Annotated in this window: 49 protein-coding genes (2 of these 49 running past the window's edge); 19 read left to right on the forward strand and 30 right to left on the reverse strand. The window is 60.0% G+C overall.

Annotated elements, in window-relative coordinates:
• Nucleotides 1-1,995: the 5' portion of a DEAD/DEAH box helicase gene (locus AC1RBA_RS23605; RefSeq protein WP_492419953.1), read on the reverse strand. It extends 1,230 nt beyond the left edge of the window; only the first 1,995 of its 3,225 coding nucleotides appear in the window; it begins with the start codon at nt 1,993-1,995; its stop codon lies off the left edge, out of view.
• On the opposite strand from AC1RBA_RS23605, the gene AC1RBA_RS23610 reads away from it, so the two are divergent.
• On the forward strand, nt 1,963-2,313 hold the full coding sequence (locus AC1RBA_RS23610) for a hypothetical protein (protein ID WP_492419954.1): 351 nt from the start codon (nt 1,963-1,965) through the stop codon (nt 2,311-2,313). The genes AC1RBA_RS23605 and AC1RBA_RS23610 overlap by 33 nt on opposite strands.
• Here AC1RBA_RS23610 and AC1RBA_RS23615 read toward each other — a convergent pair.
• Nucleotides 2,310-4,022 carry a methyl-accepting chemotaxis protein gene (locus tag AC1RBA_RS23615; RefSeq protein ID WP_492419955.1) on the reverse strand — a complete coding sequence of 571 codons (1,713 nt, stop codon included), beginning with the start codon at nt 4,020-4,022 and terminating at the stop codon, nt 2,310-2,312. The genes AC1RBA_RS23610 and AC1RBA_RS23615 overlap by 4 nt on opposite strands.
• Nucleotides 4,023-4,229: 207 nt before the next feature.
• Nucleotides 4,230-5,120, reverse strand: a complete 891-nt coding sequence (locus AC1RBA_RS23620; protein ID WP_492419956.1) for a LysR family transcriptional regulator — start codon at nt 5,118-5,120, stop codon at nt 4,230-4,232.
• 113 nt (nt 5,121-5,233) lie between these two features.
• Here AC1RBA_RS23620 and AC1RBA_RS23625 point away from each other — a divergent pair, with 113 nt between their 5' ends.
• Nucleotides 5,234-6,415: a serine hydrolase domain-containing protein gene (locus tag AC1RBA_RS23625; protein ID WP_492419957.1), complete on the forward strand. Its 1,182-nt coding sequence runs from the start codon at nt 5,234-5,236 to the stop codon at nt 6,413-6,415.
• Nucleotides 6,412-7,602: an MFS transporter gene (locus AC1RBA_RS23630; protein ID WP_492419958.1), complete on the forward strand. Its 1,191-nt coding sequence runs from the start codon at nt 6,412-6,414 to the stop codon at nt 7,600-7,602. The genes AC1RBA_RS23625 and AC1RBA_RS23630 overlap by 4 nt, the downstream gene beginning before the upstream one ends.
• On the opposite strand, the gene AC1RBA_RS23635 is transcribed toward AC1RBA_RS23630, so the two are convergent.
• The 3 genes from AC1RBA_RS23635 to AC1RBA_RS23645 form a co-directional block, all read right to left on the reverse strand.
• A complete protein-coding gene (locus AC1RBA_RS23635) occupies nt 7,567-8,112 on the reverse strand; it encodes a DinB family protein (protein ID WP_492419959.1) in 546 nt (181 codons plus the stop codon). The genes AC1RBA_RS23630 and AC1RBA_RS23635 overlap by 36 nt on opposite strands.
• Before the next feature lie 30 nt (nt 8,113-8,142).
• Nucleotides 8,143-8,742 (reverse strand): MarC family protein, encoded by a 600-nt coding sequence (locus AC1RBA_RS23640; protein WP_070224777.1) that lies wholly within the window; start codon nt 8,740-8,742, stop codon nt 8,143-8,145.
• Between the two features lie 116 nt (nt 8,743-8,858).
• Nucleotides 8,859-9,647, reverse strand: a complete 789-nt coding sequence (locus AC1RBA_RS23645) for an AraC family transcriptional regulator (protein WP_083287921.1) — start codon at nt 9,645-9,647, stop codon at nt 8,859-8,861.
• Nucleotides 9,648-9,749: 102 nt separating this feature from the next.
• Between AC1RBA_RS23645 and AC1RBA_RS23650 the strand changes: the two genes are divergently transcribed.
• From AC1RBA_RS23650 to AC1RBA_RS23660, 3 genes are all read left to right on the forward strand, one after another.
• On the forward strand, nt 9,750-10,664 hold the full coding sequence (locus AC1RBA_RS23650; protein WP_121670667.1) for a DMT family transporter: 915 nt from the start codon (nt 9,750-9,752) through the stop codon (nt 10,662-10,664).
• A 40-nt stretch (nt 10,665-10,704) separates the two neighbouring features.
• Nucleotides 10,705-12,327, forward strand: coding sequence for a toxin-antitoxin system YwqK family antitoxin (locus tag AC1RBA_RS23655; RefSeq protein WP_492419960.1), 1,623 nt, complete (start codon nt 10,705-10,707; stop codon nt 12,325-12,327).
• Nucleotides 12,328-12,678: 351 nt separating this feature from the next.
• Complete coding sequence (locus tag AC1RBA_RS23660; protein ID WP_070224774.1) at nt 12,679-14,409, forward strand: methyl-accepting chemotaxis protein; 1,731 nt, start codon at nt 12,679-12,681, stop codon at nt 14,407-14,409.
• Between the two features lie 10 nt (nt 14,410-14,419).
• Here AC1RBA_RS23660 and AC1RBA_RS23665 read toward each other — a convergent pair whose 3' ends face one another.
• Together AC1RBA_RS23665 and AC1RBA_RS23670 are read right to left on the reverse strand one after the other, a co-directional pair.
• Entirely contained in the window at nt 14,420-15,562 is a 1,143-nt protein-coding gene (locus AC1RBA_RS23665) for an AI-2E family transporter (protein WP_492419961.1), read from the reverse strand.
• Nucleotides 15,563-15,724: 162 nt separating this feature from the next.
• Nucleotides 15,725-16,711: a hypothetical protein gene (locus tag AC1RBA_RS23670; protein WP_492419962.1), complete on the reverse strand. Its 987-nt coding sequence runs from the start codon at nt 16,709-16,711 to the stop codon at nt 15,725-15,727.
• 153 nt (nt 16,712-16,864) lie between these two features.
• On the opposite strand from AC1RBA_RS23670, the gene AC1RBA_RS23675 reads away from it, so the two are divergent.
• Nucleotides 16,865-17,233 carry a hypothetical protein gene (locus AC1RBA_RS23675; protein ID WP_492404994.1) on the forward strand — a complete coding sequence of 123 codons (369 nt, stop codon included), beginning with the start codon at nt 16,865-16,867 and terminating at the stop codon, nt 17,231-17,233.
• Here AC1RBA_RS23675 and AC1RBA_RS23680 read toward each other — a convergent pair.
• The 3 genes from AC1RBA_RS23680 to AC1RBA_RS23690 all read right to left on the reverse strand — a co-directional run bounded on the left by AC1RBA_RS23680 (nt 17,212) and on the right by AC1RBA_RS23690 (nt 21,287).
• Nucleotides 17,212-18,273 (reverse strand): GGDEF domain-containing protein, encoded by a 1,062-nt coding sequence (locus AC1RBA_RS23680; RefSeq protein WP_070224770.1) that lies wholly within the window; start codon nt 18,271-18,273, stop codon nt 17,212-17,214. The genes AC1RBA_RS23675 and AC1RBA_RS23680 overlap by 22 nt on opposite strands.
• Before the next feature lie 201 nt (nt 18,274-18,474).
• Complete coding sequence (locus AC1RBA_RS23685; RefSeq protein ID WP_409027608.1) at nt 18,475-19,407, reverse strand: bifunctional helix-turn-helix transcriptional regulator/GNAT family N-acetyltransferase; 933 nt, start codon at nt 19,405-19,407, stop codon at nt 18,475-18,477.
• Nucleotides 19,408-19,640: 233 nt separating this feature from the next.
• Nucleotides 19,641-21,287 carry a DNA cytosine methyltransferase gene (locus AC1RBA_RS23690; protein WP_492419963.1) on the reverse strand — a complete coding sequence of 549 codons (1,647 nt, stop codon included), beginning with the start codon at nt 21,285-21,287 and terminating at the stop codon, nt 19,641-19,643.
• A 48-nt stretch (nt 21,288-21,335) separates the two neighbouring features.
• Between AC1RBA_RS23690 and AC1RBA_RS23695 the strand changes: the two genes are divergently transcribed.
• The gene (locus tag AC1RBA_RS23695; protein WP_492419964.1) at nt 21,336-21,797 is read left to right on the forward strand and encodes a very short patch repair endonuclease; all 462 of its coding nucleotides are present in this window, start codon (nt 21,336-21,338) and stop codon (nt 21,795-21,797) included.
• Here AC1RBA_RS23695 and AC1RBA_RS23700 read toward each other — a convergent pair.
• The 9 genes from AC1RBA_RS23700 to dnaA form a co-directional block, all read right to left on the reverse strand.
• Nucleotides 21,755-22,000: a hypothetical protein gene (locus tag AC1RBA_RS23700; RefSeq protein ID WP_492419965.1), complete on the reverse strand. Its 246-nt coding sequence runs from the start codon at nt 21,998-22,000 to the stop codon at nt 21,755-21,757. The genes AC1RBA_RS23695 and AC1RBA_RS23700 overlap by 43 nt on opposite strands.
• A gap of 66 nt (nt 22,001-22,066) precedes the next feature.
• Nucleotides 22,067-23,842: an AIPR family protein gene (locus tag AC1RBA_RS23705; protein WP_492419966.1), complete on the reverse strand. Its 1,776-nt coding sequence runs from the start codon at nt 23,840-23,842 to the stop codon at nt 22,067-22,069.
• Nucleotides 23,839-24,855 (reverse strand): PD-(D/E)XK motif protein, encoded by a 1,017-nt coding sequence (locus tag AC1RBA_RS23710; RefSeq protein ID WP_492419967.1) that lies wholly within the window; start codon nt 24,853-24,855, stop codon nt 23,839-23,841. Before AC1RBA_RS23710 ends, AC1RBA_RS23705 begins: the two co-directional genes overlap by 4 nt.
• A complete protein-coding gene (locus tag AC1RBA_RS23715) occupies nt 24,839-27,745 on the reverse strand; it encodes a Z1 domain-containing protein (RefSeq protein WP_492419968.1) in 2,907 nt (968 codons plus the stop codon). Before AC1RBA_RS23715 ends, AC1RBA_RS23710 begins: the two co-directional genes overlap by 17 nt.
• Nucleotides 27,742-29,235, reverse strand: a complete 1,494-nt coding sequence (locus AC1RBA_RS23720; protein WP_492419969.1) for an ATP-binding protein — start codon at nt 29,233-29,235, stop codon at nt 27,742-27,744. The genes AC1RBA_RS23715 and AC1RBA_RS23720 overlap by 4 nt, the downstream gene beginning before the upstream one ends.
• Nucleotides 29,232-31,847 carry a sigma-70 family RNA polymerase sigma factor gene (locus tag AC1RBA_RS23725; RefSeq protein WP_492419970.1) on the reverse strand — a complete coding sequence of 872 codons (2,616 nt, stop codon included), beginning with the start codon at nt 31,845-31,847 and terminating at the stop codon, nt 29,232-29,234. Before AC1RBA_RS23725 ends, AC1RBA_RS23720 begins: the two co-directional genes overlap by 4 nt.
• A 323-nt stretch (nt 31,848-32,170) precedes the next feature.
• Complete coding sequence (gene gyrB / locus AC1RBA_RS23730) at nt 32,171-34,669, reverse strand: DNA topoisomerase (ATP-hydrolyzing) subunit B (protein ID WP_070224768.1); 2,499 nt, start codon at nt 34,667-34,669, stop codon at nt 32,171-32,173.
• 152 nt (nt 34,670-34,821) lie between these two features.
• Nucleotides 34,822-35,928, reverse strand: coding sequence for a DNA polymerase III subunit beta (gene dnaN / locus AC1RBA_RS23735; protein ID WP_034754341.1), 1,107 nt, complete (start codon nt 35,926-35,928; stop codon nt 34,822-34,824).
• 274 nt (nt 35,929-36,202) lie between these two features.
• Nucleotides 36,203-37,597, reverse strand: a complete 1,395-nt coding sequence (dnaA, locus tag AC1RBA_RS23740; RefSeq protein ID WP_070224767.1) for a chromosomal replication initiator protein DnaA — start codon at nt 37,595-37,597, stop codon at nt 36,203-36,205.
• Between the two features lie 624 nt (nt 37,598-38,221).
• Between dnaA and rpmH the strand changes: the two genes are divergently transcribed.
• From rpmH to AC1RBA_RS23770, 6 genes are all read left to right on the forward strand, one after another.
• Nucleotides 38,222-38,356, forward strand: coding sequence for a 50S ribosomal protein L34 (rpmH, locus tag AC1RBA_RS23745; RefSeq protein ID WP_010401996.1), 135 nt, complete (start codon nt 38,222-38,224; stop codon nt 38,354-38,356).
• An 8-nt stretch (nt 38,357-38,364) separates the two neighbouring features.
• The gene (gene rnpA / locus AC1RBA_RS23750) at nt 38,365-38,817 is read left to right on the forward strand and encodes a ribonuclease P protein component (protein ID WP_076569540.1); all 453 of its coding nucleotides are present in this window, start codon (nt 38,365-38,367) and stop codon (nt 38,815-38,817) included.
• On the forward strand, nt 38,814-39,074 hold the full coding sequence (gene yidD, locus AC1RBA_RS23755) for a membrane protein insertion efficiency factor YidD (RefSeq protein ID WP_034754335.1): 261 nt from the start codon (nt 38,814-38,816) through the stop codon (nt 39,072-39,074). The genes rnpA and yidD overlap by 4 nt, the downstream gene beginning before the upstream one ends.
• A gap of 11 nt (nt 39,075-39,085) precedes the next feature.
• A complete protein-coding gene (gene yidC, locus AC1RBA_RS23760) occupies nt 39,086-40,813 on the forward strand; it encodes a membrane protein insertase YidC (protein WP_070291974.1) in 1,728 nt (575 codons plus the stop codon).
• 185 nt (nt 40,814-40,998) lie between these two features.
• Nucleotides 40,999-42,378 carry a tRNA uridine-5-carboxymethylaminomethyl(34) synthesis GTPase MnmE gene (gene mnmE, locus AC1RBA_RS23765; protein ID WP_070310263.1) on the forward strand — a complete coding sequence of 460 codons (1,380 nt, stop codon included), beginning with the start codon at nt 40,999-41,001 and terminating at the stop codon, nt 42,376-42,378.
• 9 nt (nt 42,379-42,387) lie between these two features.
• On the forward strand, nt 42,388-42,687 hold the full coding sequence (locus AC1RBA_RS23770) for a hypothetical protein (protein WP_070291978.1): 300 nt from the start codon (nt 42,388-42,390) through the stop codon (nt 42,685-42,687).
• A gap of 92 nt (nt 42,688-42,779) precedes the next feature.
• Here AC1RBA_RS23770 and AC1RBA_RS23775 read toward each other — a convergent pair whose 3' ends face one another.
• Nucleotides 42,780-44,477, reverse strand: coding sequence for a M1 family metallopeptidase (locus AC1RBA_RS23775; protein WP_492419971.1), 1,698 nt, complete (start codon nt 44,475-44,477; stop codon nt 42,780-42,782).
• Between the two features lie 179 nt (nt 44,478-44,656).
• Between AC1RBA_RS23775 and AC1RBA_RS23780 the strand changes: the two genes are divergently transcribed.
• Nucleotides 44,657-44,854, forward strand: a complete 198-nt coding sequence (locus AC1RBA_RS23780; protein ID WP_070224761.1) for a hypothetical protein — start codon at nt 44,657-44,659, stop codon at nt 44,852-44,854.
• Nucleotides 44,855-44,872: 18 nt separating this feature from the next.
• Here AC1RBA_RS23780 and AC1RBA_RS23785 read toward each other — a convergent pair whose 3' ends face one another.
• A complete protein-coding gene (locus AC1RBA_RS23785) occupies nt 44,873-45,508 on the reverse strand; it encodes an Hpt domain-containing protein (protein WP_070224760.1) in 636 nt (211 codons plus the stop codon).
• A gap of 104 nt (nt 45,509-45,612) precedes the next feature.
• Nucleotides 45,613-46,563 (reverse strand): CAP domain-containing protein, encoded by a 951-nt coding sequence (locus tag AC1RBA_RS23790; RefSeq protein WP_306532786.1) that lies wholly within the window; start codon nt 46,561-46,563, stop codon nt 45,613-45,615.
• Between the two features lie 267 nt (nt 46,564-46,830).
• On the opposite strand from AC1RBA_RS23790, the gene pssA reads away from it, so the two are divergent.
• Nucleotides 46,831-47,571 (forward strand): CDP-diacylglycerol--serine O-phosphatidyltransferase, encoded by a 741-nt coding sequence (gene pssA / locus AC1RBA_RS23795; RefSeq protein WP_492419987.1) that lies wholly within the window; start codon nt 46,831-46,833, stop codon nt 47,569-47,571.
• Between the two features lie 3 nt (nt 47,572-47,574).
• Here pssA and AC1RBA_RS23800 read toward each other — a convergent pair whose 3' ends face one another.
• Together AC1RBA_RS23800 and AC1RBA_RS23805 are read right to left on the reverse strand one after the other, a co-directional pair.
• On the reverse strand, nt 47,575-48,501 hold the full coding sequence (locus AC1RBA_RS23800) for an aldo/keto reductase (protein ID WP_492419972.1): 927 nt from the start codon (nt 48,499-48,501) through the stop codon (nt 47,575-47,577).
• 56 nt (nt 48,502-48,557) lie between these two features.
• Entirely contained in the window at nt 48,558-49,121 is a 564-nt protein-coding gene (locus AC1RBA_RS23805) for a TetR/AcrR family transcriptional regulator (RefSeq protein ID WP_492419973.1), read from the reverse strand.
• Nucleotides 49,122-49,351: 230 nt separating this feature from the next.
• On the opposite strand from AC1RBA_RS23805, the gene AC1RBA_RS23810 reads away from it, so the two are divergent.
• From AC1RBA_RS23810 to AC1RBA_RS23820, 3 genes are read left to right on the forward strand one after another with little or no spacing between them, the layout of a single operon-like run.
• Nucleotides 49,352-50,044 (forward strand): gluconate 2-dehydrogenase subunit 3 family protein, encoded by a 693-nt coding sequence (locus AC1RBA_RS23810; protein ID WP_070291987.1) that lies wholly within the window; start codon nt 49,352-49,354, stop codon nt 50,042-50,044.
• Between the two features lie 38 nt (nt 50,045-50,082).
• On the forward strand, nt 50,083-51,879 hold the full coding sequence (locus AC1RBA_RS23815; RefSeq protein ID WP_409027613.1) for a GMC family oxidoreductase: 1,797 nt from the start codon (nt 50,083-50,085) through the stop codon (nt 51,877-51,879).
• Between the two features lie 14 nt (nt 51,880-51,893).
• Nucleotides 51,894-53,288, forward strand: a complete 1,395-nt coding sequence (locus tag AC1RBA_RS23820) for a cytochrome c (protein WP_492419974.1) — start codon at nt 51,894-51,896, stop codon at nt 53,286-53,288.
• Between the two features lie 64 nt (nt 53,289-53,352).
• On the opposite strand, the gene AC1RBA_RS23825 is transcribed toward AC1RBA_RS23820, so the two are convergent.
• The 5 genes from AC1RBA_RS23825 to AC1RBA_RS23845 form a co-directional block, all read right to left on the reverse strand.
• Nucleotides 53,353-54,498, reverse strand: coding sequence for a D-alanyl-D-alanine carboxypeptidase family protein (locus AC1RBA_RS23825; RefSeq protein ID WP_070224754.1), 1,146 nt, complete (start codon nt 54,496-54,498; stop codon nt 53,353-53,355).
• Nucleotides 54,499-54,611: 113 nt separating this feature from the next.
• Nucleotides 54,612-55,265 carry an alpha/beta hydrolase gene (locus AC1RBA_RS23830; RefSeq protein ID WP_070291993.1) on the reverse strand — a complete coding sequence of 218 codons (654 nt, stop codon included), beginning with the start codon at nt 55,263-55,265 and terminating at the stop codon, nt 54,612-54,614.
• 173 nt (nt 55,266-55,438) lie between these two features.
• On the reverse strand, nt 55,439-55,756 hold the full coding sequence (locus AC1RBA_RS23835) for a (2Fe-2S) ferredoxin domain-containing protein (protein ID WP_070310269.1): 318 nt from the start codon (nt 55,754-55,756) through the stop codon (nt 55,439-55,441).
• 40 nt (nt 55,757-55,796) lie between these two features.
• Nucleotides 55,797-56,984 carry a VanZ family protein gene (locus AC1RBA_RS23840; protein ID WP_070224753.1) on the reverse strand — a complete coding sequence of 396 codons (1,188 nt, stop codon included), beginning with the start codon at nt 56,982-56,984 and terminating at the stop codon, nt 55,797-55,799.
• Nucleotides 56,981-57,523: the 3' portion of an ABC-type transport auxiliary lipoprotein family protein gene (locus AC1RBA_RS23845; protein WP_070224752.1), read on the reverse strand. Its footprint extends 72 nt past the window's final position; the window shows 543 of its 615 coding nt (coding positions 73-615); its start codon lies off the right edge, out of view — the gene reads right to left on this strand; it ends in the stop codon at nt 56,981-56,983. The genes AC1RBA_RS23840 and AC1RBA_RS23845 overlap by 4 nt, the downstream gene beginning before the upstream one ends.

Genomic DNA, 57,523 nt, shown 5'->3' on the forward strand with positions numbered 1-57,523 from the left:
CAGTTCGTCCAGGCTGGCCGGCGCGAGGATGGTGGGAAAGCGCAGGCGTGCGCGGCGCAGCAATTCCGTGCTGTCATCCCATTCGCGCTGGCGCGATTGCGCCGTGCGCAGGGCAATGTGCAGGCTGTTGCGGGCCCGCTCGCAGCGCGGCTCCAGCTCGCCCTTGAGCAGCAGCTTGATGGCGGACACGTCGCGCGCGGCCTGGCGCTGCGCTTCGGCATTGGCCACGACGGCATCCTTGTAGGCGCGCGCCGGGGCAGTGCGGAACAGGCGGGCAAAAAAGCCCGGTTGCGTCAGCGCCACCAGGCGCTCTTCTTCCAGCAATTCCTTCTTGCTGGCGAGCAGGGTGTCCTGCTGCGCCAGCGCGCCGGACAGGGCGCCATTCGCTGCATCCATCTCTTGCTCAGCTTCAATCAACGCTTGCTGGCTGGCCTGGATAAAATCGGCTTCCGAGCACGTGCCCACGGCTTGCCACAGGGCCGCGTATTGCGCGTGCTCGGCCAGGGCCTTTTCCACCACGTGTTCCGTCTCGCGGAACTCGCGCGCGGCCTGGGCGAAGCTGACGCCCTGGTAGCTGGCCAGCCACTGGCGGATATTCTGTGCATTCGGCGTCTTGCGCGCCGTGCTCTTGTCCCAGTCGTCGTCATAAAAATTGCTGACGAAGCGGCGGCGGTTCGCGCTATTACCCAGCGCGCAGGACATCAAGCCCCACGGCGCTTCCGTCTCGTCCAGGGCGCGGTTGACGCCATTGCCGTCAGCCACCACGCGGCGCGCCACGCTTTCAAAATAGCGCGTGCGCGCCCATTCCTTGCCCAGCTGTTTCGGTTTTGGGAGGTCGCCGGAAATATTTTCCACCGCCGCGTTGTTCGACGAGGCGACGACCATTTCAAAGCCCGTCAATTCCGGGCGCAAGCGGGCGATGGTGATCGGGTCGCGCACGCCTTCGAAGGCCACGGCCACCTTGCCGATGAAGGCGTCGCCGGCGCGGTCCAGGCAGGACAGCACGCTGGCGCGGCGCACGATGTTGTCGGCAAACAATTCGCGCAATAACGTCGTCTTGCCCGTGCCGGGCGGGCCGTTGACGGAAAAGATGCCGCGTTCGCTCAAGCCCGTGCGCGCGCCGTGGATGGCGAACTGCTGCATCAGGCTCATGGCGTAGCTGGCGTCTTCCAGCCAGTGGCCCCGGTTCATGTTCGCGGGATTGAGCATGGCGGCCAGTGCCTGGCGTCCGGCCGGGCTGTACAGATCGATGCGCTCGTCCTGCGCCAGCGGCGTCAGGTAGGCGGCCACCGTGGCCGGCAACTTGCCGCCACGCAAGGCGCGGATGATCTGCTCCAGGTCATCGAGGTAAAAACTGTTGAGGATATCGATCGACGGCTCCACCGCGTCGCCAAAGTCCAGGCTGCGGTTCTGGCTGGCCTCAGCCAGGTCGCCTTCCGCCACAGCCGCGCGTTTTTTGCGCGTGCGCAATTCCAGCACGGCCAGCGGCTGGCCGGCGGACGGGCGGAAGCCGGCCCAGTCGATGAGCAGGTCGGCCAGGGCCGCGATTTCCATGCCGGACAGGGGCGACGAGACATTGCCCGCCTCGTCCGTCACTGTCTGCGGGGCGCGGGCGGCGGCAAAGTTGCGCAGGCTGTCCTGCAGCACCAGCTGGCTGTCGCTGAAGGCGTCCAGGCTCAGGCCCGACCAGTCCGGCGTGCGGGCGCGGCCCAGGGCCCACGGCAAGGTCGACACGGAGACGGGATCGAACTGCGGCTCGCCCAGCGCATTGAGGTTAATGCGGGCAAAGCACGAGCGTCCCAGCAGCTCTGTTTTTTCTGTCTCGGCAATGTTTTCCGGGCCGTTGGCCGGCGGGCAAGCCTTGTTGATTTCGGCCTTGTCGAACACGCCGAGGAACAGTGAAAAGCCGTCGATCTCGCGGTCGGAAGGGACTGGCCACTGCGTGGCGAACTGCGGCGGCAATTGCGCCAGCTGTTCGCGGTGGAGGAGACGCACGGTGGATTGGTCTTCAACGTCCGTGATTTGATTCAGGTCAAACGGGATAAAGAATTCGATCTTGTGCCAATACTCCAGGATAGCCAGGAGGCGCTGCTGTTCTGCCTGATTCATGATGACCAATATTTTGTAAAGCGAGCGAGGATTGTAAAGCGTATGCGCGGTGCACGTTTTGCACTTTTGTCTATTGCGCGGGCTTTGCCGCAAAAAAAGTGGTATTGGCGGACGAAAAAAAGCCAGGCAGCAACTTCCTGCCTGGCTTTCCCCGTTGCGATGTTGCCGGGTGTTAAAACTCTTGTATTAACACGGGTGTTTTAAAACTCTTCCCATTCGCTTTCGGCGGCGGCATTGCTGCGGCGCGCCGGCGCGGCCGCGACGGCCTGGCGTACGGGTGCGGGCTTGGCTGCGGGGCGCGCGATGGCGGGCGCAGCCGCTGCCGGCGTGGCGCGCACAGGCGTCAGCTTGCTGACGCTGGCAACATGGTTGCCGGTTTTAAAGAAGCCCACCACGTGCGCCAGTTCGCCCGCCTGTTCCTGCATGCTTTGCGAGGCGGCCGCCGCTTCTTCCACCAGGGCCGCGTTTTGCTGCGTCACTTCATCCATCTGGGCAATGGCCATGTTGATCTGTTCGATGCCGATGGTCTGCTCGTGCGTGGCGGAGGTGATTTCGCCCATGATGTCGGTCACGCGCACGATGCTGTCGACGATGTCGCCCATGGTCTGGCCCGCTTCATTGACGAGGCGTGAACCCGTGTCCACGTTGGCGACCGAAGCGGCGATCAGTTCCTTGATTTCCTTGGCGGCCGAGGCCGAACGGTGCGCCAGATTGCGTACCTCGGTGGCGACGACGGCGAAGCCACGGCCCTGTTCACCCGCGCGCGCCGCTTCCACGGCCGCGTTCAAGGCCAGGATGTTGGTCTGGAAGGCGATGCCGTCGATGACGCCGATGATGTCGACGATTTTCTTCGACGAGTCATTGATCGTGCCCATGGTGTCGACCACTTGCGCGACGATGCTGCCGCCGCGCACGGCCACCTCGGATGCGCTTTTCGCCAGCTGGTTTGCCTGGCGCGCATTGTCCGCGTTTTGCTTCACGGTCGAGGTCAGTTCCTCCATGGCCGACGCCGTTTCTTCCAGCGAACTGGCTTGTTCTTCCGTGCGGGACGACAGGTCGAGGTTGCCTGCGGCAATTTCGCTCGATGCCGTGGAGATCGCATCCGTACCGTTGCGCACTTGCGCCACCACGCCCAGCAAGCTCGTGTTCATGGCTTTCAGGGCGCCCAGCAGGCGGCCCGTTTCATCGCTGGAATCGACGACGATGTGCGACGACAAGTCGCCCGAAGCGACGGTTTCGGCCACGGCCACGGCTGCATTGATGGGCTGGGTGATCGAGCGCGTGATGATCCAGGCAACAAAAGCGCCCAGCAGCACGGCCACGCTGCCCAAGGTAATCATGGAAGCGCGCGCACTGTTGCTCAGCGTTTCGGCGTCCGTTGCCGCCTGGGCCGCCTGCTCGCCTTCATACGCGACCAGGCTGTCGAGCGCGCCCAGCACGCGTTTCAGGCTCGGCGCCGCCTGCTGCGTCAAAAAGGCGATCGCTTCATCCGTCTGGCCCGCATTGCGCAGCTCGATGACCTTGTTGTTCAGCGGCGCGCCCGATTTCAGGGCCGCGTCCAGTTCAGCCATCAGCGCCGTTTCCTTGTCTGTCGAAATTTTCTTTTGCAGGGTTTCCTTGGCGGCGCCGTATTTCTTGCGTGCTTCGCCGATCTTTGCCAGTTCCGCCTGCACCAGCGCTTCCGTCGGCGCCACCACAATGCTGGTGATCGCCAGGGTAATGTTGCGCACGTTGTCGCTCATGGTATTGGCGGCCGCCATCTTGACGTTCTTATCGGCCACGATGTCGTGCGTGCGTGCGCTCAGTTGCCCCATGGAGTACAGGCCGACGAGCAAGACGGCCACCAGCAGACCGAGAACGACAGCAAATCCGATCCCGAGGCGGGTGCCGATTTTGAATTGTGTAAGTGACATGATTGCTTTCGTATTGCGGAAGTGAGGGAAAACGTCGACAGGCCAAGGCTACGGGTTTATACGTAAGGGCAGCCAGCCTGTAATTGTTCCTCAAAATTCCGCACTGCAATACAAAAACTTGTATCAAGTCCGCGAAAAGTTTAAAAAATGGTAGCAAATTAAATAAGTTGTCGTGTGGAAACAACGAGCGCGGCGCCGGATACGGGCTTAGTTTTCCGGAAACACGTGCGTGGCGAGGAAGTCGATGAAGGCGCGCAGTTTCGGCGTCAGGTGGCGGCTGCTGGGCCACAGGATGCGAAAGGCGCCGTCGTGCCGGCGGTGCGCGTCCAGCACCGGCTGCAAGCGGCCCGCCGTCAGCGCCGCGTGCACGGCAAAGTCGGGCAGGGCGGCGATGCCCAGGCCGCTTTCGGCAAAGTGCAGCAGGGTGTCGACGTTGTTACAGTTCAGCACAGTCGGCAAGCCGGCCGCGTGCAGGGCATGCCACTCGGGCAAGGGCCACGCCTCGACCTTGCCGCTGCTGGGAAATTTGTACAGCAAACAAGTGTGGCGTGCCAGGTCGGCCGGCAGCGCGGGCGTGCCGTTGCGCGCCAGATAGGCTGGCGAGGCCACCAGTTGCAGCTGGAACTGGCCCAGCTGGCGGCTCATCAAACGGCTGTCGGCGCTTTCTCCCGCGCGCACGACGGCGTCATATCCCTCTTCGATGACGTCGACCCGGCGGTCGCTGAAATCGAGGTCGAGTTCCACCTGCGGATAGGCACGCGCAAAGGCCGCCAGCACGGGATTGAGCAGGCTGCCCACCTGCGGCAGGCTGACGCGCAGCCGGCCTTGCGGCGCGCGCTTGCTGTTCGATAACTCCAGCTCGGCCGCTTCGATCTCGCCCAGGATGCGCCGGCAGCGCTCGAGAAACACGGTACCCTCGCTGGTCAGCGCGATGCTGCGCGTGCTGCGGTGAAACAGACGCACGCCGAGCCGCTCTTCCAGCCGCGCGATGCTCTTGCCGACGGCCGAGGCGGAAATGCCGAGCACCCGGCCAGCCGCGACAAAACTGCGCGTTTCCGCCGCCTGCACGAAGGCCGTGAATCCCGCCAGGTTATCCATGATTTTCCTTTTGATTGCGGATGCCAACGTCCGCACAGACAGAAACTATAGCCTGTTTTTCTTTGATCGCGTCTCGCTTACCTTGGCAGCCTGATCATTTGAAAGGCTACGCCATGATGTACAACTTCTCTCCCGCGGCCTTGGCCGCCCGCATCGACCCCTTGCTCGATGCCGTGCTGCATCAGCAGCGCCTGGTGGGCGCCGTGGTGCTGGTGCGCCTGTGTGGCCAGGATATCTATCGCCGCGCCGCCGGTCACCTGGACCGCGAGGCCGGTACGCCCATGGTGGAAGACGCCGTCTTCCGCCTGGCGTCCGTCAGCAAACCCATCGTCTCCACGGCCGCGCTGGCGCTGGTGGGACAGCACCGTCTGGGGCTGGACGACCTGGTGGCGGATTGGTTGCCGTATTTCACGCCGCGCCAGCCGGACGGCGCCGTGGCGGCGATGACCGTGCGCCATTTGCTCACGCATACGGCCGGGCTCGACTACGGCTTTTTCCAGCCGCCGGGCGGGGCGTATACACGGGCTGGCGTGTCGGACGGCATGGATGCGTCCCGTATTTCACTGGAGGACAACCTGCGCCGCCTGGCCACGGTACCGCTCGCGTCTGCACCGGGCGCGCGCTGGGCGTACTCGATCGCCACCGACGTGCTGGGCGCCGTGATCGAACAGGCGGCCGGCATGCCGCTGGCACAGGCCGTGGAACGCCTGGTGACGGGGCCGCTGGCCATGCACGACACGGGTTTTATGGCCACGGACGCGGCGCGCCTGGCCGTCGCGTATGCGGACCGCGCAGCGGAAGAAGCCCGGCCGCGCCGTTTGCTGGACGAGGGGGAAGACCATCTGCCGTTTCTCGAAGGCATGGCCGGCTTTACCTTGTCGCCGGCAAGGGCGCTCGACGCGCACGCGTATCCGTCCGGCGGCGCCGGCATGGTGGGCTCCGCCCCCGATTTCATGCGCCTGCTGGAAACCCTGCGACTGGGCGGCGCGCCGCTGCTGCCGCCAGCGCTGGCGCGCCAGATGGGAGCAAACCAGACGGGCGGTTTCGACTTGCCGTTCTGGCCGGGACGCGGCTTCGGCCTGGGGTTCACGGTCTTGACGGACCCGCTTGCCGCCCCCACGCCGGAAGCGGCGGGCACGTGGCGCATGGGCGGCACGTATGGCCACTCGTGGTTTGTCGACCCGGCGCAGGAACTGTCCGTGGTGGCGTTCACGAATACGGCATTGGAGGGCATGGCGGGACCGTTCGTGACGCAACTGTGCCAGGCCGTGTATGGCGCCAAGGAAATGCCATGACGCGCCCGCACCCCATCGTCTTCCTCGCGCTGGGTCTGTTCGGCGTGTATTGCATCGAGTTTGGCGTGGTCGGCATCTTGCCGATGATCATGCAGCGTTACGGGGTGACGGCGGCGCAGGCCGGTTCGCTGGTGAGCCTGTTCGCGCTGGTGATCGCCGTGGGCGGCCCCTTCCTCGTGCTGCTGGCCACGCGCTGGCGCCGCAAACCGGTGCTGATCGTCTCCCTGCTGGTGTTTGCGCTGGCCAGCGTGGCCTCGGCGTATGCACCGCGCTTCGGGCTGCTGCTGGCGCTGCGCATCGTGCCGGCCCTGTTCCACCCTGTATATTTCTCGCTGGCCATGGTGGCCGCCGCCGCCCTGTATCCGCCGCGCGATGCGGCGCGGGCCGGCGCGCATGCGTTCACGGGCACCAGCATGGGCATGGTGCTGGGCATCCCGCTGACCACCTGGATCGCTGCGCAAGTTGGCTACGAGGCATCGTTCCTCGCGTGCGCCCTCGTCAATGCGCTGGCGGCGCTGGGCTTATATTGCTTCTTGTCCGACACGCCGCGCGAGGCGCCGCTGGCGTATGGCCGCCAGCTGGCCGTGCTGCGCAAAGCCGCCCTGTGGTTCACGATCGCCGCCGCCGTGCTGGTGTTTGCCGCCATGTTTGCCGTGTATGCGTATGCGGCCGCGTATCTGCAACAGGAAGCGGGCTTGTCGGCGCGCCAGACGGGGCTGGCGCTGGTGGTGTTTGGCGTGGGCGGCGTGGCGGGCAATCTGTTCGCGGGGCGCCAGCTGGGCACGCATGTGCTGCGCACGGTCTTGCTGCAGCCTGTGCTGCTGGGGCTGGCGTACTGGCTGCTGTACCGGCATGCCGGCACGGGCATCGGCTGGGCGGCGCTGGCCGTGTTGCTGCTGTTCTGGGGCGCGGCGCATACGAGCGGGCTGATCGTCACGCAAGTATGGCTCAGCAGCGAAGCGCGCGAGGCGCCCGCGTTCGCCATCGGCGTGTATATCGCCGCCATCAACCTGGGCGTGACGCTGGGCGCGCTGGCCGGCGGCATGGCCATCGAGTCCTATGGCATGCCGGGGGCGCTGGCTTGCGGCGCGCTGCTGGGCGGGCTGGCGCTGGCAGCGATTGCCGTGAAAGCGTGGCTGTACCGCCCGCCGTCAGTCGGCAATATGGTTGGGGATGCGAAACAGTAAATCCGTGTCGCCGATGTCCACGCCCGCTTGCGACAGCAAGGTGCTGGCCTGACCCCGGTGATGCGTCTGGTGGTTAAAGAAATGCATGAGCAGGCTGAAAAACTCGCGCCGGTTCGGCCCCTTGCTGTTGCGGTAATCGAGCAAATGGTCGAGGTCTTCTTCGCGGATGGACGCGGCCCAGTCGATGATGAGCTGGTCCAGCCATTGCCGGTGCGCGTGCATGGCGGCAAAATCGTCGGCCGCGAACAGCGGCTGCGTGAGCGACGCGGGCGGCGTGATGGCGCGGATGGGATCGAGCAGGGGAAAGCCGGCCGGATGTTTCGCGTAGCGCTGCAGCCACAGCGTATCGCCCACCATCACGTGGTTCAGGGTGGCCAGCAGGGAGCCGAAAAAGGCGCCCCGCTCGCGCTCCAGCTCGCCGGGCGGCAGGCTGGCCGCCGCCGCGTAGACCTTGGTATTCATCCACTGGTTGTAATCGGCCATCAGGCAAATGTGGGCGCAACGGCTCATGGTGATTCCTCCAGTGGATGAATGACAATATTAAACGGACTTCAGGAACGCGCGTATGCCGGCCAGCAGCATTTCAATGGCCATCGCCGTCAGGATCAAGCCCATCAGGCGCTCGAACGCCGTCATGACCCTTGGACCGAGCGCCCGCTGCAAGCGTTCGGCGCACAGGAAGACGGCCAGCCAGACGACGGCCACGGCCGTCAGCCCGGCCACGTGGGCGATCACTTCATTGACTTCATGCGAGGAAAACAGCAGCACGGTGGCCAGGGCCGACGGGCCGGCCAGCGCGGGGATGGCCAGCGGCACGATGAACGGCTCGCCGCCCATCTCGTGGTCGCTATTGCCCGCGTTTGGCTGCGGAAACACCATGCGCATGGCGATCAGGAACAAAATCACGCCGCCGCCGATGCGCAGCGCCACTTCCGACAATTGCAAGGCGTTCAGGAAATGGCGGCCGAAGAACATAAACAGCAGCAAGATGCCGAAGGCGATCAGGCATTCACGCACCACGACTTTCCAGCGCCGCTCGATCGGTACCCGTTTCAGGGCGTTGACGAACAGGGAAACGTTGCCGAATGGATCGGTGACGAGCAAAAGCAGGATAAAAGTCTGGAAGAAATTCTGTGTCATGGTGGTGTGATAGAGGTCAACACCGCTGCCAGGATGGGCGCGGTGCGATAAGGCTTGCGATGATAACAAGCCCGGCGCTTATCGCCCATGATTATTGATGCATAGCAGCATTTTTTTTACGCGGCGATGACTTTTGCCTGGTAAAACGCGGTGGGCGTCGTGCCGAAATGCTTTTTGAACATGGCGGTAAACGCGCTCTGGCTCGTGTAGCCATTGTCCATGGCCACGTCGATGACCTTGCCGCCGCGCGCCAATTGCTCCAGCGCTCGCAGCAGCCGCGCTTGCTGGCGCCACTGGCCGAAGCGCATGCCCGTCTGCTTCTGGAACAAGCGGTGCAGGCTGCGCTCGGTGATCGCCAGTTCTTGCGCCCAGTGCGCCACCGTCAGTTGCTCGCCCGGTTGCTCCATCAGCCGCGCGCAGATGCCGCGCAGGCGCGCGTCCGCAGGCAAGGGCAGATACAGGGGCAGCACAGGCAGGCTGCCGAGTTCGTGCAACAGCAATTGCAGCAGGTGCCAGTCGCGGCTGCCTTCCGTAAAATCTGGCGCGATGTCGACGGCGGCCACGATCAGTTGCCGCAGCAGGGGGCTGATGTCGAGCACGCAACTGTGGCCAGGCAGCAATGGAGAATTGGCGCAGTTGACGAACACCGTGCGCATTTTCACGGCGCCGCTCATGCGCACCTGGTGCGCGATGCCGGGTTGCAGCCACACGCCGCGCGTGGGCGGCACCACCCAGCGCCCGCCCTGCGCCTCGATGGTCATCACGCCCTCGATGGCGTACAGCAATTGCGCATGCGTGTGGCGGTGTACGGAAATCACGTGGCCATGCGCATAGTCGACGGCCAGCGCCATGGCGCGCGCCGTGACGGGCAGCAATTCCTGAAAGGCGGGGGAGGTGCAATCCATAAAAAGAGCGTCAGTTTTGCGATAGGTATGGACATCTTAGCGCGAGAAGGCGAGCCGCGCCTGCGGCATGATGGTTCCCCGCAACTATTCCTGGAGCTACGCATGCCTGTGCGCGCCTATCTGTATCCGTTTCTCGCCATGCTGCTGTGGGCCGGCAACGTCGTCGTCTCGAAGCTGGCCGCGTCCAGCATCGCCCCCACGGCCATCACGTTTTATCGGCTGGTGCTCGTCTTGCTGGTGATGACGCCGTTTATCGCCCGTCCCCTGTGGCGCAACCGTCATGCGCTGCGGCGCCAGTGGTGGCAGCTGGCCCTGTGCGGCCTGATGTCGATGGCGCTGTTCCAGAGCCTGTCCTACCGCGCCGCCGAATCGACGACGGCGACGAACATGGCCATCGTCACGGCGCTGGCGCCGCTGATGACGGCACTGCTCAGCGTGCTGCTGCTGGGCGAGCGCCTGACGGTCGGCATGGCGGCCGGCGGCGTGCTGTCGTTCGGCGGCTTGCTGTACCTGGTCGGGCGCGGCGACGTGCTGGCCTTGCTGCAGCAGGGCGTGCATGCGGGCGATGCGCTGATGCTGCTGGCCTGCCTGAGCTTTGCCCTGTACGGCGTGCTGCTGCGCCGCTGGCGTCTGTCCATTCCCGCCTGGCAAGCTATTTATTGCCAGGCGCTGGCGGCCCTGGTGTGCATGCTGCCGCTGTTCCTGCTGCTGCCGCCCGGCAGCGCCCGGCTGGACGCCACCACCTTGCCCCTGATCGGCTATGCGGGCATCGGCTCATCCATCGTGCTGTCCTACCTGTGGATCGAGGGCGTCAAACTGCTGGGACCGAACCGCTGCAGCATCTACGTCAACCTGCTGCCCCTGCTGACGGCCTTGCTGGCCATCGTTTGGCTGCACGAAAGCATGCATCTCTATCACTTGGTCGGCGGCGGCATCTCGCTGCTGGGCGTGCTGCTGGCGCAGACGGTGCAGCGGCCGCTGTTTGGCCGGCGTCCTGGGGTGTCCGGCCTTGCCTGAACGGCCATGCATAATGGCGGCTTTCGGCAGTGGAGTTGACATGCGGTACACATTTTGGGTGAGCACGATGGCCATGGCGCTGGCCTGGGGTACCCTGGCGCCGGCCCAGGCCGCGCCGCGTTTTTATGAGGGTGCGCCCATGGCCTACGCCAGCGCCGTCGAGCGCCGCGATGGCGGCGTGGTGCTGGCTTTCCTGCGGGAAAATGGCGAGGTCAACGGCTACTATTGCCAGTGCAACGGCATCAGTGAAAAACGCATGAACCTGGACAAGTATGGCCAGGCCAGCATCGAGGCCGTGTTCCAGCTGGATATCGACAGCGAGGGCGAAACCACGTTCGTGCTCAGCCGTAGTGGCGCGCGCAGTGACAAACCCTACGGCTTGCATGCCTACCGCTACGAGCGCAGCGGCGGCAAGATGTTCAAGGTGCCGGCCTTGCAGCCCGCGCTGGACGCCATCGTGCGCGGCGCAACAACCATGGACGAGGCGCAGGTGCGCGCCGCGCTGTCGTCCCTGCAACTGATCGATTACAGCATCGCCTACGCGCCCACGGGCGTGGCCGGGTTTGACGCCATCGAGCATGCGCATGGCACCCTGGCCGGCTATTTCAATATCGACGGTGAATTATTGCCCGGCAAGCCAGCCGACGCCCCCGCGTTTGCCTATAAAAAGACGTACCAGGAAAAGGATGGCCATTTCCTCACGGTGACCTTTCTGCTGGGCAAGGGCTGGGAAGGGGGCTTCGCGCCCAGTTATCACATCAAATGGATCGCCTGGGAAACGCAGCCGCAACGCTTTGCCGGCAGCCAGGACGGGCCATTCATCGAGTACGACGTCAATTGCTGCGTGGGCAGCGTGTTTGCCCGCGGCCTGTATGCGCAGGGCAAGCGCACCGGCGTATGGCATTACGAAGAGTCCAATACCATTCGCTCGTCTGGCGCTTTTGTCGACGACAAGGCCGAGGGGCCGTGGACATATGCAAGCGGCGACGAGACCACCACGGGCATGATGCAGCGGGGCCAGCGCACAGGGCGCTGGGAAGTGCGCCCGGGCGTGGCCGAATGGCGCGCAGCGGACATGCACAGCTACACCGGTTACGACCATTTCGTAAAAGACCGCCTGGACGGCCCCAGCGAGCGCCGCGCCGGTGGCGTGGTGCAATGGCAGGGTAGTTATGTGAATGGCAAGAAGCAGGGCCAGTGGGTGGAACCTGGCGGTGGCGGCAACTATGCCGATGACATCAAACAGGGGCCATGGAAGAAATCGACGCCGGACGGCGGCTGGCAAGTGTTGACCATGCTCAATGGCAAACCCGATGGCAAGCTGGAGCAGTATGCGGCCGATGGCCGGCTGGAACTGGTCGAACATTACCGCCTCGGTGTCCTCGATGGCACGATGGAAAGTTTTTATCCGGACGGCAAGCGGCGTTACCAGGGCACGTTTGCCAACGGCAAGCGCGATGGTGCGGAAACCTTGTTGTATCCCGATGGCGAACTGCCGCAATTTCACCGCAACTGGCACCAGGGCGTGCTGCATGGCGTCAATATCGAGAATTTCCAGAACGGAAAGCCGAAGCAGATCGGTGCCTACAACATGGGCAGGAAAACGGGCCGGTTTCAGTATTTTCGCGACGATGGCCAGCTCATCGAAGAAACCATGTATTAACTAGATGGCTAGCATAAATGGCATTCCCAAGCGACCGCGCACGTCAGCGGAATGCCAGTTCTGCGCAAAAAACATCATCCGCTTGTTACAAAGCGTGAAAATTCCAGACGGATGTTGCTACTGGTAATCTTTCCCTGTATCTTGCAGTCAGGAAATTAAAAGTACAGGAAACCTCGACCTCGTTGCCCTGTCTTGCACTCCTGACGATATGCGCGGGCCGCCTTCCCCCCTGCCGCCGCACACGCCGTATCGACCTGTCCTGAACAATTCACGTGATCCGCCCATCTGGCGTTTGCCGCTACCTCGTCCGGCAGGCGGTGGCACGGTCGCGCCCTTACCAAGGAAAACTGCATGCTGTCGAATATAACAATAAAAATGCGTCTGATCGCTACCATGAGTGTGCTGGGCGTGTTGATCGCCTTGCTGGGCGTGATGAGTATCATCAGCCTGAAATCGGCCAACAACAGCCTCAACGAGGTCTACAGCAATCAGCTGGCCTCGACGCAAGCGATTGGCGAATCGCAAATTGCCCTGGGCCGCGCGCGGTTCACGATGGACCGCGTGATGGTGCACCCGGATGCGCCCGATGCCAAGGATACCCTGGCCCGCGCGGAACAATTTCTGGAAGCATCCAACAAGTCGTGGAAGGTGTACCTGGCCTTGCCGCAGAGCGCGGAAGAAAAGCGCCTGTCCGACGACATGGACAAGAAGCGCAGCGATTACATGAACAATGGCGTGCTGACCATGAGCAAGGCTTTGCGTGAAGGCAACATCGCGCAAGCGGACGGCTTGATGATGAAAGGGCTGACGCCGCTGTACCGCACCCTTGACCAGGCCGCTGAAACCTTGACGCAATACCAGGCCAGCTCGGCCGCCAAGATGTATGCGGAAAGCCAGTCCAGCTTCCGCACCCAGGTGACCATGGCCATCGGCGGCATGATAGTGGGCGCCTTGCTGACGATTATTTCCAGCTTCTTGCTGCTGCGCGCCATCTTTGGCCCGCTGGACCAGGCCCTGCGCCATTTCGGCGCCATTTCCGACGGCAACCTGGCCAACGACATCGTCATCACGCGCCACGACGAGATGGGCGCCTTGCTGACGGGCTTGCAGAAAATGCAGGAACGCCTGTCGACCACCGTGCGCGGCGTGCGCGACGGCAGCGGCGCCATCGCCACGGCCAGCAATGAAATCGCCTCGGGCAACCTGGATCTGTCGAGCCGCACGGAGCAGCAGGCGTCGAGCCTGGAAGAAACGGCCTCGTCGCTGGAAGAGCTGACCTCGACCGTCAAGCAGAACTCGGACAATGCGCGCCAGGCGAACCAGCTGGCCGTCTCCGCCTCGGACGTGGCGGTGAAAGGCGGCGCACTGGTGGCGCAAGTGGTCGATACCATGGGCACCATCAGCGAGTCGTCGAAAAAGATCGCCGACATCATCGGCGTGATCGACGGCATCGCCTTCCAGACCAACATCCTGGCCCTGAACGCGGCCGTGGAAGCGGCCCGCGCCGGCGAGCAAGGCCGTGGCTTTGCCGTGGTCGCCACGGAAGTGCGCAATCTGGCGCACCGCTCGGCTTCCGCCGCCAAGGACATCAAGATGCTGATCGAAGCATCGGTACAGAACGTGGGCGCCGGCAGCGCGCTGGTCAGCCAGACGGGCACGACGATGGACGAGATCGTGTCCAGCATCCGCCGCGTGACGGACATCATGGGCGAAATCAGCGCCGCCGGCCGCGAGCAGGAACTGGGCATCGGCCAGATCAATCAAGCTGTGGCGGAAATGGATACCGTGACGCAACAAAATGCGGCGCTGGTGGAAGAAGCGGCAGCCGCTTCGGAATCCATGCAGGAGCAGGCGGCGGCGCTGGCCGAGATGGTCAGCATTTTTAAACTCGACGCCAACCACAGCGGCCCGGCAGCGGCCAAGCCTGCCTTGCGCAAGCCTGTCGTGGCCGCCGCCAGCACGGCCTTGAAACGCCCGGCGTTGCGCCTGACGCCAAGCCGTACTGCCTCGGCAGCCGCTCCGGCGCAGCCACGTGCTGCCAAGCCCGCTGCAGACAGCAGCGGCGAATGGGAAGAGTTTTAATCTAGCGGGGTTACAGGGCCACCTTGCTGCCCTGTTCCTGCAATAGCGCCGCCTCGGCCAGGGCCTGGGCGCGCGCTTCCTCTGCCGCCTGTTCGGCTTTCTCCAGTGCATCGTGGCGCGCCTGCAAGGCTGCCCGCGCGCGTACGAAGACGATCTTGATGGCCGCCATCACGGGCACGGACAGGAAGATGCCCACCACGCCACCCAACTGGTCGCCGGCCAGCAAGCCGACGATCACCATCAGTGGACTCACTTCCACGCCTTCGCTCATCAAATACGGGTTGACCACGTAATCCTGGAACAAACGGTAGGCGGCGATAAAGCCGATCAGCCAGAACACGTGCTCGAAGCCGCTGAAACCGGCCACGACCACGGCGATGACGGCCGCCGCCAGCGGACCGGCAAACGGGATGAATTCCAGCAAGGCGGCCGCGCCGGCCAGCAGCAGGCTGTACGGCACGCCCATCAGGGAAAAGGCGATGCTGTAAGACACAAACGTGGCGATCGACAACAGCAGCAAGGCGCGTACATAGCGCGACAGCAGGATGTCGAGGTCATCGATGATGGCGCCCCAGAGTTTCTTGTTCGGGCGGTTCAGCAGGGACAGCAAGCCGTCGCGCATGTCCGGGCCTTCCTTGATCAGCAAAAAGCTCAGCACGGGCACCAGCACCAGATAGATCAGGTTGCTGGCCGCATGCATGACGGTCAAGCCCAGTTCCTTCGCCAGCGGCATGGCTTGTCCCGTACCGCTGCTCAGCTGCGCCTGCATGAAGGACAGCAGGCGCGCGCGCAACGGTTCCATGAATTCGGGCAATGGGATGCGTTCGGCAAAATTATTCCCCTTGAGCAAGGTCGGCAGCTGATCGCTGAGCTTGATTGCCTCTTCCTCGATGCGCGACCCGAAGATGGACCCCAGCACCGCCACCAGCAAGATCACCACGAGGAAGACGATGCCGATGGCGGCTGTGCGCGGCAGGCGCTTCGGGCCATGGCGCTCCAGCAGTCCGATCAGCGGATACACGAGGTAGCTGAAGAAGATGGCAAAGACCACCACGATCAGGGTCGACGAGACCTTGTAGGTGAGAAAGAGCAGGAAGGCGATGAGGAACGCCGTCCACACCATCTTGGCAACACGCAAGTTAAAACCGAACATATGAATTCCTTAGGGCAGGATGCGACGCAAGCGTGGCTGGCTTGAAGGGCAGGGTGGGCAAGGCAGGGATGAGGCCGCGCCGCACGGCCGGAAATCATACCGCAAAATGCCAAAATGCCATGCTCTTGTGCGTAATGGCAATGCTTTCCCTGTTCGCCTTCCTTAATTTTTCCGCCAGATGGCCACCGTGATGAGCACGCTGTCTTTCTTGCCCGGTTCGCGCAAGGTCACCGTGTAGCGGCCGCTCGTATCGCTGCCCGTGAACACGACCTTGTCGTCATGGCCCTGCACTTGCGCGCCTTTGGCCAGCTTGGCATAGGTGTTGAGCACCCAGTGGAAATCGGCATAGCTGCGCAGGGTGATGCTGGCATCGGGCATGGGCTCGTCACCGGCCTCGGCCGCTTCCGCAGGCGTGCGCATGGGCAAACCGCCCAGGCCCGCCGGTGCAATGAGCTTGCCGCCGCTGGCGCTGCTATTCAATTCCGCGTCCGGCAGCAACAGGTGCAGCAAGCTGGGGGGAAAGCCGGGCGGCACGTCGCGAGGCTCCCAGCCGGGCTGGCCGGGAAGAGTGGTGATGTATTCCACCGCAGCAATACTTTGCCGCTGTTTCGGCGCAGCCTGCGCCAGCATGGGCGGCAGTTGCCGCGCCCACACGAGCAGCGGCGCGGCCATCTCGTCCTCCGCGCCCGGCGGTACAAACACCGTCAACATGGCGTGGGTGGACGGCAGGCAGGCGGGCACGGCATCGCCGATGGCGGCCTGGCAATGACCGTTGACGAGGCCCAGGGCCAACAGCTTGCGTTGCGGATCGAACAGCATGGCGGCGCGCTGCGCGCCGTGTGTGTCGGGGTTGATGGACGCCAGCACGGAACGCCCGTCGGGCAGCATGGTGCGCTGGATGTCTGGCAGCGAACGCATGCTGTCGAGTACCTGGAGCGCGATCAGGGTATCGCCCTGCGTGTAGTTGCCGCGCGCATAACCGAGCAGCTTGAAGACGCCGGCGCGAATTTGTGGATGCTCGTTCAGGCTGAGCGGCGGCGATGGCACGGAGACAGGCACGGTGGCGGCCACGAAGGCGGCGTCTTCGGCGGAAACGGCTTGAGCCATGCTGGCAAGCGGCAGGCACAGGGCGGCGTACAGCGATAGCATGCGCAGAGTGAATTTTCCTGGGGTGTTCAATGGCAATCCTTGTCGAGACGCCAGGCCGGTCGGCTTGCCGGCATGCGCGCGCCGCGATCTTAGCATTTCAGGAATGAAAAGCTTTCTGCTAAGCTAGTCTATTGAATCACTGCCCCGCTTGCCATGGCCAAGATCACCATTTCCTGCAGTACGCCCGTTGACGATGAAGTCGTGACCGAGTTCCTGCACAAGTACGTGCTCCACTCGCGTGTCGGGGCGGCCAGGAAATTACGCATGGGAGAGAAGGGCTGCTTCTATACCTGTTCTTTATACTTGGAAGACCATGCCAGGGTCAGCCAACTGCTCCGCCGCATGCTGGCCTTCTTTGAGAGCAAGAACATTCCCTTGACCATCCTCAAGATCGGCGCGCAGGACAGCTGGTGCGAGGTGGATCCCGAGCAGCGCGATCCGTGGAAGATTGCGCCGCAAGCCTTGCTGGCGCTGCTCGACGCGACGCCGGACGGCGGTATTCAGGCGGCGTTGAACACGTAGCGGTTCTTGCCGTTTTTCTTGGCCTGGTACAAGGATTCATCGGCGCGCCGGTAGCTGTGCGACAAGTCCGCTTCCTTGATCAGTTCCGCCATGCCGATGCTGACGGACACCTTGCGTTCCGGCACGAAAGCCGCCTCGACCGCATCGACCAGCTGCGCGGCAAAGGCGCAGGCCGCGTTCTTTTCACCCACGTAGATGACGGCAAATTCCTCGCCGCCCAGGCGGCCGCACAGGTGCTCGCCCGACAGCCCCGCGATCACCTCGGCGATCCTTTTCAGCACTTCGTCGCCCACGTCATGGCCATGCACGTCATTGATCTGCTTGAAGTCGTCGATGTCGATCATCAGGAAATACGCGGGCGTGCGCGCCGTGCGCTGCAAGGCGCGCGCGCTTTGCGTGAACATGCGCCGGTTATTGAGTCCGGTCAAGCCATCCTTGTAGGCCATCGTCGCCAGCTCGCGCTGGGCGCGGTAGTTATGGATGCGCAAGACGAGAAAATAGATGTTCAGCGCCAGACCGATGATCACGCTGATGGTGACGGCCAGCACGGGCCAATGCTGGTCGGCCTGGCCCGCATGCACGGGAAACTGCCCCAGCCCCAGAATGGCCCACACGCACAGCGACACGCCCAGGTAATACGCGATACCGCTGAAGATGGGCGCCGTCGTCAGGGTGATCATCACGCCCAGCGGCAATACCCAGAAAGCGGGGTCTTCCGTGCCCAGCATCAGCACGCGAAAGCCGAAAGCGATGAACAGCACGCTGATGGTGCCGCTGGTGATGATGGCCTGCAAGGACTTCGCATACACAGTCAGCAGCAGCCCGGCCAGCATGCCCGTCACGCCCAGCGCCGCCTGCGCATGATCGAGCGACGCGCGCGACAAGGTCAGGCTGAAGGTGACCAGCCAGCAAGCCAGGCCAAACGTCAGGATGGCTATCGAAATGAAATGCAGTTCCTTGAAAAAGCGCTGCTGCTGCTCCCGTTCTCCTGAAAAGAACAGGTAATAAAAGGCAGGCGACAGGCTGCGCGAAGTGAACATTGCATTTGTCCAGAGACAACACGCCTTGCGGCAGGGGCGCCTCCCGGCAACGGCAGGCGGCATGACGCGCGTACAAAATTAGTTGCGCTCAGGAACTAGTGTACTGGTTTCTTGGGGGCAGTGGTGATCCGGGCGAGGAAAACGGCGGCCAGTGTACTGCCGCCGCCACAGTGGCGTACGGCGGCGCGGCGGCGAGGGGCGTCACAGCTCGCGTGCCAGCACCTGGCCAACCAGGTCCTTGCCAAAGCTGTGATGCGCCTCTTCTTCGACCAGCTGGAAGCCGGCCTTGTCGTAGATGCGCCGGGCATCGGTGAGGATGCTATTGGTCCACAACACCATTTTCGTGTAGCCGACCTGACGGCTGAAGCGCAGGCATTCATCGACCAGGCGGCTGCCGATGCCCAGGCCGCGCGCGCAGGGATCGACATACAACAGGCGCAGCTTGGCCGTCGTGTCATCCTGGCGCACGATGAAGACGGAACCGATCACCTTGCCGTCCTTCTCGGCGATCCAGCAGCGCTCGCGGGCAGGATCGAATTCCCGCACGAATTTGGCGAGAATCTCGGCAACGAGTGCCTCGTACTCGTTGTTCCAGCCATACTCCTGCGCATACAGCACGGCTTGCCGGTGGATGATCCAGCCCATGTCGCCCGGCTGCGGATTGCGCAGGATATAGCTGGGCGATGAGCTGGGCGATGGCTCCCCCAGCAAGCCCTGGATTTGCTCCATGGCCGCGACCAACTCCTGCTGCGCCGTCGGCGGCAAGCGCTCCAGCATGGCCGCCACTTCGCGCCGCGATGCCTCGATCAGCGGCGCGAGGGTGAGCTGTCCCTGTTCGGTCAGCTGCAATTGCGTGGCGCGCGCATCCGTCGGCGAGCGCGTCTTGGCGATCAGCCCCTGCTTTTCAAAGCCGGCAATCACCCGGCTCAGGTAACCCGCGTTCAAGCCCAGCTCGCGGCACAGGTCCGCACTGGTCAATTGCTCCCGATGCGCCAGTTCATACAGGATGCGCACTTCCGTCAGAGAGAATGCGCTGTCCAGCAGGTGTTCATGCAGCACGCCAATCTGGCGCGTATAAAAACGGTTGAAGCGGCGCACGATCTCCGTGCGTTGGCCGAGTTGGTCCGTATGCATGTTGGGGCCTCTATTTGCTTGCTTATGGCAGATTATTGATTGCTTTTGGCAAGTATTTCAATGCAAAGGCAGGATTTTGGCGGCATAAAAAAGTGGCCCTGAAGAGGGCCGCTTTGGCTGTCACGCAGATTAGGGAAGCTGCTTATGTCGGGTGTCACAAAAATTGTAAACATGCCCATTGATTCATAAGGATTTTTTCACTTACGTAGTCACACGAAGGGGGGAGTTGGTGATCAAGCATCGGCTTCCTGCCGAGTAACCTGTTCCCACATATCTTGTTGCGCAGGGGGGCAGACGCCAGCATCGGTGCCTCTCAACAAAGCATAAACAATGTCGCCAATTTTTTTCGCAAGAAGGGGCGGGACAGCATTTCCTACCTGATGGAACTGCTCGGTTCTATTCCCTTGAAAAAAATAGTTGTCCGGGAAGGTTTGCAGCCTAGCTGCTTCCCGCACAGTCAGGCTTCGGCACTGCTTTGGATCGTAATGGATGAAGTAGTGACCATCCTTGGAAATGTGACTTGTGACCGTCGTAGCTGGCCGCCCGCGCAACTGGACACGGAAGCGATCAGAGAACTTGCCCGTTTCCCAATTATCATGGTTTGGTCTCAATCCCTGCAGTGAGAATTCGACGTGTCCCTTCGGCGACCAGCCAAACGCATCGGCAAACGCCGCCGCGTACGCATAGCGCCGCAGATCTGTGCGCATATGTCCCCGGGCGTCATGATTCAGCCAGACCGAAAGCATCGGATCGTAATACCAGCCATCGAGCAATTCCGGACTCTCTACATCCTGCGTCAGCATGCCAAGCTGCTTGTTACCTGTGCCGAGTCCTCGTTTGATCGAAACAGATGCTTCCCTGAGCACCTCCTGCAATCCAGCATCGCCATGGGCGTCTCTCACCTCACGTGCCATCTCGCTGAAATGGTTCGCCACCACGTCGCCCCAGCCTTCATCCGAGTCGGGCTCTTTGCTCAGCCGGCTGCGTAGCTTTGGAAGAGAACCAATGACTTGCTCGACTGTAACCTCACCTGCTTTCTCGATTTGCGCGGGAATACCCAAGCCGATGTCTTCGCGCACACCGATAAGAATCACGCGGTGCCGTGCCTGTGGTATTCCATGCTGTTCTGCCTTGATGACGAAATCGTGTACATCGATATTGTGTGGAGAGTCTTTGGCGGAATATTTGGTTGCACACGTAAGGGAATGGATGCGGTACCCACTTCCGGAAGCCGGCATTTCCATTGCTTTGTCGGGATCCGAAAGATCTTCAAGGATAGTCTCGAAGATCTTTTTCCCACCAACAGTTGCTGTGAGAATGCCTTTTACGTTCTCCATCACGAACACTGCGGGACGGTATTTCTGAATAATTCGCAGGTATTGCTTGTAGAGGAAATGACGATGATCTTCTTCAGGACGGTATTCGACGTTGCTTCGGTTGCGAGCCCGCCCCACGATCGAGTACGCCTGACATGGAGGGCCGCCGATCAGTACCCATGGCGTGTCCGGACCAAGCTCGTGGGCGGAAATTCTTCGATCAAGCTCATCGTTATCATGAGGCTTCCCCAGCTCCAGTTGTAGCGCTTCTTCCCCAGCCTCCACCCATGCATCATGGTTGGTTTCGTCGTACGGATATTCCGATTCGCCGTTGCAGAAACGATAATAAGAGTCGATGGAATTCCCACCTTGACGTTTGAGTAGGCGATAGAAAGCCCTCAGACGAAGTGTACTGTGCGCAGAGGAACTCATTTCAGCCGATACAATTATTCTGAAAGGGTCACTTTCTACTGACGAAAATCCTTCACCAAGACCTCCAGGCCCAGCAAAGAGGTCAACGATAGGAATATTTCCCGTAAAACTGGATTTCTGTTTGATGAGCAACTTTGCCTTAAATAAAAACTCGTGTGGGCACGTAGGATACCAGGAAAAATGGACATAGTCGATTCAGCTACCCGGTCGAGAATGATGTCAGGGATTCAGTCTAAAAATACAAAACCCGAAATGCTCGTACGCCAATACCTTCATGCGCAGGGATTCCGTTATCGGTTGCACACGCGTGAACTACCTGGGTCGCCCGATCTCGTACTGCCAAAATACCGTGTATTGATTTTCGTACACGGGTGTTTCTGGCACCGACACGCGGGCTGTCGTTTTGCGACCCAGCCTGCATCCAATATCGAGCGATGGAAAACAAAGTTCCAGAGTAACTTGGAACGGGATGCAAAGAATGTGGCTGCGTTGCAGGCAACGGGATGGCGCGTGTTAGTGGTTTGGGAGTGTGAACTTAAGCGCGAGCCCTTGGACAGACTTCAGCGGCTCGCTAGCGAGATCACGCAACAAACCATCGGTCAGCTTGAATTCATCAAATTGCATTCAGACTGGTCTGGTTGATGAGACCTTGAAGTAACGGTATCCGATGTGAGCGTGGCAAAAACAGTCATGGAAAAAATGGCGATCTTCCTGCCAAATAGAACAATGTCGGGAGTGCCCGGTAAATCACGGCGGTGAGGTCGGAAAAAATAAGCCCGCCGTAAAGAGTAAGCGTCTTGCCAAAACCTCGGTTTGGAGTTTTCTCCCTTAATGTCAGACATCATCCGGCTTCGAACATGTGGTTTAACGATGTCTACCACTAAGCTCCCAATGCCCCGCCGAATTGATTTCTACACCGCCTTGAGTTCGGGTATGTCAGCAGCTGGCGCCGAATAATTGGCACTCATGACCTCGTCCTTGCACTCAGGCTTCTTGGCCCATTCCGATACCATACGCCCACCGGCAGAATTATGTAGCACTTCATTGACCTCCTTGGCCCACACAGCCAGTTGAGCGAGAAACTCAGGCGATACAGCTTGCTTGGTCCAGATACGTTCTAAGTCGATGCGGCTTCCAAGTTTCTCTGACATGAGCGCTACGGTGTAAGCCGTGACGTTGGCTTGAAACGCCGGGAACATAGGCCTTAGCTGTTTTTGAGCATCGCGGTAGATCTTCGCTTTGGCGATCATCGTTTTGAAGTCCTGAACATTTGGCAGTGGAATTTCTTGGCCTTCAGCAGGCGTAAGACTTGCCATAAAGCGATCGAAATTCTTTTGTGATCCAAGGCTTACAATATCTGGCTTACGGTCCCACGCGGTCAAATACTTCGCCAAATCGGTTTTTGTAATACGACGAGCAGTAGGGATTGCATCTTTAAGTGCTTTGAGTTTTGCTGGAGTGGAGCCCTCGCGGGTGAGCAGGGTGTTATAGCTACCCGACGCTCGTTCATAGAACCACTGGCCGACGCCATCTGGGCAATAGATTGAGCGAGACAGTTTTTCAATCTCAACATGGAACGGCTTGTTCGCGGACAAGTCCGATTGTCTCACCGCATTCTGGCTGTTCGCAAATCGAGAGATGTCCGAGACGAGAGCCTCCTCTTTCGAGGCATCCGTCGTCTTCATGACAATAATCTTGGCTGGAACCCGCACATGGCTCAAGTCCGTCGAAGGATATTTCTTTTTAGTGAAATAGAGGGAGGCTGTAGTCTGGCCGCCGTTGACAATTTGCAGGCCTTTGAGCCATGCGATGCCGGAGGAACCGTCATTCGCTTTGCCAAGTATCATTTCGTCGGCTACAACAACAATACCGTTGTTATAGGCCATAAATCGCTCAGGTGCTGATCGCAGCGTGTTTTGTATCCCCGCGTTCACCCCTTTGCCTTTTACACTCAGGAAGGAACGCACGTTTGCTTCGAGCAGCCGTGCACCGAACCGTTCATAGAGAAGACGCAAGGCCTCACCAGGCACGGCCGTGAGCGCATAGTCGTAGTCATCATTTTCACCAGGCACAAACACACAGGGCAGAGGAGCGCCAGACACCTCGGCAAAGTCCACCACCAGCTCATCGCGTGGTTTGCCTTCAGACCAGTGACGATGCAGCCTTTCGATGTCCATGACTTCGAGGCGAACGGATTTGCCGCCGACTTCGCGAGTTTTAAAGCTCTTGGATTTCGCCACCTTGTCCGTGATGACGTAGACTCGGATCTGTTCCAGGTCGTTATAGATCGCTTGCAGCGTCTCAGCGAGGGAGCGAACATTCGTTGATGGGTCCAGCTTAGGGGCCATCTTTCCATCAGCGCAGAGCGTCAGAAAACGAAGGCATTGCTCGACTGCGGTTTTGGTTTCGGAGTCAGGAATCGGCGTGGGATCGTCCACGCCTGCATAGAGACTGACGAATAAATCCAGTTGATCCAAGTCCTCCGAAATGGCATAGCCGCTGAGCCGCAAATTTGCTGAGTTGAACTTACCTTCAAAGTGGCATTCTACGGGTTCGAATGTCATGCCGATTTCCGACATGTGATCCATCACAATGCCTGAAAAGACCAGCTCCTCATACAGCGCCCCATCTCGCATTTGCGAGCGGACACTAGCCTGCGTCTCGCGAAGAAAATCTGTTAAAGTCATATCCTCATTGCTCCTATTCTTTTTAATGCGTCATCAATCTCGACGACCGTGCTGGCGGCCTTGTCCAGATCGATCTCGTAGCTTGCTTTCGTAATGCCCAACGGGACATTTCCGAGAGTCAGGCGCGGGAAATCTTTGTCCACCTCGATGATGCGAGTGCCCGCCTGTGTGAAACGCCTGACATAGCGCTCAGCGTGCTGCTCGATAAACCCTGCGGCGAGCAGTCGTTCCGCGAAAAGGCGTTCAGCTTCGGCATCCCCTTTGACAATGCATTGCATCTCATCGACTATCTCTGGCAAGGTCTTGCCGGTGGTGGTTTGTTTCAGTCGAACACTGACCACAAACAACGGCTGACGAACAGAATCTTCAAGCTGCTCAAGAGACCCGATCTTTGCTGGGAACCCGATCGCAGACAGCGTGGACTTCACTTCCAGCGCTCCGGTTCCCAACTCAAAATCTTGAAGTGCATCCAGTGGACCAAGCCATGATCCAACTGCGAGCGGCGTCGGCACCCCCGCGTCCATGATTAAGCGCAGTACAGAAAGCTCTCCGACCATCCCAATTTCTGCTTCTGGACTGAGCGCCTGAAAGCCTTTCCTCATGAACTCTTGCCAAGCTCCGACGCGGCCCAGAAATACACGCAGCAGTTTTTTCTCGTTCGCTCCCGCAGCTGCGGCGTCATCAAGCGCTCCGACCACGTCTGTAGCCATGCTGGCAAAAAGATCTTCGCTGCCTGTGGCCTTTCTTGTCAATGCAAGCCATAACTTGCTGTCGCCTTGTGGATTTACCTGCTCAACCGCGAAGCCTTGGCCTTCCGGTAGCTTGTCGGAAGCGGATAGGCACATGGCGGGAAACCCGACCAATACAGCTTCCGCGTTATCAGGCGAGCGACGGCCAGCCTGTAGTTCGAGCGGCAATGCGGGAGCAATCGGAATGGCTTGCCAGCCAGTTTCCTCACCGAGCCCAGACAGCGACGCCCACGCCATCAAGAATTCATCACTCTGTCGGGCCATATTCCTGTTTCCAATATAAGAGGTTGACTTCGTAAGCGACGCTAATCGTCTTTGCGCTGGCAGGGAACGCAATGGCAAATGCCATGATCGGCTTTGTCCAACCTGAAATAATAGGCGGGGAAATTTTTGTATCGCCGTCATATGCGTATGGGGACAACGGATACAGCAGCAACAAGCCCCTTTGGGCGTCTGTTCCCAATACCTTGCGGGCTTCTCGAATTCCTTTGCCACTAGGGTCTGAAGGCAAATCGTCTTTTTGACGACCACGGGCTGCGTCAGGTTTCCACGCGGCTTTGGTAAGTTCCAAGGCCTTTTCCCATTGCCCGTTGTCCAAGTCGATGCTCTCATCTCGCGGCCCAGTCAGAACGCCAATGGAGAATTTGGTATCGCCATCATCAACAGGCTTGTCCAATTTTCGAGTTGGGAATGATGTGATATTGATATCGCCAAACAAGTGATGGTCGCCATCGCCGGTTCCTCGCCCAATAAGAGCTATGTTCCAAGTCGCGAGCTGGCCTATCTCTAACATCTTGGTGATGAAGTCAAACAGCACGCCCGCTTTTGCGCTGGTCGCGTTTGGATGGGTGGTGTAGGCAGACAGGAAATTTAATATCTTTTCGGCTTCGATGTTTTTCCACAGGCCCGCGTTAGGCCAAGCTTGTGAAACCCCATTGCGTTGATATGAAAAGTCATGATCGAAAGGCTTGCCGAGACTGTTGACAAGCGAATCAGTGGCGTTCAGATTTGCTTCTTGGATTTTTGCGTCTCGGTGGAAGAGAATGGTCTGGGGCCGTGTGCCACTATAGCTCAACGAAAGCGTCTCGGAATTACGCATCTTTATCGGAGATGTCACCGTCAATACTTCATGAGATTTGACCTTCAGCCCATACTGTTCCGGTGTCAGGCCAGTTTGTGCCATGAAATCAAATTCCTCGCGCAGTTCTTCGGAAGCGTCAGCGATATGCTCAAACCACTTGATTAGGTCTGGTGATGTGTAGAGACGGCACAGGTCCAAATAGCCGGGACGGTATCCGAACCAACGACCCATTTGCATCAGGGTGTCATACATTTTCGTGGTTCGCACGAAGTAGCTTACGCATAAGCCCTCAAGGGTCAAACCTCGCGCGAGCTTATCGCCCCCCACCGCGATTACTTTCAATGCCGCCCCAGGCGTGGCGTAATCCAAGGCATCCTTCGCCGTTCCATTGATGGAGCGAACCTGAATATCATCTAGCAAATCGGGCAATGCACCTACCACTTCGTACCATGATGGAAGCTCGGGGGGCTGTTCTTCCTTGGTGGACAGGGCTGCCACTTCGTTGCGAGTCGAGACAAAATCATCTTCCCAAAGCTTGTGAAGTTGAGCGAGGAGCGCATTCGAGTCCGTTCCTCTGATGATGCGCTGCTTCATCCGGCGGACAACTTCCTCAACCTGAGTTTTCACGTGATTTTGCACGTCGACATAGCGGGTTACGTGAACAAGCATGGAGCTGTGTTGCTTTCCTTGTCCGCGAAGTGCGCGAACAGCACAGGCCAGCACGAAGGCCTGGATGGCCTCGTTTAACGATGGAGGCACCGTCTCCCGCCCATCGTAAAGGGGTTCGTGAGCCTTATTGTGCTTGGGCGGCATCCACCCTGCTTGGGTCATTTCGTCATAGTTATCCAAGATGTCACGCGACAAGGGAAGTACTCCTTGTCGGCCATCGTTGGTCATCTTGCCGAACAAGCGAGCAGGACCGATATAGTTTGACGGAGCCGACAGATTGATGATGAAAGCCTTGGGGAACAAATCCGGGCCTTCCTTGGCGGTGCTGCCTTTTTGGTGAATGAAAATGTTGGCAAATGGCGTGGCGGTGTAACCCACATAGGCCTTGCGAGTGAATGAATGCAAAACTTGGCGAATGAGGCTATTGATCGCTTTGGGGCGATGTTCCTCGTCCGGATCGCCATTTTCATCGAAAGCTTGCTCACCAGTGTCCACGGATGCGTTATCGGCCTCGTCGTCGATGACGAGCAGGGGCAACTTCGTGACCAGCTTTCGGCCATCCTCCAAATCGGTGGAGTCCGCAACGCGCGTCTGAATCCAGTTGAGCAGAGCGGTCAGAACGGTTTTCTGCTTTTTAACCACGAACAGCCAAGGCCGTTCTTCAGGCGAAATGCCGTGGAAGTGTTTTGCGATAGCCTTGCTGAAATCGCCGTTATCAGCTCTGGTTGTTGCGGAGTTTGTTTTTAAGTCCTCCCCAAATTCTGCGACGCCAATCGGCATTCCAGGGTCTCGACCCAATGTGGTCTCATACCCTAAAAAGCTCTCTTCCAGACGCATTTGCGTCTGTGATCGCAAATTATTGTGGAGGCCTGCGAGCACAATAATAATTTTATAGCCGGCGTCCGCCGCCTTGCAGATAAGGCCGGAGTAGTTGCTGGTCTTGCCCGATTGCACGTGGCCAACTACAAGACCACGACGATCCCATGGGTCGGCGCGCTGCGGATCTTCCAGCAATTCAAGGATGCTATCCGTGGCTTCGTCGAGGCCTTCCACAACAGTGTCGGACATTTTTGATTCCTGGAAGTCGCGGTAGCGACGCCAGTAGTGCCAGTCCTTCTTGCGTGCAGCGTTCAACCAATCTTCATGATTGGTGTTGTCCTTCATGGTAGTGGACTTGCCCATCCAATGACTGAAACGCTGGATCAGAGTCGAGATGATTTCCTGCTGGTCGAGGACAATCGGCTCATCGTCTGTGAACATGTCTACGGCCTTCTGCACTTTGGCCGCAATGTATGCGGCCGTGACTTTTGATTTGTCCTTCTCGGCTCGAATCAGTCGCTGTGCAGTAGCGATGACGTTTTCAACTAACTCGTTCTGTGCTGCTATCTCTTCAGCTACAGTCATGTTTTAGCTCCCAGTTTAGCGACAAGCGTTGGATATTTTTGGAATGGTTCAGTGCGTAGCATGGACTTGCGTGCATCCTCCACACTGAGACCTTTGCGTTCAATGAGATCATCAAAGAGAACAGTCGCAACTTCGATAATGGCTGCGTTTGGTTCTCCATCAAAGTTTGTCCGAGGAGTCTCTTTATTTTCTGCGGTATCCAGCCAGATACGTTGCACCGGCACGGTTTCTTCGATGATCCGCAGCATTGACTGAATGAGTGGTTGAAGCTCCCTCGCACTTGCCAAGACCGCTGCAATGGATGGGTGATTTTGATCGATTCGATAGCGGATGCCAGCTTTGAGGCGGTCCACACGCCAAGCTTGTTCGATTGGCTCGTTGCCGTTTGCCGGCGTGGGTGTCCCTCGATATGCAAATACCCGTCGTGCTCGTTCGCGAGTGTTTTCGGCGAGCGACATCAACCATGGACGCAGTGATACGGGAGGGCGTGCAGTGGATTTTCGGACGTCAATTTTCCAATCGGCGTCTGCCGTATTAGGAATATCGAGTCGAATTCGGGCAAGGCGATGGGCCTCTTCTCGGTTCCAAGCACGAGCGTTGCCCAGTCCTAGCCATCCGCCTGCGACGAGAAGACGCTCATTTCGATACACGTAAAAGCCCTGCTGTGTGGTCCATCCTTCAGGGCCTGCATTCTTCTCAAATTCAGCTGCCGTTAGCTTGTCACGGTGCGGTAACACATGGCATTGAACTGCGACATGCCCGTAGCTGGTCGAGTGGTTCGTCACTGGTGAGGTCCATGGCTTCGCAGAATGACCTGACATAAATGGGTCCCAAGGAGCGACAGCTCTGTCGTTGAGTAGTAGTTTGAGCTTGGCACGGGGACCTTGAAGCAGGCGATGGAAAATCATTGCCAAATGCGATTCAACTGTATCGATCAGGTCATTAAAGTTATCGGATGTATAGCCATCCGTGACGATTCGATCCATCAACTCCCAGAGCACCAGCGTTCCAGATTTCGCGGCGATGAGTGTGTTGAGATAGGTGGACGAACCAGAAGCAGGGCCTTCAAATAAAAGCCATCCACCCTCCGGGTTTGCCGCCAACTCGTCCAAGTCCCAACGCAAACAGCTTTCGGTTTCGTTTTTTACTGTCTTTACAGTTAGGCGGCGGCATTGCGAAAACGACGCTGTTTTTAGTCCCATCCCAAAGCGGCCAAGATCATGCGAAGCACGAACATCAAGTGGATTTTTATCACCCAGTCTCATCGCACTTTCTAGCTCGGCATCGGCCATACCTCGGCCGTTATCCAAGATGGAAATGCGACTCGCAGGTCCATCCCAAATGAAATTAACGCGGATTTCCTTTGCTCCGGCGGAGATACTGTTGTCGATGATGTCCGCCAGTGCCGCAGACGTTGAATAGCCCAACCCCCGGAGAGCCTCAAGCATCGCCATTGCGTGAGGTGGTGCACTACGTGTTTTCAAAGTCATTTCCAGTAGCCTTTTCCTGGCGAAAATTCAAAACCGACGGCCAACAGCTTGCGAACGAGTTTGCGCTGCTTTCCATCGCCGATGTCCGCCACGTCTACCCAAATTTTTCCTGAGGTCCCTTGGCGATCATCTAACACACGAATACCTGCGTCCTCAATTTGGGACAACAGCCGATCTAGAGACTTTGATGTCACCGTCAATTGGATGAATGCACTAGATTTATGAGCTTCATTAGGTGAAGACGTTTTCACATAAGTGATTGGGTCTTCATTGATCTCACTGGAAGGATCTATCTTGGGCGTTTGGTCGACGTCCGCAATGATCTCCTCTACGCTGGCACCGTCTGCCTCATCAGCTTCATCTGCTGACACGTCGACACTTAGCGGTTTTTTCCCTCTCACCGGCAGACTTCCATAGAGCGCCAATAACAGCCGATCTGAATAAATAGGATTGCGTAGCTTTCGAAGAGATTTGGCTTCGATCTGACGGATACGTTCCCTTGTAACACCGTAAGCCACGCCAACCTCTTCAAGAGTGAACGAGTTATTCACTCCGATACCAAAGCGGAAGCGAGTCACCTTCTCTTCTTTCCGTTTGAGCGTCAAAATTACAGAGTCCACCATCCGGCAGAACTGTGATTCTGCACAGGATTCGAACGGATCTGGCGATACCAGGCTGCCATAAGCACTCGTATCGATCAGCTCCTCATCAAATTCATCATCAATGGATGTCGGCTCTTGCGGAATTCGCTCAAGTGTTCCGAGAATCCGTAAGCTGATACCCAGACGCTCTGCGATTTCTGCTGGCTCCGGCGGGCGCCCAGTTTCCGATTCAAAGGCTCGCGTTTCTTTTGAGAGTTTTTGAAGCTTGTCGTGAACATGAACAGGAATTCGTATTGTACGGACAGTGTCTGCAACAGCACGGCCTACTTGCTGGCGTATCCACCAAGTCGCATAAGTCGAGAACTTATAACCTCGTCGCCAATCAAAGCGTTCGACCGCCTTCATCAGACCGATATTTGCTTCTTGGGCCAAGTCGTCAAGAGGCTCGCCGCTATACAGATATTTTTTGGCGATATGGAATGCCAGTTTCAAGTTGGCAGCAGCCATCTGTTCACGAGCTTGCAGATAGTCCGTTATTGCGGCTACAAATGCATCAGCTGATTCATGAGAATCCGTAGCTGCGCTCTTAGCTAGTCCGAACAGGAATGACGTAGTAAGTCTGAGTGAATCAAGGTGCTCTCTGATTTCGTTAGTGCTACTGGCTGATTGCGGATTTGTCACCGACTCGCTTAAGCGAAGCAGGGCATCAAAGAAAAGACTGGCTGGGTTGTCGGAGGTAACAGCAGATTCTTCGGCTTCCTCATCGCTCTCATCACTACTGCTCTCCGCTGCGGCCGCAATGACAGGTTCATCGTCTGTATCGTCTAATTCAGGTTGTGCCTCAAGCGGTCCCATCGACATAGAGAACAGCGTTCGCTTCTTGGCCTGAGCCAAGCGACCGGCAGCCAATACCTCCTCGATCCCAGAGGGCCAGAGAGCCAAGGCATCCAAGGCTCGCTTATGTTGTTGTTCCATGCGCTGAGCGAGTGCAACCTCTTCGTCACCAGAGATCAACTTGATCTTTTGGAAGTCCCTGAGATAGATGCGTAAGGGTTCGGCTCGTCGGGATGCTGCACTGTCGATAAAATGCATGGCGTTGTCGATGCGTTCTTCTTCGTCCTCGCTCTCTTGAGGTGAGACGAAAACAGTGAAATCTTCGTCGGGTGCTGCATACTCAAATCGCTCGTCGACCTCGGCCCCCAAATCGTTCACGACCAAGGTCAGCAAGGCTTCAAATTCTGGGTTGGCACTGCCGTCTGCATTCATCGATAAGAATTCGATTTCCATGCTCGGCACGCTGCCTTCCCGATAAGCTCTCAAAAGTAGTAGCCGTAGGTGTTCCCTGGCTTCAACGTCGTCTTTGCGTATGAATGGAACGGATTGGTCAGGCAGGAATACATCGACATCATCCCAGTCCGCCGATGAGTCGATCGGTTCGTGCGCTGAGATGGCGGCTTGAGCTGCACTGGCTTCGGCCACTAATACTAGGTCCAGCTCAGGCGGAAGAAGCTCTTCTTCGGGCTCCCAGTCGAACAGGGAAAATCCTTCCTCGTCATTTTCTAGAATGAGGTGAGGCATGGGTGTGGCAATGGTCGTTTGCGGGTTTTCTTCGGCCGAGGCTACATCAAAAGCTGGCTTCGCGATGCTTGCATGGTCAGTGAGGAGAACGGGGGCGTCATCTATCGCCGGTGTCTGTGCTGGTTCAGGTATCGTAAGGGGCTCAGGGACCAGAGTGGTGGGCGCGAGCACCTCGGCTGCTTGTTGAGCACGCGTCGCAATCGCGATCGCATGAGCGGTTCTACCAGCCGGGTCAAGCAACGCTCTATCAGCTCCGGCGTTCAGCAATAATCGGCACATAGCAGCTTTATTCTTGGCTGCCGACAGCATGAGCAAAGTTAACCCGGTCGAGTCGCGGGCATTGATATCATCGCCGCGATCAATATGGAGCTGGACGGCACTTTCCACGCCAGCCATAACGGCCATTTTAAAAAATTGATTGAGAGGAGGCATGCTATCTGCGCCCATATTGTGGTGAGCGTGACTTGCCAGCGCCCTGATTCCCTGCATTCATGTAGGTTAAAACGTATTATAAATAACAATCATATTTTATCAATTTTACAGTAATTGCTTTCAGTAAACATAAAATAATGCAGAGTGATGATTTAATCTTGGCGATGTCTAACGTATATTTGACCAGCCTCAGAAATTATTTGAGAGTTTATCTCGAAATTTTTGGGTTTGGATACAAAAACGGCGGCCATTTTGCGTGGCCGCCGATATTTTAAATAACGAGATTTATTTCATGTGCTTTGGAATCCTAAACTACAACATGCTTAAACGTCGATATTCCCCGCGCGCAGCGCATTATTTTCAATAAACGCGCGGCGCGGTTCCACGTCATCTCCCATCAGCGTCGTGAAGATCTGGTCCGCCGCAATGGCGTCTTCGATCTGCACCTTCAACAGGCGGCGCACGGTCGGGTCCATCGTGGTTTCCCACAGTTGGTCCGGGTTCATTTCGCCCAGACCTTTGTAGCGCTGTTTCGAGACGGTGCGTTCGGCTTCGTCGCGCAGCCATTGCATGGCTTGGTGGAAGTCGACCACGGCGATTTCCTTCATGCGCTCGCCTTCGCCGCGGCGGACAAACGCGCCTTCGCCGATCAGGCCTTCGAAGGTGGCGGCGCCGCTGCTCAGCACGGCGTAGTCCGGGCCTTGCACGAAGTCGGCGTCGATGGCGCTGACTTTGATGTTGCCGTGGTGCATGCGCTCGATGCGCAGCATGTGTTTTTCCGACAAGTCGTCGGAACGCACATGCACTTTCACGGCGCTGTCGTTGATGGCCGTCTGCAGGGCCAGGGCGGAAGCTTCCGCCAGGTCCAGGGTCGACAGGTCCAGCTGCACGCCCGTCATGATGGCCGTCAGGGCGGCGCGGTCGATGACGCGCGTCAGACGCGTCATGATGGTGTTCGACAGGTTGAACTTGCGCACCAGTTCCGTCAGGGTGTCGCCGGAAATGCCTTCCGCGCCTGTGCGCGGCACCAGCACGGCCGTGTTCAGCGCCACCGTCATCATGTAGCTCGCTTCCTCGGCGTCATCTTTCAGATAGCGCTCGTCGCGGCCTGCTTTCACCTTGTACAGCGGCGGTTGCGCGATGTAGATGTGGCCGCGCTCGACCAGTTGCGGCATCTGGCGGTAGAACAGGGTCAGCAGCAGGGTACGGATGTGGGCGCCGTCGACGTCCGCATCGGTCATGATGATGATGCGGTGGTAGCGCAGCTTCTCGACGTTGAATTCGTCCGGTCCGATCGAGGTGCCGAGGGTGGCGATCAGGGTGGTGATCTGCTCCGACGACAGCATTTTCTCGAAACGGGCTTTTTCCACGTTCAAGACTTTACCGCGCAGCGGCAGAATCGCCTGGAACTTTCGGTCGCGTCCCTGTTTTGCCGAGCCGCCTGCCGAGTCACCCTCGACGATGTACAGTTCGCACAGGGCGGGGTCTTTTTCCTGGCAGTCGGCCAGCTTGGCCGACAGGCCCAGGCCATCCATGATGCCTTTGCGGCGCGTCAAATCGCGGGCCTTGCGGGCCGCTTCACGCGCGCGCGCCGCTTCGACGATCTTGCCGCAAATGATCTTGGCGTCGTTCGGTTTTTCTTGCAGGTAATCGGCCAGGGTCTTGGCGACGATCTCTTCGACAGGACCGCGCACTTCGCTCGATACCAGCTTGTCTTTCGTCTGCGACGAGAATTTCGGTTCCGGCACTTTCACCGACAAGACGCAGGTCAGGCCTTCGCGCATGTCGTCGCCGCTGATTTCCACTTTCGCCTTCTTGGCGAACTCGTGTTCATCGATGTATTTGTTGATCACGCGCGTCATGGCCGCGCGCAGGCCCGTCAGGTGGGTGCCGCCGTCGCGTTGCGGGATGTTATTCGTGAAGCACAACACCTGTTCATTGTAGGCATCGTTCCACTGCATCGACACGTCGACCGAGATGTTCGTATTCTGGTCCGACAGGCGCTCGCCCGTAGCCTGGAAAATCGTCGGGTGCAAGACCGATTTGGCCTTGTTGATGTATTCGACGAAGCCGCGCGTGCCGCCTTCGAAAGCGAAGATTTCTTCCTTGCCCGTGCGCTGGTCGGACAACTTGATGTTGACGCCATTGTTCAGGAAGGACAGTTCGCGGATGCGCTTGGCCAGGATTTCGTAGTGGAATTCCACGTGCGTGAAAATCTCTTCGTCGGCCCAGAAGTGCACGTCGGTGCCGCGTTTGTCGGTGTCGCCGATGACCTTGATCGGGGAGGTGGCGACGTCGCCGACCATGACGATCTGGCGGTCTTGCGGCACGCCGCGCACGAATTCCATGTAATGGACCTTGCCGTCGCGGCGGATGGTCAATTTCAGCAATTTCGACAGGCCATTCACGCAGGACACGCCCACGCCGTGCAAACCGCCCGAGACTTTATACGAGTTCTGGTCGAACTTGCCGCCGGCGTGCAGTTCGGTCATGACGATTTCCGCCGCCGAACGCTTCGGATCGTGCTTGTCGTCCATTTTCAGGCCGGTCGGCACGCCGCGGCCATTGTCGGTGATCGAGATCGAATTGTCGCTGTGGATGGTGACGTGGATTTCCGTGCAGTGGCCGGCCAGCGATTCATCGATGGAGTTGTCCAGCACTTCGAATACCAGATGGTGCAAGCCGGTGCCGTCCGAGGTGTCGCCAATGTACATGCCCGGGCGTTTGCGTACGGCTTCCAGGCCTTCCAGGATCTGGATGGAGGAGGCGCCGTATTCTTCCGTTTTGGCCTGGATCGGGGTGTCTTGTGGATTCTCGGACATGGACTGCTTTCTCAAATAACGATTGCTGATTGATTCGGGGCTGCTGGCTGATGACCGCAGGTCGGGTTAGCCGGAACGGCGTAACCCGACAGACGGCGCTCAGCATGTCGGATGACGCTGCGCTCATCCGACCTACGTCACTGCTGTGGTCTTTAGATCCGCATCGGCATGACGACATACTTGAAGTCGGCATTGTCCGGGATGGAGATCAGGGCGGACGAGTTCGAGTCGCCCAGCGCGATGTTGACGTATTCGCATTTCAGGTTGTTCAGCACGTCCAGCAGATACGTCACGTTGAAGCCGATGTCGACGGAGTCGCCGCCGTAGTCGATTTCCAGCTCTTCGACGGCTTCTTCCTGGTCCGCATTGGTCGAACTGATCTTCATGCTGCCCGGGGTGATGATGCAGCGCACGCCCTTGAACTTGTCGCTGGTCATGATGGCCGCACGTTGCAGCGAGCGCAGCAGTTCATCGCGGCCGATGGTGAAGTCGTTCTTGTAGCCTTTTGGAATCACGCGCGTGTAGTCGGGGAACTTGCCTTCCACCAGCTTCGAGATCAGCTCGATGTCGGCAAAGGTCAGTTTCACCTGGTTGGCGGCGATGTCCAGCTGCACCGGTTCATCGTTCTCTTCCAGCAGGCGCTGCAGTTCGATGATGGTCTTGCGCGGGATAATCACTTCCTGGCGCGCGAACGTCTGCTCGGTGGCGACCTGGCAAAACGCCAGGCGGTGACCGTCGGTGGCCACGGCGATGACATTATTACCATCCAGAACCAGCAGCAAGCCGTTCAGGTAATAGCGGATGTCTTGCTGCGCCATTGAGAAATGCACCATGTTGAACAGGTGCTTCAGCGTTTTTTGGGGCAGGGTGACGGACGCGTTGTAGCTCTCCGCCTGTTGCACGGTTGGAAACTCTTCCGCCGCCAGGGTTTGCAGCGCGAAGCGCGACTTGCCCGTTTGCACGGTCAGGCGCTTGTTGAGCAGGGTCATCGTGACGTCGCCCGATTCGGGCAGGGCGCGCAAAATGTCGAGCAGCTTGCGCGCGGCCACGGTGGTACCGGTGACGTCCGCGCCGGAACCGATTTCCGCGTGCGTGGTGATCTGCACTTCAGTGTCGGTCGACAGGAAGGACACATTTTCACCGTCTTTGCGGATGAGGATATTGGCCAGAATCGGCATAGTGTGCCGACGCTCGACAATACCGCTCACGATCTGCAGTGGCCGGAGAAGGGTATCTCGGGTGGTTTTGACCAATTGCATATTTATCCTCAATGTATAGGTTGAACAGTACGACGTTTAACGTATTAATTTAACAATTCTTGCCATAGGGAGCCCCGACAGACCGGCTGCGGCGCCCTCCCAGATGATAAGGGTAAAGCACGTTTTGAGCCAGTCTTGCCCAGTCGTGCTTGCAACGCCTGACAAAACCGTAGCGAGCGGCAGTCAGTCGTGGCCGAGACGCGGAGCTGTGCTTTAGCACAGTGAGCATCGGAGGCCGCGAATCGCGACGCGCAGTAGGTTTGGTCAGGCGTTCTTAGCCTTTCAATGTTTGCTCCAGTACATGCAATTCATGGTTGCATTCCGGATTCTTGGTGCGGTCCAGCGCGATCTTGCGCACGGCATGCAGCACCGTGGTGTGGTCGCGGCCGCCGAACAGCTCGCCGATTTCCGGCAGGCTCTTCTGTGTCAATTCCTTGGCCAGGTACATGGCGATCTGGCGCGGCCGGGCGATATTCGCGGGGCGGCGCTTCGAATACATGTCGGCCACCTTGATATTGAAGAAGTCGGCCACGGTTTTCTGGATGTTTTCCACGGAAATCTGGCGGTTCTGCACCGACAGCAAGTCCTTCAGGGCTTCCTTGACGATATCGATGGTGATGTCTTTGCCATGGAAACGCGAGTACGCCAGAATTTTGCGCAGCGCGCCTTCGAGTTCGCGCACGTTCGAGCGCAAGTGCTTGGCGACAAAGAAGGCCACGTCGTCGGAGAAGGTCACGCCTTCCTGCTTGGCTTTTTTCAACAGAATCGCCACGCGCATTTCCAGTTCCGGCGGTTCGATGGCCACCGTCAGGCCCGAGTCGAAGCGCGAAATCAGGCGGTCGTCCATGCCCGTGATTTCCTTCGGATACGTATCCGAGGTGATGATGATCTGTTTCTTCGCAGCAATTAATGCCTCGAACGCATAGAAAAACTCTTCCTGCGTGCGGCTCTTGCCGCCAAAGAACTGGATATCATCGATCAGCAGCATGTCGAGCGAGTGATAGTAGTGCTTGAAATCGTCGAAACCCTTGCGCTGGTAAGCGGTCACTACGTCGCGAACGTACTGTTCTGCGTGGATGTAGCGTATCTTCGCGCCCGGATTGTCGGCCATCACCTGATTGCCGATGGCGTGGATCAAGTGGGTTTTACCGAGGCCGACGCCGCCGTAGAAGAACAGCGGGTTATACGACACGCCCGGATTGTTCGCCACCTGGATGGCGGCGGCGCGCGCCAGCTGGTTGGCCTTACCGGTCACGAAGCTGTCGAAGGTCAGGTCGGTGTTGATGCGGCTCTGCTCGCGGCGCGGCGCGGCGCCGATGCTCAGTTCCGGCACGCTCGGCTGCGGCTCCGCCGGGCGCGCGCTGGGCGCGCCGCCATTCGGATCGCTGGCCGGGGTGCTGGCGGTGACTGGCTTTTTCGGCAGGGCCAGGCGCGGGTCGAGCACGAACTGCACTTCCGTCGGCGCTTCGAAATACTGTATGGCCAGCGCCGTGATGCGGCTGGCGAACTGGGTCTTGACCCAATCGAGCTTGAAGCGATTGGGCGCAGCAATGCGCAGCTTGCCCTCTTCGTAATCGAGAGGGATAAGCGGTTTGATCCACGCACTGAATTGTTGCGGTGTCAGCTCCAGTTCCAACTGCGCGGAACAGGCCTGCCAGAAATTATCCATGTATGTCTATGTGAAAAGGTGTGGGAGGGCGTATCGATTCTGCCCTGCGGTCACCGTGTTGCAAGGCCGGCGTCGCGCGAGGGCTCGCCACACGTAACGCGCTATTCTACTCCCGACTGACAAAGTTATCCACAGGCACGACGCTTATTTTTGTGTGGCGGGGTGGGGCGCCATGTGTATAAGAAGCGACTTATCCCCCGGTTATCCCGTCACAGGCAGTGCTGGCGCGGCCTGCGGCGCAGGTGGGGAGCCGCGCGCAAATTTCCAGGCGATCACGGCAATCCTTGACAAGAGGGGGGCATATGCTGAATAATTCAGGGTTCCCCGCCCGTATTCCGTGTTTATTCATTTGGAACGACAATATGGACTAAGCGTGGATTAACGACGCAGTACCAAATCGTAGCGAGCGGTGATGAGTTGTGGCTGAGGCGCGCAACTGTGCGAAGGCACAGTGAGCACCGGAGGCCGCAAATCGCTCCGCGTAGTCGATTTGGTGCGCGTTCAAGCGGGCGATGAGATTGGCCAGCTTGTGCCTTGGCATAAGTGCGCGATTGTCATTGGCACCAAAAACTGACGGGACGTCAGACCCGATTTTGCATTTTTTTTGTTTTTAGCGAGACCAACATGAAACGTACTTACCAACCTTCCGTCGTTCGCCGCAAGCGTACGCACGGCTTCCGCGCTCGTATGGCTACCCGTGGTGGCCGTGATGTGCTCAACGCACGTCGCGCAAAGGGCCGCAAACGTCTGGCCGTCTAGGCTTGTCGTTGACAGCTGATCGCGTGGCTAGCTGTACTCCAGTCGGCAATCAACGCGAAGGTTCACACGACTTCGCGCGCTTTCGGCGTATCGTTAAAACGGATGAATTTTCATCCGTTTTTCGTTTGCGCCCTTCGCAAAAAACAGCGCATTTTGTGCTGTACACCCGACACAATCAATTGCCGCATGCGCGGCTGGGCGTCGTTGTGGCCAAGCGTTTCGCGCCGCGCGCGGCGACCCGCAACACGATCAAGCGCGTCACGCGCGAGCTGTTTCGCAACAGCGCGATGCCGCCGGTCGACTGCGTGGTGCGTTTGTCGCGCGCCGTCAACAGCAAGGATGGCCCGGCCACCACGAGCAAGCTCAAAGCCGAGCTGCGTGAAGAATTGAGCCGCCTGTTCGCGGCGCAAATCGCCGCCCAGGCCCGTTCTGTTGCTGCGCCACCACCATCCGCGCCATGAAAACCCTGCTGCTGTTCCTGCTGCGTGCTTATCAGTTGCTGATCAGCCCCATGCTGGGACAGAATTGCCGTTTCTATCCGAGCTGTTCGCATTACGCGATGGAAGCGCTGCGCGTGCACGGTACGGCCAAGGGCAGCCTGCTGGCTGCCAAGCGCCTGTGCCGTTGCCACCCCTGGAATGAAGGGGGCGTCGACCCGGTGCCGCCGGCCGATGGCAAACAATCTTCAACGACCGCTTGCGGTTGCAACCACTCCTGACAAATACCCTAATGGATATCAATAAACGTACCATCCTGTGGATCGTGTTTTCCGTCTCGCTGGTAATTCTCTGGAACGAATGGATGATCTCGAACGGCAAGCCGTCGATGTTCTCCGCGAACACGGAACAAACCGCCAAGGCGCCTGTCACCCCGGCCAAGACGGCCGCCCTGCCTGCTGCCGGCGCGACCGCCGTGCCTGGCGAAGCGACCGATCCCGCCGCGTTCAAGCGCGAAGTGATTACCATCACCACCGACGTCATCAAGGTCGATATCGACACCCTGGGCGGCCAGGTCAAGCGTCTGGAATTGCTGAAGTTCAAGGGCGCGGGCAATCCGGGCTGGTTCGGCGGCTGCTTCGGCCTGTTCAAATGGTGCCAGCCTGACGAAGGCAAGCAAAACGAAGTGCTGTTCGACGAAGGCGCGAACCACACCTACCTGGCGCAGTCGGGCCTGGTCGGCGGTCCTTTCCCCACCCATGCGAGCGGTTTCACCGTGCAGCCTGGCGTGCGCACCCTCGGTGACGGCAAGCAAGTGCAACTGGTGATGGAAGCGGTCGAAGGCGGCGTCAAGCTGACCAAGACGTTTACGTTCAAGCGCGGCGACTACGTCATCGACGTGCGCCACGACGTGGCCAACGTGGGCGCGGCCCCTGTCACGCCGCAGCTGTACCTGCAGCTGACGCATGACGGCAACAAGCCGGTCGGCGACTCGTTCTTCAACAGCAGCTTCACGGGTCCGACCCTGTACACGCCGCAAGACAAGTACCAGAAGCTGACGTTCGAGAAAATCGAAAAAGCGGCCGTGGAAGACGAGAAGAAGGGCAACGACAACGCCATGAAGGGCCTGCATCCGGCCACGGCGAATGGCGGCTGGTTTGCGATTTCGCAACACTTCTTCGTCTCGGCTTTCGTTCCGCCTGAAAACGCCAAGCGCGACATCTTCACGAAAAAGCTCGGCACCAACCTGTATGCCATCGGCAACGTGCTGCCACTGCCGACCCTGGCGCCAGGCGCCACGGCCAGCATGGACAGCAAGCTGTACTCGGGTCCGCAAATCGCGCACCTGCTGGAAAACGTTTCGCCTGGCCTGGAACTGGTCAAGGATTACGGCTGGCTGACCATCATCGCCAAGCCGATCTTCTGGGTCATGGAACACATCCACAGCGTGCTCGGTAACTGGGGCTGGACCATCATCGCCTTCACGATCCTGATCAAGCTGGCCTTCTTCCCCCTGTCGGCCGCCGGCTACCGCAGCATGGCCAAGATGAAACTGGTCACGCCGAAGATGCAGGCGATCCGCGAGCGCTACAAAGGCGATCCGCAAAAGATGAACCAGGCCACGATGGAGCTGTACAAGACGGAAAAAATCAATCCGCTGGGCGGCTGCCTGCCGATCCTGATCCAGATGCCCGTCTTTATCGCCCTGTACTGGGTGCTGAACGCGTCCGTGGAAATCCGCGGCGCGCCATGGATCGGCTGGATCACCGACCTGGCCCAGCATGACCCATGGTGCATCCTGCCGGTGCTGTACGCGATCTCGATGTACATCACGACCAAGCTGAACCCGGCCCCGGCCGATCCGATGCAAGCGAAGATGATGCTGTTCATGCCGTTGGCATTCTCGGTGATGTTCTTCTTCTTCCCGTCGGGCCTGGTACTCTACTGGGTCGTCAACAACGTCCTGTCGATCGGCCAGCAATGGGTGATCACCAAGAAATACGCGCCGTCCACTGTGTAAGCAGGGTTAGCGAAGTAAAAGCCCGCCTAGTGCGGGCTTTTTAATTCTTGTAGGTCGGAATAGCGTGGCAAGGCCACGCGTAATCCGACACTATCGCCAGCGTGTGCTGCGTCGGCTTACGCGCTGCGCGCTAAGCCGACCTACGTTGCTGCACCTTCCCTTGCCGTACCTATTACAATATCCCCATGAAACTCGACTCTTCCCCTATCGCCGCCATCGCCACCGCTCCCGGGCGCGGCGGCATCGGCGTGGTACGCGCCTCCGGCAAAAATCTCGCCCCGCTGATGACGGCCCTGTTCGGCGCGCAAACGCTGAAACCGCGCCACGCCACCTATCTGCCGTTCACGGAAGCCGATGGCAGCATCATCGACCAGGGCATCGCCATCCACTTCAAGGGCCCGCATTCCTACACGGGCGAAGACGTGCTGGAATTGCAGGGCCACGGCGGCCCCATCGTGCTGCAGCTGCTGCTGGCGCGCGTGCTCGAAGCGGGTAAAGATAGCGGCTTGCGCCTGGCCGAACCGGGCGAATTCACGCGCCGCGCTTTTCTCAATGACAAGCTGGACCTGGCGCAAGCCGAAGCCGTGGCGGACCTGATCGACGCCTCGACGGAAGCGGCGGCCAAGTCCGCCTCGCAATCGCTGTCGGGCGCGTTCTCGAACACCATCCACGCGCTGGTGGAACAGGTGACGGGTTTAAGGATGCTGGTCGAGGCGACCCTGGACTTCCCGGAAGAGGAAATCGATTTCCTGGAAAAATCGAATGCGCGCGGTCAATTAAAAGCCGTCATCGAAGCGTTAAATAAAGTGTTTGCGCAGGCGGCGCAGGGCGCGCTGCTGCGCGAAGGTCTGAACGTGGTGCTGGCCGGCCAGCCGAACGTGGGCAAATCGTCCTTGCTGAACGCGCTGGCGGGCGCCGACGTGGCCATCGTCACGCCGATCGCCGGCACCACGCGCGACAAGGTCAGCGAAACCATCCAGATCGAAGGCATTCCGCTCAACATCATCGACACGGCCGGCATCCGCAGCGCGGGCGACACCATCGACGCCGTCGAGCGCATCGGCATCGAGCGCACCTGGGGAGAAATTGGCAAGGCGGACGTGATTTTGCACCTGCTCGACGCCGACCATGGCCCGACACTGGCCGATGAAACCATCGTCGCCGCCTTCCCGGAAGGCGTGCCCGTGGTGCGCGTGTGGAACAAGATCGACCTGTCGGGCCACAAGCCCGGCGTCGACAACATGCCGGACGCCACCCACGTGTATCTGTCGGCGCACGAGCACATCGGTATCGACCTGCTGCGCGCGGAACTGTTGCGCATCGCCGGCTGGCAGCAGACGGGCGAATCGCTGTACCTGGCGCGCGAACGCCATCTGATCGCCTTGAAATCGGCCGGCAAGCATCTCGATATCGCCGCCGCGCACGCGGCGCAGGACGACCAGTCGCTGGACCTGTTCGCCGAAGAGCTGCGCCTGGCGCAGGTGCAGCTGTCGAGCATCACGGGCGAGTTTTCGCCTGACGATTTGCTGGGCGTGATCTTCAGCCGTTTCTGCATCGGCAAATAAGGAGGTGCGATGAAGCTGCTGCTTGTTCTGCTGTTCAGTTTCCTGCCCCTGCTGGCCGGTGCGCAGGAAAAACTGCCGCAAGACGTGGCGAAATTCGTCGAAAATGCGCAGATGTGCGAGCACTTCGCCGGCGAATGGGATGACAACGACAAGGCGCGCCAGCGCGAGATCACGCAAGCCGTGGCCAGCTCGTGCGGCCAGGCGCAGCGGCAGTGGAAGCGCTTGCGCGTGAAATACGCGAAGCAGCCGAAGCTGCAACAAGTCATTGCCGAGAATGCCAATGACGCGGTCAGGAGCTTTCGGAAATAAGTCCGAACGGCGAAAAGGCCGGGGTCAGACCCTCAACACCGCTAACACAAAGGTCATCGCTCAGGTGCGAGGGGGTCTGACCCCAGGTTTTCTTACCCCTTCCTCCCCTTCGCCTGTTCTTCCTTGAACTTCTGGAACGCCTCGATATGCTCGGCGCGGCGCAGCACGCGCGAGTGCGGGTCGAGCGTGTATGTGGCGCCGGCCGGCAGGGGCAGTTCGCCAAAGCCCAGCGACATGGACACGGTATGGATTTCCTTGCCGATACGCACTTCCACCGGCATCGGGAAGGCGATGTCGGCAGGCGTCTTCCATAGCAGGCGCAAGGTGTCGCCGTCGCGCACGGCGGACAGTTCCGGCAATGCCGCCTGGTACAGATAAACCTGGAAGAACCAGTCGTAATTGCTGCCCGTGACTTTGTTGACGATGGCCATGAATTCCGCCGTGCTGCCGTAGCGCGGCTGGAGCTGGCCCGGCAGCGGCTGTTCCGTGCCGTAGACGAGCAGGCGCACGGCGCGGAAGAAGGCCTCGTCGCCGATCAGGCCGCGCAAGGTGTGCAGCACCAGCGCCCCTTTCACATACAGGTCGCCGCCCGGTCCGCCCTTTTTCTGGTCGTAGACTTCTTCCTCGCTTCTCGGCTTGCCCGAAACCATGGGCGCCTTGTTGACGATGCCGGCCCGCATTTGCTGCAACGAAGCAAAATACTCTTGCTCGCCTCGCAGATATTGCATGTACAGCGGCTGCATATACGTGCCGAAGCCTTCGTGCAGCCACATATCGTCCCAGTTGCTGTTGGTGAGCTGGTTGCCGAACCATTCATGGGCAAACTCATGCTGCAGCAATTCATCGTAGCCATAGCTGGTCTTGGCGAATTTGTTGCCATAGGCATTGATGGTCTGGTGTTCCATGCCCTTGTGCGGGGTTTCGGCGATGCCGACTTTCTCATCGCCAAACGGGTAGGGGCCGATGACGCTTTCAAAAAAGTCCAGCATGGGCGGCAATTCCGCGAACAGCGCGCCTGCCTTGGCCTCGCTTTCCGGCAAGTACCAGAATTGCAGGGGGATGCGGTTGCCGTAGCGGCTCGCATACTCGCCCTGCAGGCTGCGGTAGGGCGCCACGTTCAGGGCGATGCCATAGGTGCTCGGGTGTTTGGCGCGCCAGTGCCAGGTGCGCCAGCCGTCGGCCTCATCCATGCCGAGCGCGATGCCGTTGCCGGCCGCCACCAGCGGCGCCGGTACCTGGATGTGCTGGTCGATCAGCCGGGCCTTGCCCATCGGGTGGTCGATGCAGGGCCAGAACAGGTCGCAGCCTTCGCCTTGCACGGCGCTGGCGATCCACGGCGCGCCATCGGCCGTGCTCGACCATACCATGCCGCCATCCCACGGCGCTTTCACGGCGACGTGCGGCACGCCGTGGTAGACGATGCGGATGGTGGTGCGCGCGCCTGCCGCGAGGGTGGCCGGCAAGGTCATGCTCAGGCGGCCGTCCGGGTTGGCATAGTCTTGCGGCCGCAGCGCCTTGCCGTCGATTTCGATGGCATCGACGGGCAGGTTGCGGTCCAGGTCCAGCGCGAAACGCGAGATCGGCTGCGTGGCCAGGAAGGTCAGGCGCGCATCGCCGGCAATGCTGCGGCGGGCCGGATCGATGCGCAGGGTCAGGTCGGCATGTTCGAATACCACCGCCAATTGTTCCGGCGTGCGTTCGGCACCCGAATTGAGGGTGTAGGCGGTGGGCGCGCGCGTGGCGCAGGCGCTGAGCAGCAGGCAGGAGAGCAACAGGGGGATGTGTTTCATGGCGTGCGCGCAAGTGAACGGAGCACTGATTGTAGTGTGAAGTGACAACGTTGTCGTTTGGAAATTTCAAGGTGCCGATGGGGCAAGCGTGGCCACGGTTGAGAAATGTCATGGGCTTCAAACTGTGCTGACGTAATCTTGCTGAGCGGCCTTGAAGTGCCGCTAGGAAAGGAAGCGCCATGGACAGCGAACAGCCGGAAGTCGTGGAAAGCAGGGGCATGGCGGCGCCGCCATTGCCTTCCCTGCCGCAATTGATCGCAGCGCTGCCGCCGAAAGGTGCATGCTGGTACTGCGACAAGCCGCTCGATGCCGTGCGCCGCTTCTGTTGCAAGAGTTGTTGCGTGGCGTATGCGGAAGAGGCGCAGTTCAACAGCTGAGCGGCAGCTCGCTGTGCGCTAGCGGCGCCGCAGCAGCGCCGCCAGGGCGCCTTCGAAATCGAACTCGTGCGCGGCGGCGGCCACCTCCTGGTACACGTTCACGCCCAGGCTGGCCGCGAGCAGGCTGGCCGAGTTTTCCAGGATGTCGATGGCCGCGCCGTCGCCTTCGCGCAAATGGCTGGCCAGGCGCGCCAGCAGCAGCTGGATGGCGGGCGCGGCCGGGTCGGGCGCCACGTCCTGCGCCGCCGTGTGGTTTGCCTCCGGCGTGCCCAGCATGCTGCTGACTGCGCCGAGCAATTGATCCTGCGCCAGTTCCAGCTGCAGCATCTGCTGGGCCAGGTCGGGCGCCTGCGCACGCAGTGCCGATTCCAGGGTTTCCGACAGGCTGTGCACATGGCGCGCCCCGATCATGCCGGCGGCGCCTTTCAGGGTATGCGCTTTCAGGCGCGCGGAAACGTAGTTGCCCGTGTCGAATTCGGCGCGGATCTGGCACGGCGTGGTGCCGTGGTCGTGCAGGAAACGGCGCAGGATTTTCAGGTACAGGATGCGGTCGCCCATGATGCGGCCCAGTCCGTTCTCAACGTCGAGAATACGGACCATGTCGGATGCCGCAACGGCGGCATCATCATCGCAAGTGGCGTGTGGTTTCAGCATGCTGTGCAGAGCGCCCCAAAACTTGTCAATGTCAGTAAAGCAGGAACTGCTATTTTACATCCAGTCGTACTCTGCACTGCGTCCGCTTGGCGCCAGCTTGCCGCCTAGCGCGTCGTGAATGACCAGCTCTGCGTGACGTCCGCGCCATTGACTTTCCCGATGAAACTCACGTCATAGCTGGTGTTCGCGTTCAAGGCCGCCAGCGGGATGATGGATGCGGCCGAGACCGGTGTATGCACGTCGTTGCCGCTGGTGAGCAGGCGCACGGCCAAGTCCGCGGCGGCGCCGCGCTGGCGCACGCTGAACGCCGTCACGCTGACGGGCGTGCCGTAATTGGCATGCACGCTGATCGGGTAGCCGACCACGTCCTGGTTCGGCACGGGATCGGGCGATTCGTTATTGCTGGAAAAACTGACGGCCACCTTCTGCTGTCCGCTGTAGGGGTAAGTGACGATCTGTCCCGCCGCCAGCCCCGGGCCATAGCTGCGGTTGCCGGCCAGGTCGGTGGTGAAATAGGCATAGCCGGCGCTGCTGACGGCCGCGCCCGCGCCGCCTTCCTTGAACAGCGGTTCGAAAATGACGAAGCGGTGATAGATGGCCGTGACCAGTTCTTCGGCCAGGTAAAAGCCGGACGTGTTGCTCGCGCCGGCGATCACTTCACCCTGCAGCGAGGTGACGACGTAGCCGGCCTTGGCCAGGCGGTCGCCCAGTGTGACGCCTGTAAAGCCGGGCTTGCCCTGCACCTGTTCGTGCGCCACCGTATTGTTGAGATTGAGATAGCTGGAATGGCCGAGGGCCGCGCTGTCGATCAGGCTATTGCGCACCAGCGGCGACAGGCCGATCTGGCTGCGCCGGTAGTTGAACCAGTTGAAGCCATCGGTGGCAATATTGTTGCTGAGAACGGGAGCACCCGGCTCCTGCGTCAATTGCCCGGCCGGGGTCGAGTTGCTCAGCGACGTATTGCCGCTATCGCTGCCGCCGCCGCAGGCGCTCAGCAGGGCTGCGCTCAGCAGGGCAGGTATCCAGTATTTCCAACGCAGTGACGAGGCAATCAAGTCGACTCCTGTAGAGGTAGGCGGGCAGCGGTGGGGGCAGCGTGCTGTCCTGTAAAACGATTCTAAGGTATTTTGATCACGCGTAGAGCATCCGTGAAAAGATATGTCGCGCTCGTGCGGGGACGGTGCCGCCGCTGCGCAGGGTAGAATGGGCGCAGCGCAGCGTTTGCCGCTGCATTGCCTTACTTCCGATTTTTTTGATTGCCCATACATTTGAACACATTGCCCAAGTCGCGCCTGCAGCGCGCCAAATATGCCTTGCCCAGCATGGTGACTTTGCTTTCGATAGCCTGCGGTTTTGCCAGCATCGTCATTTCCGTCGACAACGCCGCCGTGGGCGACGCGGATGCCTACCGGCTGGCGGCGGCGCTGCTGGTGCTCGCCGGCGTGTTTGACGCGCTCGACGGCTACGTGGCCCGGCTGACGGGAACCAGTTCGCAGTTCGGCGTGCAGCTCGATTCGATCGCCGACGTGATGAATTTCGGCTGCGCCCCGGCCGTCCTGTTGTATTGCTACGGCTTCGTGCAGATGGGCGTGCACGATCCGCTGCTGCTGCGCTTTGGCGGCATGGCCAGCTTCTTCTTTGTCGCGTGCGGCGCCATGCGCCTGGCGCGCTTCAATGTGAACGTGGGGCGTACCGATCCCCTGTATTTCGTCGGCATGCCGATCACGGCCGGGGCCGCTTGCGTGGCGGCCGTGGTGGTAGCCTGGCCGGCGCCCATCGATTCCATGCTGCACAGCTATCTATTGATGCTGCTGCTCGTCGGCGTGGGCAGCCTGATGGTGTCGACCTTGCGTTTCCCCAGCTCCAAGCAAAAGAAAAGCCTGGCCGCGCTGCTGGTGCTGATCCTTGCCATCGCCCTGCTGGTGTGGCTGAAGACGAGTTTCTTCGCCCTGTTCTTCGCCGTCTACATCGTCGCCACCCTGCTGCTCAACCTGGCATGGCATCTGGGCTGGCGCGGTATTGCCTTACCCCAGGTTTTTAATGACCCGGACGAGATTGATTAAACGTTAAGCCACCTCGTGCCCACGCGCGGCGCGCAGGATGGCGAACCAGTCGCTGCGGCTGAGTGAAAATTGCGTGCCTTCCACGGCCACGCCCACGGCCTCGATGCGGCCCGTGCCCGTCAGCGGCAGGGGGCGGCATGGCAATTGCATGATCCACGCGAACACCACGCTGGCAAACGGCCGCTGCAGCTGGTCGGCGATCTGCTTGATGACATTGCGCAAATTCTCCACATTCGCATCGCCACCCTGGAACAGGCGCCCGCCCGCCAGCGGCGACCAGATCATCGGCGCCACCCCCACGTCCTGCAAGCCGTCGAAGGTTTCGTCGAACAGGGGCGCCACGTGCAGCGGCGAGCATTCCACCTGGTTCGTCACCAGCGGGAAGCGCCGGTGCAGGCATTCGAACTGGTGGCGGCTGAAGTTCGACACGCCAAAGTGCAGCACCTTGCCATCTTTCTGCAATTGGGTAAACGCGCCGGCGATCTCGTCGAAATCCATCAGCGGGTCGGGGCGGTGGATCAGCAGCAGGTCCAGGCGGTCCGTCTGCAGCTGGCGCAAGCTGTGTTCCACGGAACCGGTGATGTGCGCCGCGCTCGTGTCGTAATGCTGGATGGCGTGGCCGGGACGGTGCGGCGAGAGCAGCTTGATGCCGCACTTGCTGACCAGCTCCATCTTGTCGCGCAAGCCCGGCTGCAGGGCCAGCGCTTCGCCAAATAGCCCTTCGGCGCTGTAATCGCCATAGATATCGGCATGGTCGAAACTCGATACGCCCAGCGCCAGGCATTGCTCGATGAAAGCCAGGCGCTGCTGCGCCGACATATTCCACTCGCCGATGCGCCACATGCCGGCGACGATGCGCGACAGTTCGGGACCGTTGCTGCTTAAACGGCTGCGTGGCGCTTGCAGACTGGCGGGAAATACATGGCTCATGGGCTGGCTTTCTGGTAGTGACGTGATGGGACTCGCCACGATTATAGCCAGCTAATCTACAGCATGCTGCGGATAAAGCGGCAGCAACGCTCCTGCAGGGCATCGTCGAGCTGGCCGCCCAGTTGCATCTGGTACACGAGCGCCGATTGCAGCATGAAGGCGAACAGGCGCAGGTCGAGGTCGGCGCGCACGCCGATGTTGAGCAGGCGCTGCACCACTAGGGTGATCCACGGCGCGACGATCTGCTCGCGAAAGCGCAGTTGCGCCGCCGCATCATTGTGGATCAGCACCAGCAGGTCGCAGGTGAAGCGGCCGTCGGCGTTCAGGTTGTCGAAGATGCGCGCGCAGATCGCTTCGATTTCCTGGCCGTCCGGCATGTCGAGCGCGCGCTGCAGCTTTTCCGCCGTGCGCTTGACGAGCGCGTCGAGCAGCATGTCTTCGCGCCGCGGCCAGCGCCGGTAGATCGTCTGGCGCCCCACGCCGGCCACGTCGGCCACCATCTGTATCGTTACCGCCTCCAGTCCATGCTGGCGCACCAGCATGACGATCGCTTCCAGTACCGCATCTTCCACGCCCGCCTTGCGCGGGCGGCCACGCACCGGTGCCTCTTTTGTAGTCACGTCTCACCTGTCTCTGAATGTTTCTTTTAATTATGGTACGATGCGCACCGTAAATGCAAAGCTAGCGCTTGTCAATCATCTTGATCAATTAACCGGCAGGCGGATGCACTGCGCCGCGATACTCCAGCCATCTTTACGTGAAATCTGCCATCTCAGCGGCGCGGGTCCGCATTTTCTTTCTGACTCCCACATCCATCACTGTGGCGGCTTATGCCGCCTGAGGACAACCTATGAAAATCATCGGGATTTCGCCCCACCGGCGACACTTCTTGCGCAAGGCCGTCGGCGCCGCGCCTGCCGTGGCCTTGCTGGCCGGCGCCGGCGGCGGCCTGGCCATGGCCGTCTCCAAAGACCAGCCTGCCTACAAACCGCGCTTTTTCGACGCCACCGAGTGGGCCACATTGAGCGCGCTGGTCGACCGGCTGATCCCGGCCGACGGCGAAGGGCCGGGCGCGCTGGAATCGGGCGCGCATGAATTCATCGATGCGCAGATGAACACGCCTTACGCGTATGGCGCGCTGTGGTACATGCAGGGGCCGTTCGTGCCCTCGATCGAACAGTTCGGCTACCAGTTCCACATGGCGCCGCGCGAGCTGTACAAGAGCGCCCTGGCGGGCGTGAATGCGGCCGTGCAGAAACAGTCGGGCAAGCCTTTCGTCCAGCTGAACGCGGCCGAGCGCGACGCCGTCATCACGCAATTGCAAAAGGGCACCTTGGACATCGGCGAAGTGCCGTCGAAAATCTTCTTCAACCAGCTGCTGCAAAACACGCGCGAAGGCTATTTTTGCGACCCCGTGCACGGCGGCAACAAGGACATGCTGGCCTGGAAGATGGTCGGATTCCCCGGCGCGCGCGCCGACTACATGGACTGGGTGGAGCAGTACGGCAAGAAATACCCGTTGCCTCCCGTGTCCATAGCGTAAAACTTTTAGTACCCGATCAAAGAAAAAGAAAAACCATCATGAGTGATATCAAACCCGATGTAAAAATGAAGCCTGTCGATGCCGTGATTGTGGGCTTCGGCTGGACCGGCGCCATCATGGCCAAGGAATTGACGGAAGCGGGCCTGAACGTGGTCGCGCTGGAACGCGGCGAGTACCGCGACACCTATCCCGACGGCGCCTATCCGAAGACCCTCGACGAGCTGACCTATATCCAGCGCAGCAAGCTGTTCCAGGATATGTCGAAGAGCACGTTCACCTTCCGCCACAGCATCACGGGCGTGGCCGTGCCGTACCGCCAGATCGGCGCCTTCAAGCCCGGCACGGGCGTGGGCGGCGCGGGTTTGCACTGGTCGGGCATGCACTGGCGCGTCCTGCCGGAAGAGCTGCAGATCCGCAGCCACTACGAACGCCGCTACGGCAAGAAATTCATCCCTGAAGGCATGACGATCCAGGATTTTGGCGTGACCTATGCCGAACTGGAGCCGCACTTCGATTTCGTCGAGAAAGTCTTCGGCACCTCGGGCCAGGCGTATAAGGTCAACGGCATCGTCGTCGGCGACGGCAATGTGTTCGAAGGCGACCGCTCCGACAATTACGCGCTGGCGCCGCAAAAAGTGCCGTACACGGCAGAATTGTTCCGCCGCGCGGCCAAGGCCGTCGGCTACCACCCGTTCGTCAACGCCTCGTCGAACGCGTCCGGCCCGTACACGAACCCGTACGGCTGCCAGATGGGTCCGTGCAACTTCTGCGGCTTCTGCTCCGGCTACGCCTGCTACAACTATTCCAAGGCCTCGCCCAACGTCAACATCATGCCGGCCCTGCGCATGGTGGCCAACTTTGAATTGCGCGCCAATTGCAACGTCGTGCGCATCAACCTCGACGGCAGCAAGGGTGGCAAAGCGCGCGCCACGGGCGTGACCTATATCAATGCGGATGGCAAGGCCGTCGAACAGCCTGCCGACCTGGTCATCGCCAGTGCCTTTGCCTACAACAATGCGCACCTGTTCCTGCTGTCGGGCATCGGCAAGCCGTACGACCCCGTCAGCAATGAAGGCGTAGTGGGGCGCAATATCGCCTACCAGATGATGTCCACCATCCAGACTTTCTTCAAGGAAGACACGAACACGAACCCGTTCATCGGCGCCGGCGGCACCGGTGTCGCGCTCGATGACTGGAATGGCGACAATTTCGACCATGGCCCGCTGGGCTTTGTCGGCGGCTCGCCCGCCTGGTGCAACCCGGCCGGCTCGAAGCCCATTTCCGGCATCGCCACGCCGGACGGCACGCCCGCCTGGGGCGCTGCCTGGAAAAAGGCCGTCAAGAAGAGCTATTTGAACACGGTCTCGTTCGACTGCCACGGCGCCAACATGACTTACCGCGACTGCTATGTCGACCTCGACCCCACCTACACGGACAAGTATGGCCAGCAATTGCTGCGCTTTACCTTCGACTGGAAGGAAAACGACATCAAGATGAGCCGTTTCGTCACCGACAAGATGATGAAGGTGGCCGAGGCCATGAATCCGGAATCGATCAAGGTGTCCGTCAAGAGCGTGGGCGACCACCTGGACTTGCGCAATTACCAGACCACGCACTGGGCGGGCGGCACGGCCATGGGCGCGGACCGCAAGACCAGCGTCGTCAACCGCTACCTGCAAAGCTGGGACGTGCACAACGTGTTTGCCGTCGGTTCCAGCGTGTTCCCGGTCGGCATCGGCTACAACCCGACGGGCCTGGCTTGCGCGCTGACCTACTGGTCGGCCAAGGCCATCCGCGAGCAATACCTGAAAGATCCCCGTCCCCTGGTCGCTTGATAAAGAACAAGAAGATGAACAACACATTCACCCATACCGTGGGCGCGCTGCTGCTGGCGCTCGCCTCCGGCACCGCCCTGTCTGCCGGCGCCACCGCCACCGTCCCGAACGCCCAGCTGATACGCCAGGGCGAATACCTGGCCCGCGCCGGCGACTGCATCGCCTGCCACACGGCCGGCACGAAAGGCAAACCGTTCGCCGGCGGCCTCGGCATGGAAACGCCGATCGGCAAGGTGTATTCCACCAATATCACGCCCGATAAAAAGGCCGGTATCGGCGACTGGAGCTTTGCCGATTTCGACAAGCTGATGCGCACCGGCGTGACGAAACACGGCTACACCGTGTATCCGGCCATGCCGTATCCGTCGTATTCGCGCCTGAGCGAAGCGGACATGCAGGCGCTGTACGCCTACTTCATGCATGGCGTGAAGGCGGACCCGACGCCGAACAAGGCGGCCGACATTCCATGGCCCCTGTCGATGCGGTTCCCGCTGACCATCTGGCGCTGGGCCTTCGCCCCCACGCCGCAGCCGTATAAAACGCCGGCCACGGGCGACGCGCAATTGCTGCGCGGCGCCTACCTGGTGCAGGGCCTGGGCCACTGCGGCGCCTGCCATACGGCGCGCGGCGTGGGCATGCAGGAAAAATCGCTGACGGACGAGGGCAACACGACCTTCCTGGCCGGTGGCGGCGTGATCGACGGCTGGTCCGTGCCTTCGCTGCGCAATGAACATGGCGGCGGCCTGGCGCGCTGGAGCGCAGCCGAGATCGCCGAATTCCTGAAGACGGGCCGCAACAGCCACACGGCCTCGTTTGGCGCCATGAACGACGTGGTGGCCCATTCCATGCAGCACATGACGGATGGCGACCTGGCGGCGATGGCGAAATACCTGAAGTCTTTGCCGCCATCGGAGCCAAGCACGCCCGCCTTCGTGGCCGACGACAAGCTGGGCAAGCAATTGTTCAGCGGCATCGTCAACTCGAAAGGCGCGCAGCTGTACCTGGACCGCTGCGCCGGTTGCCACCGTTCCGACGGCAAGGGCTACGACAAGGCTTTCCCTGCGCTGGCCGGTAACGCCGTGCTGCAGACGAACGATCCGACCTCGGCCATCAATATCGTGCTGTCGGGCGGTGCCGTGCCGGCCACGCGCACGGCGCCGTCGGCGCTGACGATGGCGCCGTATGCCGACATTTTCAATGATGAGCAAACTGCGCAAGTGGTGACCTTCATCCAGACCAGCTGGGGCAACCGCGGCACGCCCGTGACGGCGGCGCAGGTGGCCAAGGTGCGCAAGCTGTCCGTGCCGGTGCAAGCGTCGCAGACGGAAGCGACGTTTGCGGCAGGCCGTCACGGTACGTTCCCGCCCGTGCCGCGTGCGCCGCACCTGAAGGATGCGCCGGCGAAGTAACGTCGACGGACGAAAAAAAATGCCCGCAGCGATGCGGGCATTTTTTATGGGGAATGCTAAGGGCTTATTTCATCCACAGGCGCATCGAATCCCAGGCGCGGCCGAAGATCGTTGCCTGGTTGATCGGTTCCAGCGCCACGACAGGCAGTTCCAGCAGGACCTTGTCGTCGACCATCATTTTCAGCTTGCCGACAGGGGCGTTTTCAGCCAATGGCGCGACCAGCGGGTCCTTGCGCTCCAGCACAGGTTTCATCTTGGCCGCCGTGCCTTTTGGTACGGTGACGAGCACATCGCGGGCGAAACCGATTTTCACGGTGCCTTTCGAGCCCTTCCACACTTCCGGCGTGGCCACGGCCTGGCCTTTCGAGTACAGCTTGACCGTATCGAAGTTCTGGAAGCCCCAGTTCAGCAGCTTCTGGCTTTCCTGCGTGCGGGCCTGGTCGGACGAGGTGCCGAGCACCACGGAGATCAGGCGGCGCTCGCCGGTGCCGCCCGGACGGCGGGCCGAGGCGATCATGCAATAGCCGGCCGCTTCCGTGTGGCCCGTCTTCATGCCGTCGACGGTCGGGTCCAGCCACAGCAGGCGGTTGCGGTTAGGCTGGGTGATCTTGTTGTAGGTAAAACTTTTGATGGAATCGATTTTGTAGAATTCCGGATAGTCGGCGATCACGCGCTTGGCCAGCACGGACAAGTCTTGCGCCGTGGAATAGTTCTCGGGGCTAGGCAAGCCATGCGGATTGGCAAAACGCGTGTTTTTCAGACCCATGCGCTGGGCTTCGCGGTTCATCAGCACGACGAAGGTGCCTTCATCGCCGGCGACGGCTTCGGCCAGTGCCACGGCAGCGTCGTTACCCGATTGAATCATCAGGCCATGCAGCAAGTCGTCGATTGACACGGGCGTGGCCGGGTCGATGAACATCTTCGAGCTGCTCGAATCGACTTTCCATGCGCGCACGGACACGTTCACTTTCTGGTCCAGCGCCAGTTTCTTTTCGCGGATGGCGGCAAACGTCAGGTAGGCCGTCATGATCTTGGTCAACGAGGCTGGCTCGATGCGCGCGTCCGGATCTTGCGAAGCAATGATCTGGCCACTGGTGGCGTCAAGCAGCAGCCAGGACTTGGCGGCGATGGTCGGGGCTGGAACGGTTTGCGCGTAGGCGGCGGATAGGAAAAGTACACTGGAGGCCAGTGCCGCTAAAAGTTTTTTCATGGAGGCTGGTCTGCGAAAAAGATGAAGGCTGAGGGCCACGCAGTTGCTGCGTACGTGGCCGCGTGGAAAAAACGGATCAATTATAGCCGTGGAGGCGGTAGTAAGCCCACACTTCAATGATCATCTGCTGCGATTGCGGGTTTGTCACCATGCCACAGCGCAATCACGAGGTTCTTGATGTGGTTGAGCTTGCGGTGGAAAAAGTGGTCGGCGCCGGGGATCACAATCACGGGGATGTCTTGTGGACGGGCCCAGTCGAAGACGGCGGACAGGGGAATCGTGTCGTCCAGTTCGCCGTGGATCAAAATGGTGTCGGCCGGAATGTCGGCCATCGCCCATTTGCCGGCCGCGCTGCCGATCAGCGCCAGACGCTCGGCGGGCGTGCCGGCGGCGGCCAGGCGTTCCTGCAGTTTCGATTGCACGAAGGTGCCGAACGAGAAGCCGGACAAGGCCACGGGCAAGCCCGGGTACAGGCCGACCATGTGTTCGTATAACAGTTGCATGTCGTCCGTCTCGCCCGCGCCATGGTCATGTACGCCTTCGGAGGCGCCCACGCCGCGGAAGTTGATGCGCGCCACCACGTAACCGAGGGCGACAAACGCGCGCGCCAGGGTTTGCGTGACCTTGTTATCCATCGTGCCGCCGTACAGCGGGTGCGGATGAGCAACGAGGGCGATGCCGCGCGGAGTGTCTGCCGGGAAATCGAGCAAGCCTTCCATGCTGCCTGCATGGCCGGCGAGGGTAAATTTTTCCGAGTTTCTGTTCATGATGCTCATACTGGTGGCGTAGGCTTAAATTAGGATTAAATATGCGGCATAGAACGCCTAACAAAACCGTAGCGAGCGGCAGTGAGTTGTGGCTGAGAAGCGGAACTGTGCTTGAGCACAGCGAGCATCGGAGGCCGCAAATCGCGACGTGCAGTAGGTTCTGTTAAGCGTTCTTAGATTTTCAGGCGTTCGACGACCTTGCCGCCCACCAGGTGCGTATCGATGATTTCATCGATATCGCTGGTGTCGACATAGGTGTACCAGGTCGCTTCCGGGTAGATGACCAGCAGCGGGCCTTCCTCGCAGCGGTCCATGCAGCCGGCCTGGTTGATGCGGATCTTGCCCGCGCCGTTCATGTCGAGTTCCTTGATGCGGCGCTTGCAATGCTTTTGCGCCGCTTCCGCGCCATGGTCGCCGCAGCTGTTGCGGCCGTCTTCACGTTTGTTCATGCAGAAAAAAACGTGGCGTTCAAAATACGGTGCGTCGCTCATACTATGCTCCTGCTGATTCATCAATGCGCCATGATAGCGCTTATGGGTGGTCTTCGCGACGCTGGCGCTGCACATCGTCCTGCCGGTTCAGGCGGTGCGAGGGCAGGCACAGGAACCACAGGGCCACGAAGGGCCACAGCAAGGCGAGAAATTGCGCCGCGCCATTAAAGTTCAGGAACTTGCCTTGTACCCAGCCTTGCAAGGTTGACATGAAATAGGGATTGATCGGCGTCGTATTCACCATCACCAGGCTCAGCAGCAAGGTGGCGGCCGCGATGCGGCGCTGCGCCACATGCGGCGCGAAGGCCAGGCCGCCCAGCATGATCAGGCCGATCAAAAAGCCGCCTTGGGCGCCCGGCGTGATCCAGACGAAGGCGTTTTCCGGCGAAAACAGCAGCGCGCTGGCCATCGAGCGCACGGTCAAGGCGGCGGCGATCAGGGTCAGCATCAGGATGGCGCGCGGCGCGGCGCGGCGCAGCAGGCACAGCAAGGTGAGCACGGCGCCCGTCATGCCGCAAGCCGTGATGATGGTTTCCGAAAGCCAATATTGCTCAACCGTTAAGACCACGTCGGGACGCAGATACGTGGCCAGGTCGATGTCGACGCCCGCCAGCTGCGACAGCCAGTCCGACAGGATGGGCAGCAGCTGGCCCAGGCCGAACAGATAGCCTTGCGGATAAATCTGCGCCAGCGGCCACAGGGCCACCAGCACCAGGCCCTGGCTGGCGTGCTGGGCAAACCAGCGCTGGCGCAAGCGGTACAAATGGCTGTGGTCGAGCAGCTTGCGCGCCGTCAGGGCGCCGATGATGGAACCGATGCAGCAGCCGGCCGCATTCGTATAGAAATCGAGATTCGACGATACGCGGCTGGGCAGATAGGTTTGCACGGCTTCCATGCTGCCGGAAATCAACATGCCGCACAGGCTGGCGACGATGACGGCAAAGAAACCCGTGATCCTTGGAAACAACGAATACACGATCAAGGCGCCCAGCGGGATGTAGCCGACGATATTCACGCCGACATCGAAGCCCGTCCAGTAACGGGGCATGCGCGTGTTTTCCAGGAAAGTCAGCGGCGACAAGCCATTGCTGTGCCAGCCCGTGAACGGAAACCAGCTCGCGTAGACGATCAGGAAGACGTAGGCGAGCAGGGTCGCGCGCGACACGGGCGAGGAACGGACGGGCGGCAGCGGCGCCGCCGGGCTGGCGGGGGATGCGGGGTCGGTCATTCTTTCGGAATATTCAGCGTGCCCAGCCAGGTGAGCAGGTCGGCGGCGATGGCATCCGAGGCCGCCGCCAGCGCCTGCGCGCCGCCTTGCGCATCGGCGCTGCCGGCCGGACCGCTGCGGCTGAATGTTTTCTGGTCGATCAGGCGGTGGCCGCGGAACAGCGAGGCGCGCAGCGACACATGGCCGCTGCTTTGCGTCTGCGTGTCAAACGCTTGCGAAAAATCATCGACGTCGATGCGCAGCAGCGGGATGCCGGCGGCCGCGTCCGTGGTCGACAGCACTTTCACGCCGCTTTGCGCCACGCGCGTTTTCAGGCGCTGGCTTAACAGTTGCAGCGGCGGCGTGTTCCAGCGGTTGTAGGCGTAGGGCCGCGATTGCTGCGCATCGGCGTACAGCAAGCGGTAATACATGCGCTGGCTGTCCAGCCACGAAGGGCCATTGGCGTCGGCGATCACCAGCACGGGCACGGCTGGCGCGGCAGCCGGTGCCGCTGCCTGCGGTGCGGCCGGGCCGAAATCATAGAACGTGGGCACGGGGCC

This window comes from Janthinobacterium sp. GW823-FHT03B06 (assembly GCF_058796955.1).

Coding starts and splice junctions, on each gene's coding strand:
- AC1RBA_RS23655 (WP_492419960.1), top strand. CDS start 10,705: ATGCGGTACACATTTTGGGTGAGCACGATGGCCATGGCGCTGGCCTGG.
- AC1RBA_RS23785 (WP_070224760.1), bottom strand. CDS start 45,508: ATGCTGAAACCACACGCCACTTGCGATGATGATGCCGCCGTTGCGGCA.
- AC1RBA_RS23675 (WP_492404994.1), top strand. CDS start 16,865: ATGGCCAAGATCACCATTTCCTGCAGTACGCCCGTTGACGATGAAGTC.
- AC1RBA_RS23815 (WP_409027613.1), top strand. CDS start 50,083: ATGAGTGATATCAAACCCGATGTAAAAATGAAGCCTGTCGATGCCGTG.
- AC1RBA_RS23615 (WP_492419955.1), bottom strand. CDS start 4,022: ATGTCACTTACACAATTCAAAATCGGCACCCGCCTCGGGATCGGATTT.
- AC1RBA_RS23695 (WP_492419964.1), top strand. CDS start 21,336: ATGGACATAGTCGATTCAGCTACCCGGTCGAGAATGATGTCAGGGATT.
- AC1RBA_RS23660 (WP_070224774.1), top strand. CDS start 12,679: ATGCTGTCGAATATAACAATAAAAATGCGTCTGATCGCTACCATGAGT.
- AC1RBA_RS23715 (WP_492419968.1), bottom strand. CDS start 27,745: ATGACTGTAGCTGAAGAGATAGCAGCACAGAACGAGTTAGTTGAAAAC.
- AC1RBA_RS23625 (WP_492419957.1), top strand. CDS start 5,234: ATGATGTACAACTTCTCTCCCGCGGCCTTGGCCGCCCGCATCGACCCC.
- AC1RBA_RS23620 (WP_492419956.1), bottom strand. CDS start 5,120: ATGGATAACCTGGCGGGATTCACGGCCTTCGTGCAGGCGGCGGAAACG.
- AC1RBA_RS23800 (WP_492419972.1), bottom strand. CDS start 48,501: ATGAGCCATGTATTTCCCGCCAGTCTGCAAGCGCCACGCAGCCGTTTA.
- AC1RBA_RS23725 (WP_492419970.1), bottom strand. CDS start 31,847: ATGCCTCCTCTCAATCAATTTTTTAAAATGGCCGTTATGGCTGGCGTG.
- AC1RBA_RS23780 (WP_070224761.1), top strand. CDS start 44,657: ATGGACAGCGAACAGCCGGAAGTCGTGGAAAGCAGGGGCATGGCGGCG.
- AC1RBA_RS23710 (WP_492419967.1), bottom strand. CDS start 24,855: ATGGCCCGACAGAGTGATGAATTCTTGATGGCGTGGGCGTCGCTGTCT.
- AC1RBA_RS23820 (WP_492419974.1), top strand. CDS start 51,894: ATGAACAACACATTCACCCATACCGTGGGCGCGCTGCTGCTGGCGCTC.
- AC1RBA_RS23645 (WP_083287921.1), bottom strand. CDS start 9,647: ATGGATTGCACCTCCCCCGCCTTTCAGGAATTGCTGCCCGTCACGGCG.
- AC1RBA_RS23635 (WP_492419959.1), bottom strand. CDS start 8,112: ATGAGCCGTTGCGCCCACATTTGCCTGATGGCCGATTACAACCAGTGG.
- AC1RBA_RS23700 (WP_492419965.1), bottom strand. CDS start 22,000: ATGATGTCTGACATTAAGGGAGAAAACTCCAAACCGAGGTTTTGGCAA.
- AC1RBA_RS23685 (WP_409027608.1), bottom strand. CDS start 19,407: ATGCATACGGACCAACTCGGCCAACGCACGGAGATCGTGCGCCGCTTC.
- rpmH (WP_010401996.1), top strand. CDS start 38,222: ATGAAACGTACTTACCAACCTTCCGTCGTTCGCCGCAAGCGTACGCAC.
- AC1RBA_RS23665 (WP_492419961.1), bottom strand. CDS start 15,562: ATGTTCGGTTTTAACTTGCGTGTTGCCAAGATGGTGTGGACGGCGTTC.
- AC1RBA_RS23670 (WP_492419962.1), bottom strand. CDS start 16,711: ATGCTATCGCTGTACGCCGCCCTGTGCCTGCCGCTTGCCAGCATGGCT.
- AC1RBA_RS23720 (WP_492419969.1), bottom strand. CDS start 29,235: ATGACTTTGAAAACACGTAGTGCACCACCTCACGCAATGGCGATGCTT.
- dnaN (WP_034754341.1), bottom strand. CDS start 35,928: ATGCAATTGGTCAAAACCACCCGAGATACCCTTCTCCGGCCACTGCAG.
- AC1RBA_RS23830 (WP_070291993.1), bottom strand. CDS start 55,265: ATGAACAGAAACTCGGAAAAATTTACCCTCGCCGGCCATGCAGGCAGC.
- AC1RBA_RS23835 (WP_070310269.1), bottom strand. CDS start 55,756: ATGAGCGACGCACCGTATTTTGAACGCCACGTTTTTTTCTGCATGAAC.
- AC1RBA_RS23770 (WP_070291978.1), top strand. CDS start 42,388: ATGAAGCTGCTGCTTGTTCTGCTGTTCAGTTTCCTGCCCCTGCTGGCC.
- AC1RBA_RS23810 (WP_070291987.1), top strand. CDS start 49,352: ATGAAAATCATCGGGATTTCGCCCCACCGGCGACACTTCTTGCGCAAG.
- AC1RBA_RS23825 (WP_070224754.1), bottom strand. CDS start 54,498: ATGAAAAAACTTTTAGCGGCACTGGCCTCCAGTGTACTTTTCCTATCC.
- AC1RBA_RS23630 (WP_492419958.1), top strand. CDS start 6,412: ATGACGCGCCCGCACCCCATCGTCTTCCTCGCGCTGGGTCTGTTCGGC.
- gyrB (WP_070224768.1), bottom strand. CDS start 34,669: ATGTCCGAGAATCCACAAGACACCCCGATCCAGGCCAAAACGGAAGAA.
- dnaA (WP_070224767.1), bottom strand. CDS start 37,597: ATGGATAATTTCTGGCAGGCCTGTTCCGCGCAGTTGGAACTGGAGCTG.
- pssA (WP_492419987.1), top strand. CDS start 46,831: ATGGTGACTTTGCTTTCGATAGCCTGCGGTTTTGCCAGCATCGTCATT.
- AC1RBA_RS23680 (WP_070224770.1), bottom strand. CDS start 18,273: ATGTTCACTTCGCGCAGCCTGTCGCCTGCCTTTTATTACCTGTTCTTT.
- yidD (WP_034754335.1), top strand. CDS start 38,814: ATGAAAACCCTGCTGCTGTTCCTGCTGCGTGCTTATCAGTTGCTGATC.
- AC1RBA_RS23650 (WP_121670667.1), top strand. CDS start 9,750: ATGCCTGTGCGCGCCTATCTGTATCCGTTTCTCGCCATGCTGCTGTGG.
- AC1RBA_RS23840 (WP_070224753.1), bottom strand. CDS start 56,984: ATGACCGACCCCGCATCCCCCGCCAGCCCGGCGGCGCCGCTGCCGCCC.
- AC1RBA_RS23705 (WP_492419966.1), bottom strand. CDS start 23,842: ATGACTTTAACAGATTTTCTTCGCGAGACGCAGGCTAGTGTCCGCTCG.
- yidC (WP_070291974.1), top strand. CDS start 39,086: ATGGATATCAATAAACGTACCATCCTGTGGATCGTGTTTTCCGTCTCG.
- mnmE (WP_070310263.1), top strand. CDS start 40,999: ATGAAACTCGACTCTTCCCCTATCGCCGCCATCGCCACCGCTCCCGGG.
- AC1RBA_RS23640 (WP_070224777.1), bottom strand. CDS start 8,742: ATGACACAGAATTTCTTCCAGACTTTTATCCTGCTTTTGCTCGTCACC.
- AC1RBA_RS23775 (WP_492419971.1), bottom strand. CDS start 44,477: ATGAAACACATCCCCCTGTTGCTCTCCTGCCTGCTGCTCAGCGCCTGC.